The sequence below is a fragment of the Rhizobium mulingense genome (genome assembly GCF_029194105.1).
GTDB lineage: Bacteria > Pseudomonadota > Alphaproteobacteria > Rhizobiales > Rhizobiaceae > Rhizobium > Rhizobium mulingense.
Map to the genome: position 1 here is coordinate 1 of NZ_JARFVE010000002.1, position 55,930 is coordinate 55,930.

Genomic DNA, 55,930 nt, shown 5'->3' on the forward strand with positions numbered 1-55,930 from the left:
ACCCCACTCTCCGTCATCCGGCCGACGGCATCGCGGTTCCAGCCCGAGCCTCACCCCAATCTCCGTCATCCCAGGGCATGACCCTGGGATCCACACGCAGCGCTCGACGTACATACGTTCACAGACAGGCTGCCCCTGCCGTTTCCAGTGCCGACGGCCAACACCGCACTCGGCGCACGGATCCCAGGCTCAAGGCCTGGGACGACGGAGTGTGTGGAGGCGCCCTGCCAAATTCCAACCTTGCCGCACCCCGCGGCGGCCAAGCCGCCGCCGTTTTCGCCGGCGCGCACCCCACTTTCCGTCATCCGGCCGACGGCATCGCGGTTCCAGCCCGAGCCTCACCCCAATCTCCGTCATCCCAGGGCTTGACCCTGGGATCCACATGCAGCGCTCGACGTACATACGTTTACAGACAGGCTGCCCCTGCCGTTTCCAGTGCCGACGGCCAACACCGCACTCGGCGCATGCATCCCAGGCTCAAGGCCTGGGATGACGGAGTGTGTGGAGGCGCCCTGCCAAGCTCCAACCTTGCCGCACTCCGCGGCGTCGGGATCCATGCCGCCGCCGTTTTCGCCGGCGCTCCCACTCTCCGTCATCCGGCCGACGGCATCGCGGTTCCAGCCCGAGCCCCACCCCACCCTCCGTCATCCCAGGGCATGACCCTGGGATCCACACGCAGCGCTCGACATACATACGTTCACAGACAGGCTGCCCCTGCCGTTTGCAGTGCCGACGACCAACACCGCACTCACCGCGTGGATCCCAGGCTCAAGGCCTGGGATGACGGAGTGCGTGGAGGCGCCCTGCCAAGCTCCAACCTCCCCGCACCCCGCGGCTCCGGGATGCCGATCCCCACCAAACACCGGAAACCCAAATCCCGCATCGATCCACCCGCCAAAACTGCGTGCCGCAACATCCACCGGCGGCTCGCAAGCAGGCTGTTTTATGGCTGCTGGAGAGGCTCTGCCTTCCCCGCCTCGCATTCCGGCAGTCGCACAGGTTTGGCGAGTTTCGCCAGCACCTCGGGCCTGGCGCATGCCGGGAAGCCGGCGAGTGGCATCGTCTCTATGAACCGGTTGCGCTCGATTGTGCTCAGGCCGGGTTCGTTGATCATGCTCTCGACGGTCACCTCGGGGTGCTGTTTGACAGCCTCCATGGCTGAAGCTTTCGCCTCTTCGGTTCGACCCAGTGCTGCAAGAGAGCTGCTGCGGACCACCCAAGTCCACCTTTGGTAGTTGTTGGGCGTCATGCGCTCCAGCATCGTCACCGCGTCCTGATACCGCCCCGCCATGAAATAGGCCGGTGCGAAGAAGTTGGATGCCCACATCGGATAGTTCGGGTCGAGCCGCATGACCTTGTCGACCATTTGAGCGCCACGTTCCGGCTCTCCTAACCGTGCGGCAAAGCCGCTGTAAAAAGTCAGGATTTCCGACGAGCCCGGAGCGAGGCGAAGGGCCGTGTCGAATTCGGACTTGGCGCGGCCCATGTCGCCCTTATTGGCAAGGCTCATCGCAAACACCACGTGTGCTTCGGCATCGCGCGGATCGAGCCGCACCGCGCGTTCGGCTACATCGGCAGCCGCCTTGCGGTTGCCCTCGGGATCGACGCCGAACACACCCATCAGATCATGAGCGTGGTAAAGTTCTACCCAGGCCCGTGCCAGCCCGGGATCCAGCTCCACGGCGCGATTGAGAAAGGTGATGGCCTCCTCGTCATCGGCTTTGGTGAGCTTTTCGATCTTCTCGGACCCGAGCAGGTAATAGTCATAGGCGTTCAGGTTTTCAGGCCGTTTGCGTTTGGCTGCAGCCCGCCCGGCCTCTTGAATCAGTCCCATTCCGCCGCCGAGGCGGTTGGCGACCTGCTCTGCGATTTCGGTCTGAACGGCGAATACGTCCTCGGCGGGCCGATCCCAATTCTCCGACCAAAGATGGCGGCCGGTTTTTGCATCGATCAACTGTGCAGTGATCCGTACCCGCCCACTCTGCTGCTGGATGGAGCCTTCCAGGACAAAGCCGACATGGAGCGCAGCTGCAACCTGAAGGGCATCCACCGGCCTGCCCTTGTAAGCTTCCGTCGAATTGCGCGCAACCACGTCGAATTCGGGAAACCGCGCGAGGTCGGTGATGACGTCCTCGGTCAGGCCATTGGCCAGGCGCCCGCTTGCCTCGTCGCCGCCATAATTTTCGAAGGGCAGCACCGCTACCGAAGGCTTGCCAGTCGGCATTTCCGGCTGGAGGAACCACCAGGCGGCCCCGCCGCCGGCCAGAGCCAAGGCGACGATCGCCGCCGCAACCGTCCCGGACCAGCGTGGTATCATTCCCAGAAGCGGGCGACGCGCCCGTTTGCCGTCGAGTCTCAGCCGATACATCCGCACCGGGCGGCTGATGTTCCTGATCTGCTGGTCGCCGGCGAAATCCAGCGGCCAGTCGAGTTTGCCCTGGAGATGATCATATGCCGTCCCCGACACCATCACGCCCCCCGGTTCGGCGTAATGCTCCAGTCGCGCGGCGACATTCACTCCATCTCCATACAGATCGCCATCCACCAAGGCGACATCGCCCAGATTGATCCCGACGCGGAATGCGATGCGCTCAGGCGCCGGCAGGTCTGCGTTGCGTGCCGCCACGCTATTCTGAAACTCCGCGGCGCAGGCAACCGCATCAACCACGCTGTCGAAGGCGACGAGCGCGCCATCGCCCATCAGCTTGATAACGGTGCCATGGTGCTCGGAGATGGCGGGATTGATCAGGTCGGCGCGGCTGGCCTTCAGCCGCCTGATGGTGCCGGCCTCATCGGCCTCCATCGCCTTCGAGTAGCCAACCATATCCACTGCCAGAATCGCAAGCAGCTTCCGATCGTGCGCGGGGGTATTCATCATCGTTGCCTTGCTTGAACATGCAACAGGGCCGGCAGTCTACACCCGGGCAAGCGCCGCAACCAGCACGCCGCCCAAACGGCATGTCTGCTTGCGGCGCAATGCGGGCCGCCAACTCACGTCGGCCGGTGGCATCGGCTGCCGAATTCTGCAAAATTGCTTGTCTCCCCCACCCCCACCATCGCGAAAGGAAACGCCATGAGCCGCATCTTCATCACCGGTTCCACCGATGGCCTCGGGCTTGCCGCCGCCCGCACCCTCATCAGCCAAGGCCATGACGTCGTCCTCCACGCCCGCTCCCGCGAGCGCGCCGCCGCCATCGCGGAAACCTCAGCCACCGCCCTCGGCCTCGTTATCGGCGATCTCGCCAGCGCCGCCGAAACCCGCTCCATCGCCGAACAGGTCAACGCCATCGGCCGCATGGACGCCGTCATCCACAATGCCGGCATCTACCTCGAACGGAGCCGCGGCGACACGCCGGAAGGCCACGCCAAGACGCTGGCGGTCAACCTGCTCGCCCCCTATCTCCTCACCGCCTGGATCACCCGCCCCGACCGCCTGATCTATCTCACGAGCGGCATGCACCGCAGCGGCACCAGCAGCCTTGACGATATCGACTGGAAGCGGCGGCCATGGAACGCCAGCCAGGCCTATTCGGACAGCAAGCTCTACATCGCCACCCTCGCCGCCGCCCTCGCCCGCCACTGGCCGGATGTTCTCAGCAACGCCGTCGACCCCGGCTGGGTGCCGACCAAAATGGGCGGCGCCGGCGCGCCGGATGATCTGGAGATGGGGCATCTGACGCAGACGTGGCTGGCAACGAGCGATGATGAGGCGGCCAAGGTCAGTGGTGGGTATTGGTATCACCGGCAGCGGCGGGAGGCGGCGGAGGAGGTGACCGATGTTGAGTTTCAGGATGCGTTGTTGGGGAGGCTGGCGGAGTTGACGGGGGTGCGGTTGTTCGCAGAGCGCGGGTAGAGCAGCTTTCCCACCTGTGAACGTAGCGAGAGTATCCGGCTGCGGCCAAAACCATCGTAACGGCAAGGTTTACCCTCACCTTAGACGCGACCGCCAAGCGTTCTTACTGCGCCTGTTTTGTTCGAGGCTGACGGCGTTCCCCGCTGGCATAGAAGAGCGAAAGGCGATACATCTAAGGACAATCGTTAGTTTAAAAACTTCGCATCTCGGCTACGGTTCTACGCTGCACAAATCGGAACCGATGGCAGTAGTGCATAATCCGCGCGCAAAGAACCCGCTGCCAATCCACTACCTCCCAGCAATCGACGAATACACGCTTGAGCTTACCGCCGAGGAAATGGCGGTCAAAAGTCACCAAGGGCGTGACTCCAAACAGTCCCGCATCATCGTCCAGTAGGGTATACTCCAGCAGACACCGTCCGTTCACATCTCTCCGCGTCAGCTAGGATTGACATTGATCTTTCGGGGCTCGGCCTGAGGCTCGCGCCCGGAGCCCCTTCGCTAGAGGGACAGAAAATGAGACGGCCAAGGTGATCGACACCTTGGCCCTTTCGTCTGCTAAGGCCATTCACACTTTGCTGTTGAATAGGAGTTATAGATCTAGTTTCCGTTGTGGCTCTTCCGGAGGCGATGGCAGATCATCGATCAGGCGCAGCGTGACGGACGTGCCCTTGAGATATTTACCCAGGTTCGGGTCGTCAGTGTATAAATCACTCGCGCCTCTCACGATGGCTGTCGCTGCTATGATCGCATCGTACTTCATGGTGACTTTCCAATGCGGCGCGCGATCCTGCGGCTGCAAGCTCGCCTGATGACTTGCAATTCGTTCTCCAGTTTCGATGGCAATTACTTCATCAAAGGGCTGCACGGTGAAACCTTTGAGGCGCCTGATGGTCTCGACGACCTCCTCGATTTTTTGCGCTCGGCCAGCAACAAGTTCGGCGATCACCGGTGCAGGTATCATCACCACGCTGTTTGCTCTGGAAAGCCCACGGACGAAGTGCTTCACTTTGTCGACGCGGCCGTTGTCTTGCGTACTTTTGGGGTCGATCATCAGGACTAGAAATACGGCATCGACGACGATCATGCTCGACGTAGCTCGCTCAGTGCTTTGACAAGGTTCTCCCCACCTTCATCGGGCAGGATTTCTCGCAGTTTTCCCAAAGTATCCGCTAGAGGCTCATCATCAAGTGCTTCGAACGATGTGGCTGCTAGATTATCGAGGAACCATTTTCCCGCGGTATCGCGCCGCCATTTGCCGTCACCGCTCACTCTAACGAACTGATGAAAGAGCTTCGCCAACGATATGGCGTGGATCGAATCGATAGAGATGCGTGCGTTCAGGTCGCCATCGATCTCAAGGCCAACCTTGATCGTGTCACCCGCTCCTTCGATTCTGATTAGCCGACCTTGCACTGACGTATGCTGGTTGACGATGCGGATGGGTTTAGATGCTTTCGTAACTCCTGGAAACGAGATCAATTCACCGCCTTTCGGCAGCGGCATCTCCGCCGTCCATCCATCTTCAGCGAGGTACTCGTTCAGTTTCCGCCACGGAGAAGATGCATCCGCATCGTTATCATTTTGCGCGGCCTCGCGGATGCGCGGGGATATAACCGCAACCAACTCGGCATCTGCTACGGCAACAATGCTCACACTCTGATCGCGAAGTTCCTTGAAGTGGACGTTCTCGGTCGCTCCCATAAGCTTCGCAAGCTCGAGCATATACACGGCAAGGCGAGACATGCCGATTGTCTCGGGCTTAGGACCGATTATGCGGAAAGAATATTCAAGAAAGTCGGACATTCTGCCTCCCGCGCCTAGACCCACAATGGTATTGAAAGGATAACGCATTATTAAGCCAATGTGATGCCGTTTAGTGGTCACAGCGCGAATTTAAGTTTGTCCCGGAAACTAGACTGGCTGGGGCGCCTGGATTCGAACCAGGGGATGGCGGTACCAAAAACCGCTGCCTTACCGCTTGGCTACGCCCCACCAGAGCTTTCGGCGCAAAGCGCCGGCTCAAATCGACGCCTGATTAGCAAAGCTCTCCGTCTGTCACAATGACTAAGTTGCGCACGCCGCAGATTTATGCGCTGCAGAGCGCCAAGGGCCGTGCTAGGAATGGGCGACGTCATCGGCCGCGAGATCATCGCCTTCATGGAAAGCCCCGCATTCGACCTTGCTTTCGAGCCGGCCTATGGGCGCGCCGTGCCGGTGGCGCCCGGGGTTGAGCGGATCACGGCTGAGAATCCCGGGCCTTTCACCTTTTACGGCACCAACAGCTACATCGTCGGCGCTTCCTCGGTCGCGGTCATTGATCCCGGGCCGGAGGACGAGGCGCATTATCGAGCGCTGATGGCGGCGCTCGCCGGCCGGGAGGTGACGCATATCTTCGTCAGCCACACCCATCGCGACCACTCGCCGCTCGCCCGCCGGCTGCAGGCGGCAACGGGGGCGGTGACGGTGGGCCAGGGGCCGCATCGGCCGGCGCGGCCGCTCAGGGACGGCGAGATCAATCCCTTTTCCGAGAGCTCGGATCTCGCCTTCGTGCCGGATATCGCGCTCGGTGACGGTGAGACCCTATCCGGCGATGGCTGGGCGCTGACATCGGTGCCGACGCCGGGGCACACGGCCAATCATGCCGCCTTCGCGCTCGAAGGCCGCGATATCCTGTTCTCCGGCGATCATGTCATGGCCTGGTCGACCTCGATCGTCGCACCGCCGGATGGTTCGATGGCCGATTACATGGCCTCGCTCGAGCGGCTGATAGAGCGCCAGGACGGACTTCTGCTGCCCGGCCATGGCGGGTCGGTCACGCAGCCCGCCGCCTTCCTGCTAGCGCTGAAGGCGCACCGGCTGGGGCGCGAGCGGGCGATCGTCGAGCGCATCCGGGCGGGCGACCGGCAGATTGCCGAGATGGTGAAGGCGATCTATCGCGATACCGATCCGAAGCTTCATGGGGCGGCAGCACTTTCCGTGCTCGCCCATATCGAGGATCTCGTCGAGCGCGGCGAGATCGCGGCGGATGGGCCGCCTTCTCTTGCCGCCACCTACCGGCTGTTGTAAGCGTGAGATGGGGAGATTACCATGGCGCGCGCCGCTTACAGCTATCGCAACGATCCCGATGTGCCCGCCTTCGCCGATGACCAGCCATTGATCGTTTTCGATGGCGAATGCGTCTTCTGCTCCGGCTGGGTGAAATTCGCGCTGAAGCACGACAGCAAGCGGCGCTACCGCTTCCTCGCCGCCCAGACGCCGCTCGGCGCCGCCCTTTACCGGCATTATGGGCTGGATGAGCGCGATTATGAAACCAATATCCTCATCGAGAATGGCCGCGCCTTCTTCAAGTCGGACGGTACGATCCGCATGGTGGCCGGCCTCGGCTTTCCCTATTCGCTGGTGAAGGTCTTTCGGCTGCTGCCGCGGCGCGTCGCCGATGCGCTCTATGAATTCATCGCCCGCAACCGGCTGAAGATTGCCGGCCGGCAGAGCTGCATGGTGCCGACGGCGGAGCAGCGCAGCCGGTTCATCACATGAGCGGCGGCCGGCTCTCGCTGCTGATCATCGGCGGTTACGGCACGTTCGGCGGGCGGCTGGCCCGGCTGCTTGGCGATGAACCCAGGCTCCGGCTGTTGATCGCCGGACGCTCGCTCGAAAAGGCGGATGATTTCGTGGCGGAGCTGCGCTCGCCGAGAGGTTGGGCCGGGCGTCTCGGCGGCAACGATCTCGGCGCGTGGCTGCAGGCGGTGGCCTTCGATCGTGACGGCGATCTCATCGAGCAGCTGACGCGACTGCGGCCGGATCTCGTCGTCGATGCCTCGGGGCCGTTCCAGAGTTTCGGGGAAGACCCCTATAAGGTGGTGCGCGCCTGCATCGGGCTCGATATCGATTATGCCGATCTTGCCGACAGCACCGGCTTCGTCGCCGGCATCGGCGGGCTCGATGCCGAGGCGCGGGCGAAGGGCACCTTTGCGCTCTCCGGCCTCAGCAGCCTGCCGGCGCTCTCCTTCGCAGCACTCGCGGCGATGGCGCCGCAGTTCTCCCGCATCGAAAGCGTGGCGGCGGGCATTGCCCCGTCGGCGCATGTCAAGATCGGCCTCAATGTCGTCAAGGCGATCGCAAGCTATGCCGGCAAGCCGGTGGCGGTGCTGCGCGAGGGGGGGCCGGCCGCAGGGTCCGGGCTGATCGACGACATGCGGGTGACGATCGCGCCGCCCGGCGTGGCGCCGCTCGCCAGCCGGAATTTCCTGCTGGTCGATGCGCCCGATCTTGCGCTGCTGCCGCAGCAGGTTCCCGGCCTGCAATCGACCTTCACCGGCGTCGGCACCGAGCCGCAGGCGCTGCAGCGGCTGCTTGGGCTTGCCGCCCGGCTGGTGCGCCTCCGGCTGCTGCCGTCGCTCAGGCCGTTTTCGCGGGTGCTGCAGGAAGCCAGCCACCGCTTCGCCCTCGGCGCGCATCGCGGCGGCATGTTCGTGCGCGCCGGCGGGCTCGATCGCGATGGGCGGCGGATCACATCCAGCTGGGATCTGATTGCTGAAGGCGATGACGGGCCGTTCATTCCGGTCATCGGCGTGGAGGCGCTGGTGCGCCGGCTGCTTGAAGGCATCCGGCCCGAGAGTGGCGCGCGGCCGGCGGCGGGGGAATTGTCGCTTGCGGATTTCGAAGTGGCCTTCCGGCGGTTCAAGATCACCTCGGGCATCCGGCTGGACTACGAGGAGGAGCCGCTGCCGCTCTACCGGCGCATTCTCGGCAGCGCCTTTGAGCAGCTGCCGCCCGCCCTTGCCGCGATCCATGCCGGCGGCACGCGCCTCGCCTCCGGCCGGGCGCGGATCGAGCGCGGCGGCGGGCTGCTCGCCCGGCTCGTCGCCGGCGTGATCGGCTTTCCCCCGGCGGGCGACGATGTGCCGGTCGCGGTGCGCTTTGCCGCCGATGGCGACGGGGAGATCTGGACGCGGTCTTTCGGGGCGAAGACGTTTCGCAGCTGGCAGGCGGCGGGCACCGGCCGCGATCGCCACCTGCTCGCCGAGGTCTTCGGTCCGTTCCGGGTGCTGCTGGCGCTGGTGCCGGAGGGCGACAGGCTGCGGCTTGTCGTGCGCGGCTGGCGGTTTTGCGGCATTCCGCTGCCGCTGTTCCTGGCGCCGGGCGGCGATACTTATGAGGAGGAGCGCGAGGGGCGATTCCATTTTCATGTCGAGATCGGCGGGCGGCTGACCGGGTTGGTCGTGCGGTATACGGGGTGGTTGGTGGTGGAGTGAGCCCTCTCCTGCCTCATCCTGAGGTGCGTAGCCCATAGGGCAAGGCCTCGAAGGAGGGGCTGGCCACTGGAACCACCCGCCCTCGCCCTTCGAGGCCCCTGCGGGGGCACCTCAGGATGAGGGCTGATCGTTGTGCGTGGCACCTGCCAGCCTCTCTGCGGCGTGCCGTGGCAGGCACGGCGCGCCCTCTCTCCGGCCTGATGGCGCGCCCTCTCTCCAGCCTCATCCTGAGGTGCGTAGCCCATAGGGCGAAGCCTCGAAGGACGGGGCTGGCCACTGGTGCCACCCGCCCTCGTCCTTCGAGGCCCCTGCGGGGCACCTCAGGATGAGGGCTGATCGTTGTGCGTGGCACCTGCCAGCCTCTCTGCGGTGTGCCGTGGCAGGCACGGCGCGCCCTCTCTCCGGCCTCATCCTGAGGTGCGCAGCCCATAGGGCGAAGCCTCGAAGGACGGGGCTGGCCACTGGAACCACCCGCCCTCGTCCTTCGAGGCCCCTGCGGGGCACCTCAGGATGAGGGCTGATCGTTGTGCGTGGCAAAGCCCTGAGGACGCAGGAATGAGGGAGGTTAGTTGGGGTGATATGGCAGGAGCGTCGAATTCGAGGCAGCGTTTTGGTGTCGAGCCTGCCGCACCCTCTCCCGGCCCTTCGCTTGGGCTCAGGGCGTTCGCAACTGCAATCGATTCGCCGGATCGATTGCTGGCGCTTTGCGCCACCGTTGCTCACCCACCCGCAAGCCCCAGCAACTCGGCATCCAGCGCCTTCAGATAATCGCCGGCAACCTCGGCGCTGAAGCCGAGGTCGTGTTGGCCGTAGCGGGAGGCGACGCGGATGTCGACGAAGGTGGTTTCGGCCTCTTCGCGCAGGCGAATGAGGATATCGAAGCGCAGGCCGAGGATCAGCGTGCGGGTGGTCGCCTGCAGCGTCACGCCATTGGCGCCGCGGATCAACTTGGCGACATCGTCGTCATAGGGGCGCGGCGTCGGCACGGGGATGATGCCGGGCGCATCGGCGACGGCGTCGTCGCCGGGCGCGGGCTTGGCCGGCCGGTCCTCGAGATCGCCTTCGGGCTCTGTGGTGCCGGTGCTTGTCACGATGGTAAAGCCGCTCTGCTTGGCGACCTTGCGCACCGCCTCCAGCACGCGGTCGAGCGCGCCTTCGTAACGCCGGCCGGTGAGTTCGGGATAGGCGGCCAGCTGCTTTTCGCGATCCTCCGGCGTCACGAGATTGCGCTTCAGCCAGATCTGATCGGCCTTCGGGGTCGACAGCCAGTCGGGGGCCGAGACCGGATCGGTGGAGACGTCGTAGATATCGGGCAGCGTCAAATAGCGCTCGGCGGCAAAGGCGCCGATGCCGAGCGGAAAGGCGGCGTAGATCAGCGCGGCGAGTGCGGCCAGCCCGCCTTCGGCCCCCGTCATCCAGAGGCTGCGCAGGCCGATTGCGGCAAGCAGCGCGGCCAGCAGCGCGAAGCCGGTGGCGGTGATCAGGAGCAGCACGAGATAGGGGGTGGCAAGCCCGCCGAAGCGATGGGCGATCAGCACCGCCAGCGCCAGCACCAGGCAAAACGCCCCGAGCAGCCGCGAAAAGCGGGCGGCGCTGGAAACGGGACGGTCGTAACGGATGGCCATCAAACTTACCGGTTGCTCGTCAGCGCCGCGCCCTCAACCACGCAAATCGCCATATCCCTGTTTAGAGCATGATGCCGAAAAGTGTGAAGCGGTTTTCGGACGACATCATGCTCTATTTCCTTGATTTAGATCCGGATTCAGATTTTAGGCCAGCCCGGCCCAAAATCATCCGGATCCGGGCAAAGATTCGGCTGAATTGAAACTGTTGTCTCGGAATATCAAAGGGAATTCACCTGAGATGCCGAGGCGATGGCCGGGCCGATCCATCAGCCCTTGCTGATATGTCAAAAAAAGGTCATTCTGCCGCGGTTTCATCTCCGGTTTAAGGCAAGGAGAGGCGGGATGATTTCACCCGAGATAGCAGCAAGGCCGCAGGCGTCTGCGCTTGGCGGGATCGACCACAGCGAGCCGGTGCTGCCGATGGAGCTCGTCGAGCTCGAACTTTCACTCGAAGGCTATGCCGGCGGCGATGCCGGCTTCTGCGAGGCGGTGCGCCAGGCGGCGAACCGGGCGGGCGGCGAGCTTCTGTTCGACCTGCCGGCCGCAGGGCTCGTCGCGGATTGCCGGCGCATCGCGGTGCTGCGCATTCCCGATGGCGGAAGCGAGATGCGCGTCGTGCTGGCGCTGCTCGATTATGCCGGCACCGAAATCCGCATGCAGGCGCCCGACCAGGAAACCGCGCATCTGGTGCGCTTCGCCGATGCCTTCGTCGAGGTGCTGGAGCGGATCTGAGCTCCTGAATCAGCGCCGCTCGGCCGCGGCCTCCGCCAGGCTGCGGAAGGGAAACTTGCGGCCGCATTCGCATTTGAGCATGAAGCTTTCCTGGTGGTTGGAAGGGCGCTGCACGCCAAAGCCGCGCGGCAGCTGATCGACCTTGAAATCCGGATGCTTGCGCTTGGGATCGTCGATCTCCGAGGCCTCGGCAAAGCCGCTATTGCCGCATTGCGGGCAGTTCAGTTTCTTCGAAAATCGATCGCGGATGGCCATGCTGGTTCCATGCTTGAGAGGCTTCCTCATACAGAGGAATGCCGGCTTGTGAAAGTGGAACCATCTCCCGGCGATGCCGTTCCCTTGTCGAAAAGGAGGCGATCATGCCGAACAGAGATCCGATCCCGACACCGACGACCGATACGCCACGCGGCCCGACGCCGACGCCCGGCATTCCCGACCCCACCCAGCAGAAGCCGCCGCTGACGCCGGTGCAGGACCCCGGCGATACCAAGAACCCGCAGGATCCGCCGCTCGACCCGGCACTGCTGCCGATCGGCGATCCGGCCGGGGCGGCGTAACCGGCATCGTCACACTCGCTCGTTATCGTGCGGAGTCTCCCTACTTTGGCGGCTTTGACGAAAACGGCAACCACACTCTCCGTCATCCCAGGCCTTGAGCCTGGGATCCATGCAACTGCCGTCTATGGATGCGGCGTGGATGCTCGGATTACGGAGGGTGGGGCGGACACTCGCTCGTTCTTGTGCGGAGTCTCCCTACTCTGGCGGCGGCTCTGGCGAAAACGGCAACCCCACTCTCCGTCATCCCAGGCCTTGAGCCTGGGATCCATGCAACTGCTGCCGATGGATGCGGCGTGGATGCTCGGTTCAAGGCCGATCCTCGGCTCAGGACCGAGGATTACGGAGGGTGGGGTAATCGGGAGAAACCTTCACAGACGCCAGCCATCCGCGCCGAAATCAGGCGCGGGCCGCGTGGCCTCCCCGCTTGACGCCCGCACCCGAATGGCATTTCCTCAGGGAAAAGCAAGGAATAGCCCGATGCGCATCGCCCTCCTCATCACCCTTCTCGCCGCTGGCCTTTCCGCCTGCCAGACGATGACGCCGGAGGAGCGGCGGGCGGCGGATGAGCGGCAGTGCCTGAGTTATGGCTTCCGCCGCGGCTCTGATGGGTTCGCCACCTGCCTGCAGCGCATCGATCTCGACCGGCGGGCGGAGTCGCGGGCGCAAAGCGCGGAGCTGATGCAGAGCATGGCCTGGGATCTCAACGGGCCTTATGTCTATCGCCGCCACTGGCGGCATTATCACTAACGCGGCCACTCCTACTTGCTCAGCCGTCCTTCAGGCCCGCTGCAATGACCGCCTGCGCCGCCGCCAGTCGGGCGATCGGCACGCGGAACGGCGAGCAGGAGACGTAATCGAGGCCGATCGTCTCGCAGAAGCGGATCGAGGCCGGGTCGCCGCCATGTTCGCCGCAGATGCCGAGCTTCATGTCGTTGCGGGTGCGCCGGCCGCGTTCAGCGGCGATGCTGATCAATTCGCCGACGCCGTCGAAATCGAGCGAGATGAAGGGGTCGTGCTCGATGATGCCCTTGCGCTGATAGGTCGGGATGAAGGCGGAGGCGTCGTCGCGCGAGATGCCGAAGGTGGTCTGTGTCAGGTCGTTGGTGCCGAAGGAGAAGAATTCGGCGGCTTCGGCAATCACATGCGCACGCAGCGCTGCGCGCGGCAGCTCGATCATCGTGCCGACGAGATAATCGATCTTCATGCCGGCCTCGGCCATGACATCGCCGGCGACCTCGTCGATACGCGCCTTGACGTAATCGAGCTCGGAGCGCAGGCCGACCAGCGGCACCATGATTTCAGGCACGACGGCCGCCCCGGTCTCCTGGGCTGCGGCCACCGCCGCCTCGAAGATGGCGCGGGCCTGCATCTCGGCGATCTCAGGATAGGAGATCGCCAGCCGGCAGCCGCGGTGGCCGAGCATCGGGTTGAACTCATGCAGAGCATCGACGCGCTGGCGCAGCGCCTGCGGCTCCATGCCCATGGCGAAGGCGACCTCGGCCACCTCGTCATCGGTCTTCGGCAGGAATTCGTGCAGCGGCGGATCGAGCAGGCGGATCGTCACCGGCAGGCCGTGCATGACGGTAAAAAGGCCGGTGAAATCCAAGCGCTGCATCGGCAGGAGTTTGTCGAGCGCCAGCCGCCTGCCCTTCTCATCTTCGGCGAGGATCATCTCGCGCATGACATGGATGCGCTCGCCCTCGAAGAACATGTGCTCGGTGCGGCAAAGGCCGATGCCCTCGGCGCCGAAGGAGCGGGCGGCGCGGGCATCCGCCGGCGTATCGGCATTGGTGCGCACTGTCATTCGGCGCGCCCGGTCGGCCCAGCCCATGATGCGGCCGAAATCGCCCGAAAGCTCCGGCTGGATCATCGGCACCTCGCCCTTCAGCACCTGGCCGGCCGAGCCGTCGATGGTGATGATATCGCCCTTCTTCAGGGTGACGCCGATGCCGAGCAGTCGCTCGTTGCGTTGATCGATGCGCATGGTGCCGGCGCCGACAACGCAAGGCGTGCCCATGCCGCGGGCGACAACCGCCGCATGGCTGGTCATGCCGCCGCGCGTCGTCAGGATGCCCTCGGCCGCATGCATGCCATGAATATCTTCCGGGCTGGTCTCGACCCGCAGCAGGATGACCTTGCGGCCCTCGGCCTCGGCCTCGACCGCCTCTTCGGCGGTAAAGACGATGGCGCCGGTGGCCGCCCCCGGTGAGGCCGGCAGGCCGGTGCCGATCACCTGGCGGGTGACGCGCGGATCGATCGTCGGATGCAAGAGCTGGTCGAGGCTGGAGGGCTCGATGCGCAGCACCGCCTCCTCCTCGGTGATCACCCTTTCGTCGACCATGTCGACGGCGATCTTCATCGCCGCCCGCGTCGAGCGCTTGCCGGCGCGGGTCTGCAGCATCCACAGCCTGCCGCGCTCGATGGTGAATTCGATGTCCTGCATGTCGCGGTAATGGACTTCGAGCTCGGAACAGATGCGGCTGAGTTCGTGAAAGGCCTCCGGCATCAGCTTTTCCATCGAGGGTTTTTCCGAGCCGGATGAAATCCGCCCCTCCTCGGTGATGCTCTGCGGCGTGCGGATGCCGGCAACAACATCCTCGCCTTGCGCGTTGACGAGGAATTCGCCGTAGAGCGTCTTCTCGCCGGTCGAGGGGTTGCGGGTGAAGGCGACACCGGTCGCCGAGGAGTTGCCGAGATTGCCGAACACCATCGCCTGGATGTTGACCGCCGTGCCCCAGCCTTCGGGAATATTGTGGAGCTGGCGGTAAGTGACGGCGCGCGCGCTCTTCCAGCTGGAAAAGACGGCGCCGACCGCGCCCCAGAGCTGGACCTCCGGATCCTGCGGGAAGTGTTGCTCCAGCTCCTCCTCGATCAGCCTTTTGTAGAGGGAGACGATGTGCTGCCATTCTGTGGCGCTGATTTCGGTATCGAATTCATGGCCGAGCCTCGCCTTCTCGTCTTCGAGGATTTCCTCGAAGGCGTCGTTGCCGAGGCCCATGACGACATCGGCATACATCTGGATGAAGCGGCGATAGCTGTCCCAGGCAAAACGTGCGTCGCCGGCATCGTGACCGAGCGCCTGCACCGTCTCGTCGTTGAGGCCGAGATTGAGCACGGTGTCCATCATGCCGGGCATCGAGACGCGGGCGCCGGAGCGCACGGAGAGCAGGAGCGGCTGGCTGGTGGAGCCGAAATGGCGGCCGGTGATAGACTCGATCGCCGCTATGCCGGCGCGAATTTCGGCCTTCAGCCCGTCCTCGATATGGCCGCCATTCTTGTAATAGGTGCTGCAGGCGTGGCTGACGATCGTCAGTCCCGGCGGAACGGGAAGGCCGAGGGCGCACATTTCCGCGAGATTGGCGCCCTTGCCGCCGAGAATTTCATGGTCGCGCGCGCCGCCCTCAGCCTGTCCGTCGCCGAACCTATAGACCCACTTGGTCATCTTCCCCCCAACACCACGGAAGGATCAGCGTGATCCCTCAGCTGTCGACTGCCTCCCCCTTCTTCGGCGTCATCCAGGCCTTGTCGCGCGGATGACGAAGAGAAATTGGCCGGCATTGTCAGCAGCCTCCATGATTAGCTTAATGCCTTGGAGTTGAAATGAAAATCGACAAATGCGGCAAAAATGCTGCGCCGCACAATAATTTTCGCCGAGAGCGGGCGGGCGAACCTGTAAACCTCGCCTGATGTGAAGAAGGCATAAAAAAAGCTTTGCGGGACTGCAACATCGTCCCGCAAAGCCTTGTTTCCGTCCGGCCAGGAAAACCGGACGGGGGGTCCCTCAACCCGGAACGGTTCCTGGAACCGCTCCGATCCTTGTTTTCGGCAATGGCTGGAAAGCCTTTTTCACGCCCCCGTCATTGCTCAAACAGCTTCCGGGTCCTTGCCCATTCCCGGAAACGCATCGTAAATTCGACAATCCGCAACGTTGACCGCCTGCTTTTTTCAGCAAAGTAATCAGGTTGCGTTGAAACAACTTCTAATGCAAGTCAGCGAAAAGAGCATCACCCAAATGGGGTACGGGCCGCAAGACAGCCGACCTTTTTTGGTGTTTATCGCCGGATACGCGAAAAATGCACGGGATTTGTCAGGTCCGCATGCTCCAACAGGCGGGGTCGGGTGGATCGCTCGATCGCTCCCGCCGGCGATCCGGCGGAAGCGATGAACAGAAGGTATCACCGCCTGACACAAGCAGGCGTTGCAGCCGTCGCAAAATACCCTATGTTGCCGGTCTCCCAGGGCACCGCGATGGACACCGACCATGCTCGACTTTGATCCGTTATATTCAACCCCCAGGATCGAGGCGGTGGGGCGGTTCATCGATCAACACTATGCCCTCGCCGGATCGATTCGCTGCCGCATGCTTCATCGCGGTCTGAACGATCTCTATCTGGTCATTGACAGCACCGGCGAGCGCTATGTATTTCGGCTGTCGCATCATCGCAGCCGCGGCCAACCGGACGTCAAAACCGAGACGGCTTTTCTCACCCACCTCCAGCGGGCAGGGGTGCCAGCGGCCGTGCCGATACCGACGCGCGATGGCGCTCTTTTCCTGCGGGGATACACGCCGGAGGGCGCGCGCGAGGCCGTGCTCTTCCGGGAAATTTCCGGCCGCGAGCCGAGCGCAACAGATGCCGGCGATGCCCGAGCCAACGGCAAGACGCTTGCCCTGTTGCACAATGCGGCGCAGACGTTTTCGTCAGGGGGAGCGATGTACCGGCTTGACCTCGAACATCTGCTGCACCGTCCCTACGCGCGGATACGCGATAGCGGCGTCGTGGAGGACGCAGATATTCTTCGCGATCTTGAAACCATCGCCACGCGCACCGCAAAGGCGATCGAAAGATGCGAAAATCTGACCTGGATTTATTGTCACGGCGACTGTCACGGCTTCAACGCCCGCATCGATGACGCTGGAGACGCCGTCTTTTTCGACTTCGACGACGGCGGCCCCGGATATCTCGCTTACGATCTGTCGGTTTTCCTATGGGCAAAAGTATCCTTTGGCCGGACACTGACGCCCATGTGGACCGCCTTCATCGATGGATATCGCGGCATCCGGCCGATAACGCCGCACGACTTCGAAGCCGCCCTTCGGTTCGTCATTGTCCGGCATTTCTGGCTCATGGGCGAATATGCCAGCCGCACAAACGAATGGGGAAGCGATGCCGTCAACTGGATTGGGCGACAAGCGGCCTTTCTCAATAATTGGGAGGCCGATCGATTTGTCGATCGCCTGTTCTGAATGAAAGCGCAGGGGAAATGGGCATCAGAGAGATTATCGGATCGAAGGCGTTCCGGCGCCGGCAAGACCACGGGCCGAAGATCTTGAATATCGATGTCGGAATCCCGTCCGGCCGGACGTCTTCAAGACAGACAGCGATGGAGGAAGCGATGACGATTACCATTACCGCCTTTGAACGTTCGCCCGATCGCGGCCGCGGCCTGGCGCGCGACATGCGGATTCGCTGGGCGCTCGAGGAGGTGGGGCAGCCTTACGAGGTTCGTCTCGTCTCCTTCAAGGGGATGAAGGAGCCGGCGCATCTGGCGCTCCAGCCTTTCGGGCAGATCCCGACCTACGAGGAAGGCGATCTCACCTTGTTCGAATCCGGCGCGATCGTCCTGCATATCGCCGAGCGTCACGGCGGCCTGCTGCCGGACGAAACCAATGCCCGGGCGCGGGCGATTTCATGGATGTTTGCCGCGCTCAACACCGTGGAGCCGCCGGTCTTTGATCACAGCCTCGCCAGGATCCTCGAGCGTGACCAGCCGTGGTACGAGCAGCGCCTGCGCGCGCTCGAGGGGAGCATCCGCAAGCGGCTGGACAGCCTGTCGGCCCATCTTGGCGATGCCGACTGGCTCGATGGCGCCTTCAGCGCCGGCGACCTGCTGATGGTCACGGTGCTTCTGCGGCTGAAATCATCCAACATTCTGGACGAATACCCGAACCTCGCCGCCTATGTCGCCCGCGCCGAAGCGCGCCCGGCCTACCAACGCGCCTTCGCCGCCCAGCTGGCGGTCTTCCAGGCCGCATCGGCCGGCTGATCGGGGATCATGCCGGGTCGGTGAACAGTCCCACTGTAGAGAAATAGAAGCCGAGTGCTTGGTCGTGGATCCCAGGGTCAAGCCCTGGGATGACGGAGAGTGTGGTTGGCTTTGCTGCCAGACGCACCGCCGATGCAGCTTTCTCCGTCGCGCTCGGTTGACCGCGCCCGGCGCGGCTCGTGTCTCCTGGCGCCACCTCTGGTCCGTCACCCAGGCACTACCTCTCCTCCGTCGTCCCAGGGGTTGACCTCGGGATCCATGCGGCTGGCACTGGTGAACAGCGAAGGCGTCCCACCGCAGAGAAATAGAAGTCGCGTGCTTGGTTGCGGATCCCAGGGTCAAGCCCTGGGATGACGGAGAGTGTGGTTGGCTTTGCTGCCAGACGCACCAGCGATGCAGTTTGCGGCTCTGCGCTCGATTGATCGCGCCCGGCGCGGCTCGTGGGTCCCGGCAACACCTCGGCTCCGTCCACTCGGACCTTCTCTCCTCCGTCAAGCGAGTACCACCTTCCGCCGTCAACCTGGCACCACCTCTCCTCCGCCAATCCGGCTCCACCTTTCTGGCAACCCGGCACCACCTCTCATGTGAATCCACGCGCCACCTCCCTCCGCCATACGGGCACCACCTCCCCTCCGTCATACGGGCACCACCTCTCCTCCGTCATCCCAGGGCTTGACCCTGGGATCCATGCGGCTGGCACTGGGTGAACAGCGAAGGCGTCCCACGCAGAGAAATGGAAGCCGAGTGGCTTGGTCGTGGATCCCAGGGTCAAGCCCTGGGATGACGGAGAGTGTGGTTGGCTTTGCTGCCAGACGCACCGCCGATGCAGCTTTCTCCGTCGCGCTCGGTTGACCGCGCCCGGCGCGGCTCGTGGGTCCCGGCAACACCTCGGCTCCGTCCACTCGGACCTTCTCTCCTCCGTCGAGCGAGCACCACCTTCCGCCGTCAACCTGACACCACCTCTGCCTCCGCCAATCCGGCTCCACCTTTCTGGCAACCCGGCACCACCTCTCATGTGCAATCCACGCGCCACCTCCCCTCCGCCATACGGGCACCACCTCCCCTCCGTCATACGGGCACCACCTCCCCTCCGTCATCCCAGGGCTTGACCCTGGGATCCATGCGGCTGGCATTGGGCGAACGGCGAAAGGCGTCCCTCCGCAGAGAAATGGAAGCCGAGTGCTTGGTTGTGGATCCCAGGGTCAAGCCCTGGGATGACGGAGAGTGTGGTTGGCTTTGTTGCCAGACGCACCGGCGATGCAGCTTGCTCCGTTACGCCCGCCGTCGCTTCATCGCGCCCGGCGCGGCCAGGCACCACTTCTCCTCGGTGATCCCAGGGCTTGGCTGCACAGCCGCCACGCAAAAATTCACGCGATCTCGCGCAGGCGTTCGGCGGTCTGCAGGTCGACGGAGACCAGGGTGGAGACGCCTTGTTCGGCCATGGTGACGCCGAAGAGGCGGTTCATGCGGGCCATGGTGATTGGGTTGTGGGTGATGATGACGAAGCGGGTTTCGGTGGAGGCCGCCATCTCGTCCATCAGGTTGCAATAGCGCTCGACATTGTGGTCGTCGAGCGGCGCGTCCACCTCGTCGAGCACGCAGATCGGCGCCGGGTTGGTGAGGAAAACGGCAAAGATCAGCGCCATCGCCGTCAGCGCCTGTTCGCCGCCGGAGAGCAGCGTCATGGTCTGCGGCTTCTTGCCGGGCGGGCGGGCCAGGATCTCGAGGCCGGCCTCCAGCGGATCGTCGGATTCGATCAGCTGCAGTTCGGCGGTGCCGCCGCCGAAGAGATGGGTGAACAGCCGCTGGAACTGGCCGTTGACGACGTCGAAGGCGGCGATCAGCCTCTCGCGGCCCTCGCGGTTCAAACTCTGGATGGCGCCGCGCAGCTTGCGGATCGCGTCGATGACGTCGTCGCGCTCCTTGATCAGCGCTTCGAGCTTCTCGCTCAGTTCCTTCTGCTCCTCGTCGGCGCGCAGGTTGACGGCGCCGAGCCGCTCGCGCTCGATCTTCAGCCGCTCGAGATCGCGCTCGACCTCGCGCGGATCGGGCAGCGCCTGCATCGGCTGCAGGCCTGCGAGCCGCAGCGCCTCGTGCGGCGGCACGTTCAGCACCTCGCGGATGCGGCTTTCGCTTTCCTGCCGGCGCTCGCGGGCCGAAACGAGGCGCTCTTCGGCGCGGCCGCGGCGTTCGCGGTATTCGGCAAGCTCGGAAAGCGCGGTCGCGGCCTTATGGTCGGCCTCGCGCTGGATGCGTTCGGCCTCGGCCAGGAGATCGCCGGCATTGCGGCGCGCCTCCTCGGCCTTCTGCAATTCGCTGAGCAGAGCGCGGCGCTTGTCGTCGAATTCGTCGGGCGCCATTTCCAGATCGGCCGCCTCTTCGCGCGCCTCTTCCTCGCGTTCGCGCAGCGTCGCGACATGATCCTCGCCGCTTGCTGCGCGCTGGCGCCAGGTTTCGCGCTCCTGGGCGATCGCCATGATGCGACGCTGGCGGGCCTCGTTTTCCCTCGCCAGGCTCTCATGGCGGGCGCGGGCCTCGGCGAGCGCGCCGCGATCGGTCGCCACTTCCGCCTGCTGGAAGCGCAGCCGTTCGTCGATCTCCGTGAGATCGGGCGCATCCTCCAGCTCGATGCGGGCATTTTCCTCCTGGACGCCGATCTCCTCCAGCTGCGCGCCGAGCTGGCTCATCGCCTCGCTGACGACATCGCGGCGGCGGATGAGATCGCCGGAAGCGCGCTCGGCGGCGACGAGTGCTTCGCGCGCCTCGGTGAGATGACGTGCCGACAGGCGGCTCATGTCGCGGGCCTCGGCAAGCTTGCGCTCTTCGAGGCGGATCGCCTCGGCGGCGGCGGCCTGCCGCTCCTCGGCTTCGGCAAGCACATCACGGGCGATTGCTGCTTCGCCTTCGAGTTCGGCCAGGCGGTTTTTCTGGGCAAGGCGCAGGGCGGCCGCACTCGGGGCATCGGCGCCGGTGACATGACCGTCCCACCGATAGACGGCGCCTTCTCTTGTCACCAGCCGTTGGCCGGGCTTCAGCGCCGCCATCAGCGCTTGCGCTTCGGCCTCGTCGACCAGGCCGATCTGGCGCAGGCGGCGGGTGAGCGCGGCCGGCGCCCGGACATGCGTCAACAGCGGAGTGGCGCCCGCGGGAAGCGCGGGGTCGGCGGCGCCATCGCCATTCTCCGACCAATGCGCCGGCGCTTCGGCATCGAGCGGCGATTCCAGATCGTCGCCGAGCGCAGCCCCCAGCGCGGTTTCGAAGCCGCGATCGACCTTCAGCTCGTCGGCGACAGGCGGAAACTTGCCGGCGGCCGCGCCGGCGGCGAGCATGCGGGAAATGGTGCGGGCCTCGGTTTCGACAGCATTGAGGCCAGAGCGAGCCTGCTCGACCGGAGTGCGGGACAGCGCCTCGGTCTGGCGGGCGGCGGCCAGCGCCTGCTCGATCCCCTGGACGGCGGCTTCGGCATCGGCGAGCGCGATTTCGCCGGCTTCCACGATCGCTCGTTTCTCTTCGGGATCGGGCAGGCCTGATATCTTCTCGCCGATGGCCGACAATTCCCCGTTCGCATCATTCATCTGCCGTTCGAGGCGCATGCGGCGGTCGGTGAGATCGCGGATGGCGCGCTCCAGCTGGTTGCGGCCGGCGGCAGCCTCGGCACGCTCGGCTGTCAGCTGGGTGAAGATGCGCTCGCTGTCGGCAAGCTTCGCCGCCGCGCCCTCGAAGGCCTCGCGGGTTTCCTCGGCATAACGGCCGGAATCGGCGAGGACTTCCGCTATTTCGGCCTCTTCGGCGTCGAGCTTGGCGAGAATGACGGCATTGTCGGCGACCAGCCGCTCCTCGCGGCGGATGTCTTCCGCCAGCTGGGCGAGACGGCGGGTCAGCTCGTCGCGGCGGCGCAGGATGCGGCCGGCATCCTCTTCGAGCTGGCTACGGGCGATCTGCAGGCGCTGCAGGGCGGCGGCTGCACGCGCCTCGCCCTCGCGCAGTTCCGGCAGCTTCAGGCTGGCGATACCTTGGCTCTTGGCCGCCTCCATCTGGGCCTGCGCCTTTTCGGCGACGATGACGGTTGCCTGGTTGAGCGCGCTGTCGGCCTCGGCCTCGGCCTCCTTGGCCTGTACCCAGCGGATATGCAGGAGCATCGCCTCGCGGGCGCGGATATCGGCCGAAAGCGTCTTGAAGCGGTTGGCCTGGCGGGCCTGGCGCTTCAGGCTCTCGATCTGGCTTTCGAGCTGCGAGGTGACGTCGTCGAGACGTTCGAGATTGGTTTCGGCGGCGCGCAGGCGCAGTTCGGCTTCATGACGGCGCGAATGCAGGCCCGAAATACCGGCCGCCTCTTCCAACAGCTGGCGGCGGGCCTGCGGCTTTGCCTGGATCAACTCACCGATGCGGCCCTGCCCGACCATCGAGGGCGAGCGGGCGCCGGTGGAGGCGTCGGCAAACAGCAACTGCACGTCCTTGGCGCGGCTTTCCTTGCCGTTGATGCGGTAGAGCGAGCCCTGCTCACGCTCGATGCGGCGGGTGACCTGGATCTCGTCGGCATCGTTGAAGGCGGCGGGCGCGGTGCGTTCGCCATTGTCGAGATAGAGCGCCACTTCGGCGGTGTTGCGGGCCGGCCGGTTGCCGGAACCGGAGAAAATCACGTCGTCCATGCCGGAAGCGCGCATGTTCTTGTAGGAATTCTCGCCCATCACCCAGCGCAGCGCCTCGACGAGGTTCGACTTGCCGCAGCCGTTCGGGCCGACGACGCCGGTCAGCCCCCGCTCGATGATGAATTCCGTCGGCTCAACGAAGGATTTGAAGCCGACCAGGCGCAGCTTGTTGAACTTCATGCAGAAATATCCACGGCAGGAAGCCACGCCCGCAAACTGCGCTGAAAAGAAAAAACGGGCGCACGGCTTTCGCCGTCGCCCGTTATCGTCAAACGGTCCGGTTCAGATGAGGCTGTCGATGAGCTTCGACATGGTGTCAACCGGCATGTCTCCAGAATAGCGCTTGCCATTGATGAGGAAGGTTGGCGTGGCATTGACGCCGAAATCCTTGGATCCCCTTTCCCGCGTGGCGTTCACTTCATCCAGAAGCTTCTGGTTCGTCAAGCATTTCGTGAAGCTATCCTCAGTAAATCCGGCGAGCTTCGACATCTGCAGCAGTGCGGCGCGGCCGTCATCAGCGGCGGCCCAGACCTGCTGCTGCTTGAAGAGCATTGAAACCATCGGGAAATACTGCTCCGGCGTGCTCAGCTGCCCCGGATTGGCGGCGCTGCAGCGGGCGAGCATGAAGGCGGCGGCGGCGCGCGGATCGAAGGGGAATTCGCGGATGATGAACTGCACCTTGCCGGTATCGACGTATTTCTGCTTGATCGTGTCGAAGGTGGTGTTGTGGAAATGGGCGCAATGCGGGCAGGTCATCGACATGTATTCGACGATCTTAACCGGGGCATCGGCCTTGCCCAGCGCCATCTCAGGCAGGGCGCCGGCTTTCAGCACCTCGGCCATGTCGACATCGCCGTCGGACTGCGGCATGTCGGTCGCCGATGTCGCCGCCGTCTGCATGGTATCGACATTGGTGCCATCGGTCATGGTCTTGCCGGAGGACGACGCATCGGCAGCGTCCTTGCTCTCGTTGCAGGCGACAAGCGCTACGGCAGCTGCGGCGATGGCGATGCCGCTGAGCAGGCGGCGTTTCGTCAGTTGCATTTCGGACATCTGCATGGGTTCCCCATAGTAATGAGAGTGACGGCGTGATTGTGCGATATAACGGCTGACGGCCGCTCACAAGCCACGCTTCACCAACTTCCTTCAAAGAATTGTGACCGTGATGGGATCGAGAGCCGACCTAGCGTCCGAAATGCGCGATTCTCAGTTTCGGTGGAAGGCCGAAGGTATATTCCGTCCGGCGTAGAAAAATCTCAGCACTTGTACCCGGTCCTTGGCGGTCCGGTAAGCAATGGTCACACGCCGCTCGAAAACCAAAATGCGAACGCCCGGAGCAAAATCCTCGCGCGGCGATCCCCTTTCCGGCATGTCTTCGAGCTGATGACAAAATTGTCTCAGCCGGCGGATGAATTCGATCGCCGCCGGGCGATTGTCGGCAGCAATGAATTCATAAATTTCAAACAGATCCTTCTCCGCTCTGGGGCGAAACGCGACCTTAAACGCCACCACGCCCAGCCTTCATCCGGTCCGCATGCAGACGTTCGAGCCGCTCAAAAACCGTATCGGCATCAACGTCCGAACCCGGATCGTCGATCGCCTCACGAATTTTCTGACGCATGATTTCGTCGATCGCATCTTCTTCCCGGTCGAGTGCGCGCAACGCAGCGCGGATAACCTCGCTTGCTGAACTATAGGCACCTGATTGTAGCCGCGCGTCCAAGCTTTTCTGCTGGCTGCCGAGCGTGACTGTAATGGGTTTGCTGCTGCGCATCCTGTTAGCTCCGGTCAGATCATTACAGTGTAATACACCTGCGCTGCAGTTCAAGAGAGGTTTAACGTCTCCGCTCAGGCCGGCTTACGTGCAGACTGCGCGCGGATCGCTTGGCGACGTTTTTCAGGCGGCTGATCTTTGGTTTCGCCGAGAAGCTGACGCATACGCGGGCTGAGCACCAGGCCTTCAAACCGCACTGATTTTTTCGGCACGGGCTTGAGTCAGGCCGCCTATCTTGGCGTTGCCGGAAAATTTGGGCGTCTTGCTCATCAGCGCCCACTCCCGCGCTTGCCCATCACCGCAGTCCCCAAGCGCTGGATCGCCTGGCGCAGCTTGTCGCCCTCGATGCCCTCCATCATGCCTTCGAGCTTACGGGCGGCTTCGCCTTTCAGCGGCTGCGGGGTGCGGGAGCGGCGCAGGACTTGAGAGACCGGTTTCTGGACGATGCGGATCTGGTGGACGGCGGCGAAACCGAAGAAGCTGTTGATGCGCTGGATGAGTTCGCCCTGGGCATGGGTGAGGAAAAGCGCGCGCGCGCCTTCGCAGGCGATCGTCAGCACGCCGGGGCGGAAGCCGCCGTCATCGCCGCCGCGGGCCCAGACGATTTTTTCCGGCCTGGTGCAATCGGCGAAATCCTCGCCGGCGATTTCGCTCCACGAGCCGAGCAGCGCCGTGTTGATGCCGGCGCGGCGCGCCAGGACGGGATCGATCAGCCCGTTCGCCAGCTCGGAAATCTGCTTTACATCTTTGCGTGGATAACTCATCGAAACCCTTGGGCCCGGCTGCCAATTGGCGCGGCCGCCTTGATCGCGCGCCATTGCTTCGCCAAGTATAGGGCCTTCCCCTGATCCCGGCAAATCATGACGATCACGAAACCCGACACGCCTACCGCCAAGCCCCTGCTCGACTGGTACGATCGCCATCACCGCGACCTGCCCTGGCGCGTTTCGCCCGGCATGGCGGCGCGCGGCGTCAAACCCGATCCCTATAGCGTCTGGCTGTCGGAGGTGATGCTGCAGCAGACGACGGTGCAGGCGGTCAAACCCTATTTCGAGCGGTTTCTCACGCGCTGGCCCGAGGTGAACGATCTCGCCGCGGCCGAAAGCGACGCGGTCATGGCCGCCTGGGCCGGGCTCGGCTATTATGCGCGGGCCCGCAACCTGAAGAAATGCGCTGAAGCGGTGGCGAAGGAGCATGGCGGCGTCTTTCCCGATACCGAAGCCGGCCTCAAGGCGCTGCCCGGCATCGGCGACTATACGGCAGCCGCCGTCGCGGCCATCGCCTTCAACCGGCAGGCTGCCGTCATGGACGGCAATGTCGAGCGGGTGATTTCAAGGCTTTATGCGATCGAAACGCCGCTGCCGGCCGCCAAGCCCGTGATGAAGGAGAAGGTGGCGCTGCTGACGCCCGCCGATCGTCCCGGCGATTTCGCCCAGGCGATGATGGACCTCGGCGCGACGATCTGCACGCCGAAGCGGCCGGCCTGTTCGCTCTGTCCGTTCCGGGGATCGTGTCAGGCGCTGAAGCTTTCCGATCCTGAGCTCTTCCCCGTCAAGGCGGCGAAGAAGGAAAAGCCGCTGCGGCAGGGCGCCGCCTTCGTCGCAGTCACCGCCGATGGCGAAATTCTTTTGCGACGGCGCGCCGAAAGCGGGCTGCTCGGCGGCATGACCGAGGTACCGACGACGGCCTGGACGGCGCGGCTCGACGGCGAGACCTCAGTTGCGGCCGCACCCTTCGATGCGGCCTGGCAGGCCTGCGGCACCGTGATCCATGTCTTTACGCATTTCGAGCTCCGGCTATCGATCTGGCGGGCGGCAATCCCCGCAAAGCCGAAGCCGCGTGATGGCGTGAATGACGAATGGTGGGAGCCGGTTACAAATCTTGAAGCACAGGCGTTGCCTAGCATCATGAAAAAAGCAATTGCAGCGGCTATTCCTCTCGCATTCAAAACAGCCAAGGCATGACCATGACGACTGAGATAAAACATATCGTTTTCGATATCGGCAAAGTCCTTATTCATTACGATCCGCATCTGCCCTTCGCCCGCCTCATCCCTGATGAGACCGAGCGCAACTGGTTCTTCGCCAATATCTGCACCCATGACTGGAACGTCGAGCAGGACCGCGGCCGCACATGGGCGGATGCCGAAGCGCTGCTGATCGAGAAGCACCCGGCCCGCGAGGAGCATATCCGCGCCTTCCGCAAATACTGGCACGAGATGGTGCCGCACGCCTATGAGGACAGCGTCACGATCATGGAGGGATTGATCGAGGAAGGCCGCGACGTGACGATGCTCACCAACTTCGCCTCCGACACCTTCCGCGAGGCGCAGGCGCGTTTCCCGTTCCTGACGAAGCCGCGCGGCGTGACCGTTTCCGGCGATGTCGGCCTGATCAAGCCGGATATCGCCATTTACGAGACGCATACGAAGAGCTTCGGCCTCGATCCCGCCGCAACGATTTTCATCGACGACGCGCCGGCTAATGTCGAAGGCGCCAAGGCCTTCGGCTGGAACGCCGTGCTGTTCTCCGGTGCTGAGAAACTTCGCAGCGATCTTGCCGCCTACGGATTGAAGGTCTGAGAGCCATGGCTTTCGACCCGGTCGAGGAAATCGAACGCTTCCACGCCGCCATCAACGCCCTCGATTTCCCTGTTATCGAGGGTTATTTCGCCGAGGACGCGACCTATGTCTCGAACGGCGTCGGCAGCCTTGCCGGGCGGGGCGAGATCATGGCCGCCTTCCGGCGCTATTTCGATGACTATCCCGATCAGACGGCGGAGAACTCGCTCGTCGAAACGCTGACGCCGCTCTCCGGCCGGTCCGTCTGGTCACTCCGCGCCACCCATAGCAAGACGGGCGAGCCGCTGATCCGCGAGGGCGAGGAGACGATCACCTTCAATGCCGAAGGCCGGATCACCCGCGTCGACGTCACCGATTACAAAGACTTCTGACGATTGGATCTCCAAAATAGAAGACGCCCGGGATTTGAGCCCCGGGCGCCTTGGCCTTCTTCCGCAACTGGAGGAAACCGGAAGAAGCTATTTCGATCCCGCCAAGGTGCTGCTCACTCCACCTTTGCCAGATCACTGCGGATGACGGACCTGAGATCGTCGATCGGGCGCAGGGACTGCCCGTCTTCGAAATGCCAGAAGGTCCATCCGTTGCATGCATCAAGGCCCTGCACCTTGGCGCCGAGACGATGAATGGAGCCGGCCTCGCCGCCTGATGCCACGGTACCGTCGGCGCGCACGATCGCGCTGTAACGGCGCTTGGCGTCGGTCAGCACCTGGCCGGGCTTGATGAGACCGCTTTCGACAAGCACGTTGAAGGCGACGCGAACCTCGGCCTTCTTGCCGGTCATGACGGTCAGTTCCGCCTTGCCGAGCGGCTCGACGGCGGCGATGCGGGCGGATGCCGCATCGATATAATCCTGCTCGCGCTCGATGCCGACGAAGTGACGGCCGAGACGCTTGGCGACGGCGCCCGTCGTTCCCGAGCCGAAGAAGGGATCGAGGACGATATCGCCGGGCTTGGTCGAGGCCATGATGACCCGGGCGAGCAGCGCTTCCGGCTTCTGCGTCGGATGCACCTTCTTGCCGTCCTCGCCCTTCAACCGCTCATTGCCGTTGCAGATCGGGAAGAGCCAGTCGGAGCGCATCTGCACGTCGTCGTTGGCGGCCTTCATCGCATCGTAATTGAAGGTGTAGCCCTTGGCCTTGGCATTGGGACTTGCCCAGATCATCGTCTCATGGGCGTTCTGGAAGCGGCGGCCCTTGAAATTCGGCATCGGATTGGTCTTGCGCCAGATGATGTCGTTGAGGATCCAGAAGTTCAGATCCTGCAGCGTGGCGCCGACGCGGAAGATATTGTGGTAGGAGCCGATCACCCAGATCGAGCCGGTCGGCTTCAAGACGCGCCGGCAGGCGAGCAGCCAGGCGCGGGTGAAGGCGTCATAGGCCTCGAAGGAGGCGAACTGATCCCATTCGTCATCGACGGCATCGACCAACGACTGATCGGGACGGTGCAGCGTTCCGCCGAGCTGGAGGTTATAAGGCGGGTCGGCGAAGATGACGTCGACGGAGTGGGTGGGCAAGGCTTCAAGGGCGCTGACGCAATCGCCCTTGATAATCGTGTCGATCCAGGACTCCGACCGGGAACCCGGCTTGACGGAGGCCTTGAGGTCGGCAAGCGGAAAAACTGATGCCATTCTGATACTCACTCATACGCTCTACGCTTAACTCTCCGTTATGGTTACGCAACTTAGTTACCAAAGCCTGAAGCGGTGGCCGATTTCGGGAATTTATTGCGCCGGCCCCTCCTCTCGTCACGCCGCATCATGCACCTCGCGGCTATCGGCCGGCGCCTCGTCGCGCTCGAACATGCCGTAATCGCGCAGGACGCTGGCGATGCGCAGGCGATAGTCGGCGAAGATGCCGCCGCGGCCGGCCTGCTGGGCGGCGCGGTGGGCTTCGAGGTTGCGCCATTTTTTGACGGCCTCCTCGTCGCGGAAGAAGGAGAGCGACAGTAGCTTGCCGCGGTTCGTCAGGCTTTCGAAACGCTCGATCGAGATGAAGCCATCGATCTTTTCGAGCTCTGATCGCAGTTCGCCGGCGAGGTCGAGATATTTGTGGCGCTCGCCCATATAGGGCACGACTTCGAAGATGATGGCGATCATGGCAGCACCAGCTTGGCGTGAGGGGCGGAGACGTTTTTGAGGAAGATCCGGTCCTCCTTGCGGATGAAGCCTTCGCGCCTGGCGAATTCGTAATTGTCGCGGCCGAGCGGATCGGCGGCCAGCCCGGCGCGATAGGCCTCGTAGGCGGCGAGGCTTTCGATGTTGTAGACGCCGTAAGCGGTCGTCGCCGAGCCCTCGTGCGGACCGAAATAGCCGATCAGGTCGGCGCCGTTCCGCGGAATCGCCTGGCCCCAGTTGCGGGCATATTCGGCAAAGGCCTCCTTCTTGAAGGGGTCGATTTCATAGCGGATGAAGCAGGTGATCATCGGTTTCTCCTTTGTGCCTCCCCGTTTTCGCACATTGCCTGACGGCGATGCTTCGGTTACGATCGAAGTATGAAGGAAGGACCAGACATTGCGCAGATCGGCGCGCTCATCGGCGATCCGGCCCGCGCCAACATGCTGGCGGCGCTGACCGGTGGGCGGGCGCTGACGGCGACCGAGCTTGCCGGCGTCGGCGGCATCACCGTGCAGACGGCGAGCACGCATCTTGCCAAGCTCGAAGCCGGCGGCCTGCTTGCCCAGCGGAAACAGGGGCGCCACCGCTATTTCACGCTGGCCGACGAGGCCGTCGCCCGGTTGATCGAAAGCATGATGGGCTTTGCCGCCGGGCGCGGGCATCTGCGCCACCGGCCGGGGCCGAAGGAACCGGCGCTGCGCAAGGCGCGCATCTGCTACGATCATCTGGCCGGCGATTACGGCGTGCGCATGCTCGACAGCCTGATTGCCTCAGGCGCGATCGCGGCGGTCGGCGACGGCCTGACGCTGACGGAAAAAGGCGAAAGCCATCTCAAATGCATCGGAATCAATGTCGGCGACCTCCGATCGTCGCGCCGCCCGCTCTGCCGCTCCTGCCTCGACTGGAGCGAAAGACGCGCCCACCTTGCGGGCAGCCTCGGCAAGGCGCTGCTGTCGAGCTTCCTCGACAAGGGCTGGGCCAGGCGCACGGCCGAAAGCCGCTCGATCCTCTTTTCGCCGGAAGGCGACCGGCAGTTTCTGAGGCTGTTTCCGGTTCAGGGGTAGAGGGTTGCGACCCTGCAGCCGAGCGAGCTCGGCCGGCGCTTGCTCGATGCAGTCGGACTAAATGATTCCCGCGAACAGCCCGCCTGCGGCTGCGGCTCAGACCAAGGTCCGACGCCTTTCCGACTGAATGCCTAGCATAGGAACAGCTTGATCTGACCGAAGTTTGTCATGGAGCTGTCCGTCCTCTCCGGATGCGACAGTTGCTCAAATAACAAACGGAGGAATTTTCCATGATGAAGGTAACACATCTGGCACTGGCGGCGGCCCTTCTGGCCGGCACGGCTGTTTCCGGCTTCGCGCAATCGTCCAGCACGGTCGGCACCGGCGGTTCGTCGGCCGGCGGCGGAACTGCGAGCAGCACGGTTGGTACTGGTGGCAGCTCTGCCGGGGGCGATTGCCCAGCTGGTGCAACCAACTGCAAATCCGGCTCGTCCTCGACGGTCGGCACCGGCGGCTCGTCGGCTGGCGGCGGCACCTCGAGCAGCACGGTTGGCACCGGCGGCTCCGCCGCGGGCTCGGGATCCGGTTCGGGTTCTGCTTCGACGCTCGGCACAGGCGGCTCATCGGCCGGCGGCGGCACTTCGAGCAGCTCGGTCGGCACAGGCGGCTCTGCCGCGGGCTCGGGCGATGCGAATTCGGCCTCGAGCGTCGGCACTGGCGCCTCGTCCGCTGACGGAGACAAGACGGGCAGCACCGTCGGCACCGGCAGCAGCGCTGCAGGCACCTCGCATGACAACAAGGGCAAGAAGGGCTGCGCGCCCGGCCAGGTCAAGAAGGATGCCGCCGGCACCAAGGGCTGCTGACGCTGTCGGCCGGCGCCTCTGCGGCGCCGGCCTAACCCTGGAGAAAATACAATGACCCAACTTTCCACAATCGCGCTGACCGCTTCGCTTGCCCTGATTGCCGGGCAGGCCATGTCGGAAGAAATCAAGCTCGACGACGGAACGACATGCACGATCGTCCAGTCACAGGCGGGAGATACGTCCACCACCGTGACGGCTGGCAACGGACACGTCTCCTCGTCGACCACAACAGGGAGCGGGGCGGCCGGTTCGTCCTCGTCATCCGCCTCTGCCGGCTCCTCGGCCGGATCGGGAAGCGTCGACAGCTTTTCCACCGCAAGCATCACCCGGCCTGACGGCACCGTCATCACCAAGCGTTCCGATGGAACCTGCTCGGTAACGAAACCTGCGAAATAGGAGACGGCAATGAAACCCATCAGCTTTATTGCGGCCGCCTCGATCGCGCTGCTCGCCTCCACTTCGTTCAGTCTTGCGGAGGAATGCAACGCGGCTGGAACGGTCGGAACCGCCGGCAGCGCTTCGGCCGGCGACACCTCGGCAAGCTCGGTCGGAACCGCCGGCGCCTGCCGGACCGACGGCGGCACGACATCCTCGATCGGATCGGGAGGCAGCGCCGCCACCGTCGACGGCAAGGCCCAAAGCAAGACACATGTCAACGACAATGGCGACAAGCTGAAGGCACAGACCAAGGCCCAGGCCGTCGACCAGGGGACGTTCAGCAAGTCCCGCACCAAGACCAGCACCGATGGCGACACGCTACAAAGCACGACGCGCACCATGTCGCATGTGCCTGGCGAGAAGCCGGTCAAGAGTACCACCAACCAGAAGATTATCCTGCCGGAGCAGTAGCCTGATTGGCTCGCTTCACTCCAACCGAGGCGAGCCCCGGCCCCTGGCGCAATCGGCGCCCGGGGCCTGAAGCCTTTGCTTCGCCCGCGCAACCCGCTCCAAGGATCAACTCCTCCACGAATATGGAAATCTCTGCAACCTGTTGTTTTTACGACGCTTCCGCGATGTCGCGCTGAGAAATCATTAAGCATGTTCCGCTATTCTCAGCTTCTACATTAACGTGAGAACACCGATATGGCGTCGATTCAGCACAAGATCATCATTGCGAGCATCGCGATTTTCGCCTTGGCGGGCGGCACCACGGCGGTTGGAATCTGGTCCGCGTCCACCCTCTCCGAAAACAACGCCGACGTTGCCCGGTCGGCACAAATTCTGCGCAACCACATGCAGGCCGACATGATGCATGACGCAATGCGCGCCGACGTGCTCGCGGCAATGCTGGCGTCCAATCCGGCAGCAGGCATAGAAGCTGCCGCCGTGAGGGCGGATCTGGCGGAGCATGATGCCTCGTTCCGCGAGATGATCGCTGCCAACAAAGCTCTTGCCGCCGACGAGAAAACCAAAGCGCTGCTTGCCGGCATCGAACGTCCGCTTCTCACCTATGTCGAAAGCGCCACCAGGATTGTCGACCTGGCCAGCCAGGATCCCTCGGCGGCATTGAAGGCCTTGCCCGAATTCATGCAGCAGTTCTCGTCATTGGAAACGGCGATGGAACAGACCGGTGACCAGATCACCGCCGCATCCGACGATATTTCCAAGCAGAGCGCCGACGTCAAAGCCTCGGTCGATATCATTCTAAAGGCACTTTTTGCCGCCGCCGCGTTTTTCGCTTTTGGCCTCTATTTCCTCACCCGCAAGACCGTCACCAAACCGATCCTTTCGCTTTCCAACGATATGCAAAGGCTCGCCGGCGGCGACACGGCCATTGCCTGCACCGGCATCGGCCGCACGGATGAAATCGGCGTGATGGCCTCGACTGTCGAAGTCTTCCGCCAGGCGGCGATTGCCAACAAGCAGCTCGAGCAGGACGCCGCGGCGGCTCGCCTGCAAGGCGAAATCGAGCGGGTCACGGCCCGCAAGCAGGCTGACGAAGATGCCGCCGAGCGCCTGCGGGCGGCGACATCGGGGCTTGCCGCAGGCCTGAAGCGGCTTGCATCAGGCGATCTTGCCTTCCAGATCGACGAGCCCTTCGCACCTGACTTCGAGGGCCTCCGGCATGATTTCAACATGTCGATCAGGCAGCTCGATCAAACGCTCGGCGCCATTGCGGCGATCGACGAAGGGACCAGGGAAATCGCGTCGGGGGCCGGCGATCTGTCGAAGCGGACTGAACAGCAAGCGGCGTCTCTCGAAGAAACCGCCGCAGCGCTCGATCAGATCACTGCCAACGTCTCCAATTCCAGCAAGCGCACCGACGAAGCGCGGGCCGAGGCGACGGATGCCAATCGCAATGCCGCCAAGTCCGCGGAGGTCGTGTCGCATGCCGAAGAAGCGATGCGCCGCATCGAGGCCTCGTCGCAGCAAATCTCCAGCATCATCGGCGTGATCGACGAGATCGCCTTCCAGACCAATCTCCTGGCATTGAATGCCGGCGTCGAAGCGGCGCGCGCCGGAGAGGCCGGCAAAGGTTTTGCAGTGGTGGCCCAGGAAGTGCGCGAACTCGCCCAGCGCTCGGCTCAGGCGGCAAAGGAAATCAAGGGCCACATTCAGAAATCATCGGTGGAAGTGGAAAGCGGCGTCAAGTTGGTTCTCGACACGAGCCGGGTTCTGAGCGCGATCAGCGAACAGATCGCCCGCATCAACCAGCACATGGATGCCATCGCCGTATCGGCAAGAGAGCAGTCGACCGGCCTTGCCGAAGTCAATACCGCCGTCAATTCCATGGACCAGGTGACCCAGCAGAACGCGGCCATGGTCGAGCAATCAACAGCGGCATCCGGCCATCTTGCCGACGAAGCTGCCAAGCTGCGTGAGCTCGTTTCCCGCTTCAAGCTGCGTGCGACAGCTTCGACGCAGCCCGCGACCGGCCGGCGGAGCGCGCAGTGGGCGGCCTGACGGCTTTGTTGAAAAACTCACCGCTGCCCTGAAAACGATCGCTCGCATATTCCGGTGAAACGTGACGAAGCGTTTGCTGTGGCTGGCCGCTTCCTCAGTTCATGGCGTGGAAAGTCTCGAAAATCAGCGCTCGGAGCCAGCGATGCGCGGGATCTGCGTCCATGCGGGGATGCCAGGCCTGGACGATTTTAAAACCCGGCACGGCGACTGGCAGGTCAAAGGTCCTGATCTCGCTGATCGGGGAAGACTTGCAATAGGACTTCGGGATCGAGCCGATCAGATCGGAAGCCGCCGCAACTGCAATAACCGCTGGAAAGCTAGGCACGATCAGCCTGACATCACGATAAAGATCCAACTCGGCGAGCGCCCTGTCGACGGGACCGGCATAGTCGGCTTGCGGCGAGAAGACCACATGGCCACAGGCGGCATAGCCCGCAGCCGTTAGCCCTGCATCGAAGATCGGGTGCCCTGCCCTTGCGACACCGACGAACCCGTCCTCGAAAAGACTCTGGCAACGCAGTTCCCCGCCGTCGCGCGGCAGGACACCGATATCCAAATCGATTGCCGCGTCCCGCAAAGCCTGAACGTCCTTGTCCGACCGCGGCGCAAAGCGAAGCCTTATCCCCGGCGCGGCGTTGGTCACGGCAGCACTCAGACCGGCGGCATAGAGAAGCACGAAGGCCTCATTGGCACGGATGGTGAAGTGGCGCCGCACCTCGCGGATCTCCACGGTCGACGGCGGACTGAGCACGGTCTTCACCGCGTCTTTCAACGCATGCACCTCTTCAGCAATCGCCAGGGCATGCGGCGTAGCAACCATGCCGCGCCCGGCCGGCACGAGGATCGGATCACCGAGCGCCGTTCTCAAGCGCGACAGTGTCCGGCTCATGGCTGACGTGCTGAGGCGAAGCCGGCGAGCGGCGGCCGATACGCTCTGCTCGCGCAGCAATGCGTCCAGCGCCACCAGGAGATTGAAATCGAGATCAGACATGGCGAAGTCATACTCTGGCATGGCGTGACACGCAACAGTCAGTTGATCTTGTTGCGTCTGGCGCGGTGGATCGGCAAGGCCTACTGTCGAACCTCCCACTCGCACCGAGGAGTTCTCATGTCCCTCACCTACACCGCACCGATCTCTCAAGATGGCCTGGCGTCGCCCCGACGGTACCTGGCTGTTGCCCTCCTGCTTCTGGCAATTGTTGTCGTCGTTCTGGATGGGGCGATCGCCAACGTCGCCTTGCCTTCGATCGCGCTTTCGCTGCAAGCGCAAGCGGATAGCACCGTATGGGTCGTGTCGGCCTATCAGCTGGCCGTGCTCGTCGCCATTCTTCCCTGCGGGGCGCTCGGCGAAATCTACGGCGCGCGGCGAGTCTTCCTGATCGGCGTCGCGCTGTTTACCGCGGCATCCGCAGCCTGCGCCTTGGCGGGCGATCTGCCCGTGCTGATCCTTGCTCGCTTCGCGCAGGGCCTCGGCGCGGGCGCGATCATGGCGCTCGCGATGATGAACCTGCGCCAGGCCCTGCCGCAGCACATGCTGGGTCCGATCATCGGCATCAATGCCATGATCATCGCAATTTCTTCGGCGGCGGGTCCGGGCATCGCCGGCGCCATCCTTTCCGTTGCGAGCTGGCCCTGGCTGTTTGCAGTCAACATACCGCTTGGCCTCGTCGTTCTCTTCGGCGGCGGCCTGCTGGGACATGTCGAAGGCGCGAGGCGGAAGCTGAATGCGAAGGTGTTGCTGGCCAATACCGCGATGTTCATCCTGTTCTTCTCAGGCGCCGATCGGATTGCGACCGCGCCGATCAGCGGTGCCGCCCTCATCGTGGCGTCGCTCGCCTGCCTTTTCGGCCTGCTGCGCCTCGAACGAAACAGTGACGTCCCGCTCATTCCGACAGATCTCCTGGCCGCACCGGCATTCCGCGTGTCGGTCATTGCCTCGGTCTTCTGCTTCTGCGGCCAGATGCTGGGCACCATCGCGCTCCCTTTCTACCTGCAGCACAGGCTGCACATGACGCCGGTTCTGGCCGGTCTCTACATGATGGCCTGGCCGGCCGCGACTGCTGTCATTGCGCCGGTCTCCGGACGCCTGGCAAACCGCGTCAAGACGGCGTGGCTTTGTTCCATCGGCGGGGGGCTGATGGCGCTTGGTCTTCTGGTGGCCGGCCTGACGCCGCCCGATCCGCGCGGCATCGCCTTTCTCGTCGGCGCGGTGATCGCCGGCCTCGGTTTCGGACTGTTCCAAACGCCGAACAACCGCATTCTCCTTCTTTCGGCACCGAAAGCCAGAAGCGGTGCGGCGGGCGCCATGCAAGGTACCGCCCGGCTTCTTGGCCAAACCCTGGGTGGGATCTCCATGTCGATCATTTTCGCAACATTGCCGTTGGCGACGGCACTCAACTTTGCGGTCGCAATATCAGGCGGCTGCGCTGCCATGGCCAGTATGGTCAGTCTGAGCCGGGCGCGCTACGAAGTGGTGGGGAAATCCGGAGCGACCTGAACCAGCTTTTGGCCGTCCGGGTTGAAGCGGGCTTCACCGAGCCCGTCGCCTGCCGCATCGCAGCCATGCTTGGGATCAGGTTGAGCTTTGGCCGGCCATCGTGTAAAGCCGCAGCATCCCCGGACAAGACCAGATTTCAGCAAGGCGTGAACATGGATGGCTTCGACCTCATCATATTCGATTGCGACGGCGTGCTCGTCGATTCCGAAATCATCGCCGCGGAAGTCGAATCCGCGCTTTTGACGGAAGCCGGATATCCGATCGGCGTCGAGGAAATGGGCGAGCGTTTCGCCGGCATGACCTGGCACAACATCCTGCTGCAGGTCGAGCGCGAGGCCAGCATCCCGCTTTCGGCCTCGCTGCTTGATAAGTCGGAGCAAGTGCTCGACGTCAGGCTGGCGAACGACGTCAAGGCCATACCGGGCGTCGAATTCGCCGTCTCCCGGCTGCCGATGAAGCGCTGCATCTGCTCGAATTCGAGCACGAAGCGGCTCGACATGATGCTCGGCAAAGTGGGTCTGAAGCCGCTGTTTGCACCCAACATCTTCTCCGCCAAGGATCTCGGTCCCGACCGCGTCAAGCCGAAGCCCGACATCTTCCTGCATGGCGCAAGCCGGATGGGCGTCTCGCCCGACAGGACTGTCGTCGTCGAGGACTCCGTGCACGGCGTGCATGCGGCGCGCGCCGCCGGCATGCGCGTCATCGGCTTTACCGGCGCCTCCCACAGCTACCCCGCCCATGCCGACAAGCTGACGGATGCCGGCGCCGAAACGGTGATCTCCCGCATGAACGATCTGCCGGGCGTCGTCGCCGCATTGGCTGCCTGGGAAGGCGTGCTTTAAGGCAATCTCTGCCCACTTCGCTATTTGCCGCCCACGCTCCCCCGCCCTCCGTCGTCCTCGGGCTTGACCCGAGGACCCATGCGGGCGGGCACTTCGTTCCTATCGAACTGGCAAGCGACCACCGGCCGAACAAATTGAATCGGAGTGCTTGCGGGTGGATACTCTGGTCAAGCCGGAGTATGACGGAGGGTGGGGAGAGTGACCGGCAAGAGGCGGAACCTCCGGAGGAATTCCGGTAATGCGCGAGTGGTTTTGCCCTAAATAGGCGGCAACTTATTAACCGCTGACTACTTCGCTGTTTGCCACCCACGCTCCCCCGCCCTCCGTCGTCCTCGGGCTTGACCCGAGGACCCATGCGGGCCGGCACCTCGTCCCTATCGAACTGACAAGCGACCGTCGGCCGAAACAAATTCAGTGGAGTGCTTGCGGCGTGGATACTCGGGGCAAGCCCGAGTATGACGGAGAGTGGGGAGAGCGGCCGACAAGAGGCGAGACGTCTGCAGAAATTTCATGCGCGGGCGGTTTTGCGCGGTAATCGGGCGAACAGCGGTCGCCAAGTCACACAAACCGCGGCACCTGCCGCATCCGCTCCCCACACTCCGTCGTCCTCGGGCTTGACCCGAGGACCCATGCGGGCCAGCACTTCTTTCCTCAGCTGCTCTTCTTGCTCTTGGCCGGCTGGGTGTCGAAACCGATATTGACGCGCACCAGCGCGCCGGCGCCGACCGGCATCTTGATGCCTTCCTTGCGGAAGATGACCTGCGTGCCCGGTGCGCCCGCCGGGATTTCGGTGGGGAACTTGGTGACCTCGGAATAGAGCACGTTCTCGCCATCGAGGATGGTGACGCGGACCGGCAGCGTCACCGGGCCGGGATTGCCGGCCGGGCCGGTGATCAGCCGCAGCTGGGCAACCACGGTCATCGTCAGGGCCGTGTCGTTCAGGGTGCACTGGCGGGTGTAATCGCCGAAGGAGGCCTGGAAGACGATCTGCTGCGGGTCGTCCTTCTTGCCCTTGGCATAGGTGCGGAAGATCGCATCCTGGTCACGCAGGAATATCTGCGGGCAGGCGCCCTGGACGACCGGGGCGACCGTGCCCTGCGCCGTCTTGGCCGTGCCGATCGAAGGATTGTTGGATGACGGGTTGGCCGGCGCCAGCGGCATGATCTGGGCGTTGCCGTTCGGCTGGGTTGGCGCCGCCTCCGGCTTGCTGTCGCCGCCGAGCCCAAGCGAGTTGCAGCCGGCAAGCAGGGCAACGAAAGACGTGGAGATGATAAGACGCGAGACCTTGCCGAGCACTTTGTTCCACCCTTTGCACAAGCGTTTCTTGGAGGCCTCATGTCTTTTGCGTGAGGCCTTTCACGACGGTTTGCGATGGTCTATATCAGCGGCGCAAACAAAAATCGATTGGGTACGCACCGTTTTGATGCACTTTTCGCCGCCGGATGCGGGCAACTTCAACAAGATAACGGCGAGTGTATGGCCTGGAGGCAGCCCCTCGCCGGTTTCCGGCAGTGCGGGCCACGGCCCGGCCCGACTGGATTTCTTTCAGCGATAGATCAAGGATGACCAACGTGGACTATATCTCGACCCGCGGCGAGGCCCCTGCCCTCGGCTTTTGCGACGCCCTTTTGACGGGACTGGCGCGCGATGGCGGGCTCTATGTTCCCCGTGAATGGCCGCAGTTCTCCAAGAAGGAGATCCGTGCGCTGAGAGGCAAGACCTATCAGGAGATCGCCTTCACCATCCTGTCGCCATTCACCAATGGCGAGATCCCCGAGGCGACCTTCGGGGCGATGATCGACGAGGCCTACGGCACCTTCCGCCATCCGGCGATCGCGCCGCTCGTCCAGACCGGCCCGAACAGCTTCGTCATGGAGCTCTTCCACGGCACGACGCTTGCCTTCAAGGACGTGGCGATGCAACTGCTCGCCCGGCTGATGGATTATGCGCTGGAAAAACGCGGCGAGCGGGCGACGATCGTCGGCGCCACCTCGGGCGACACCGGCGGGGCGGCGATCGACGCCTTTGCCGGGCGCGAGCGCACCGATATCTTCATTCTGTTCCCGCACGGCAAGGTCTCGCCGGTGCAGCAGCGGCAGATGACCACCTCGACGTCGTCAAATGTGCATGCGCTCGCCGTCGAAGGCAATTTCGACGACTGCCAGAACCTGGTGAAGGCGATGTTCAACGACGCGGCCTTCCGCGACAAGGTTCGGCTTTCCGGCGTCAACTCGATCAACTGGGCGCGCATCATGGCCCAGATCGTCTATTATTTCACGACGGCGATGGCGCTCGGCGGACCGGACCGGAAGATCTCGTTCACGGTGCCGACCGGCAATTTCGGCGATATTTTCGCCGGCTACTGCGCCAAGCGCATGGGCCTGCCGATCGACCGGCTCGTCATCGCCACCAATGAGAACGACATTCTGACACGCACGCTGAAGACCGGACGCTACGACATGAAGGCGGTCAAGGCGACGAGCTCGCCGTCGATGGACATCCAGATCTCCTCGAATTTTGAGCGGCTGCTGTTCGAAGCCTATGGGCGCGACGCCTCGAAGGTGCGCGCGGCGATGGAAAGCCTGAAACAATCGGGCGGATTCGAGATCGGCGGGCAAGCGCTGAAAACAATCCGCCGCGACTTCCGCGCCGGCCGCGCCAGCGAGAGCCAGGTGGCCGAGACGATCCGCAAGACCCATGCCGAAACCGGCTATCTCCTCGATCCACATTCGGCGATCGGCGTCTTCGTCGCCGCCAAGAAGGAGAAGCCGAATACGCCGATGGTGACGCTTTCGACCGCACATCCGGCGAAATTTCCGGCGGCCGTAAAATCGGCCTGCGGTATTGACCCGGCGCTTCCGACGTGGCTTGCTGATCTGATGCACAGGGAGGAGCGTTTCCAGATCATCGAACCGGAGCTGAAGGCCGTACAAACCTTTATCGGCAAACACGCCCGTGGCAAGACGACGGCAGGCGCAGAAAGATAGCCAATGACAGTTGAGTGCACCCGGCTCAAATCCGGGCTGACAGTAGTCACAGAAACCATGCCGCACCTTGAAAGCGTCGCGCTCGGCGTGTGGATCAAATCAGGATCGCGTAACGAGACGGCAGACGAGCACGGCATCGCCCACCTGCTCGAACACATGGCCTTCAAGGGCACGGCGCGCCGCTCGGCCCGCGAGATCGCCGAGGAAATCGAGGATGTGGGCGGCGAGGTCAACGCCGCCACCTCGACCGAAACGACCTCCTATTATGCCCGCGTGCTGAAAGACCACGTGCCGCTCGCCGTCGACATTCTCGCCGATATCCTAACGGAATCGGCCTTCGAGGAGGAGGAGCTGGAGCGCGAGAAGCAGGTGATCCTGCAGGAGATCAACGCCGCCAACGACACGCCCGACGACGTGGTGTTCGACAAGTTCTCGGAGGCCGCCTATCGCGACCAGACCCTCGGCAGGGCCATCCTCGGCACACCGCAGACCGTCGTTTCCTTCACGCCGCAGCAGATCCGCACTTATCTCGGCCGCAACTATACGACTGACCGCATGTTCGTCGTGGCGACCGGCGCCGTCGATCATGAAGAATTTCTGCGCATGGTCGAGGACCGTTTCGCCAGCCTGCCGACCGCGCCATCCGCCCCGCCGGTCATGGAAGCGGCGCGTTATGTCGGCGGCAGCGTGCGCGAACCGCGCGATCTGATGGATGCGCAGATCCTGCTCGGCTTCGAGGGCAAGCCCTACCATGCCCGTGATTTCTACTGCTCGCAGATTCTGGCCAATATCCTCGGCGGCGGCATGTCCTCGCGGCTGTTCCAGGAAGTGCGCGAATTCCGCGGCCTCTGTTATTCCGTCTATGCCTTCCACTGGGGTTTTTCCGACACCGGCATCTTCGGCATCCATGCCGCGACCGGCGGCGAAAACCTGCCGGAGCTGGTGCCAGTGATCATCGACGAACTGCACAAGTCCGCCAATGAAATCCACCAGAAGGAAATCGAGCGCGCCCGCGCCCAGATCCGCGCCCAGCTGCTAATGGGCCAGGAGAGCCCGGCCGCCCGCGCGGGCCAGATCGCAAGGCAGATGATGCTTTACGGCCGGCCGATCTCCAATCCGGAGATGATGGAACGGCTGGAAGGCATCACCATCGAGCGGCTGACCGATCTCGCCGGCCGGCTGTTCTACGACACGGTGCCGACGCTTTCTGCGATCGGGCCGCTCGAACAGCTCGCACCGATGGAAGACATCACCGCCTCGCTTTCGGTCTCCGCGCCGAAAACGATGCAGGCGGGCCGCTGAGCCGACATCCGTCTGCCGGGAGTGATCGATGCCAAAATCCGTGTTTCGGTTCCTGTCGCGGCAGCCGGATGCGGTCGAGCTGGAAAACGACAAGTACCTCTTGCGCCTGCCGCGCTACCAGGATTTCAACCAGTGGCACCGGCTGCGGGCCGAAAGCCGCAAGTTCCTCGAACCCTGGGAGCCGACCTGGCGGCGCGACGAGCTGACGGAGGGCGCCTACCGCGCCCGCGTCATCCGCGGCAAGCAGGAATATGCTTCCGGCCAAGCGGTCCCGCTGTTCATTTTCCTCAAGGAAAACCGCGCCCTCGTCGGCGGCATCACCATCGGCTATATCAGGCGCGGTGCGGCACAAAGCTGCATGATCGGCTACTGGATGGGCGAACGCTACGCCGGCCAGGGGCATATGTATGCCGCGCTTCAGCTGGTTATTCCTTACATCTTCTCCGGGCTTGAGTTGCACCGTATTGAAGCAGCCTGTATTCCAGATAACGCGCGCAGCATGCGTCTGCTTGAAAAGGCCGGGTTTCAGCGTGAAGGCTATCTGCGCGGATATTTGAAGATCAACGGTCAGTGGCACGACCACGTGATGTTCTCACGGCTCGCCACCGATACGGAAAAAGGCAGGAAAACCGACAGCCGATGACAAGAAACCGCATGCTGCCCAAGTCACCGTCCGGAAGAGTGATCGCGGTGATCGCAGCCCTTTTCCTGGCGGCCTTCGCCCTTGCGGCGGGTGTCGCCCATGCGGCCGAACCGGTAAAGATTTCCCGTGACGATACCGCGCTCGATCTTACGGCGACGACCGAGATCTACGCCAACCAGGGCGAGGCCTTCCAGGTGTCGACGGCCGCCGGTGCCGACGGCATCCGTCGGCGCATCGAGGTCCGGGCGAGCTCGGAGAATCACCAGGGCGACTGGGCGGTATTCGCGCTTGCCAACGTCTCGGAGGAACAGCTGGAGCGGGTCATCGTCGCGCCGCATTTCCGACTGGTCAATTCCAAGCTCTTCTGGCCGGATCTCGGCTCGCAGCGCATCATGGCGATCACGCCAAGCGAAGGCTTTGCGCTCGACCGGCAGCCGAGCGACGAGGCCGATGTCTTCCGCATCACGCTGAACCCCGGCGCCGTCATCACCTTCGTCGCCGAACTGTCGACGCCGGAGCTGCCGCAGATCTATCTCTGGGAGCCGAACGCCTACAAGGATACGATCAACGCCTTCACGCTCTATCGCGGCATCGTGCTCGGCATTGCCGGCCTGCTCGCCGTGTTTCTCACCATCCTTTTCGTCGTCAAGGGCACGTCGATGCTGCCGGCGACGGCGGCGCTTGCCTGGGCGGTGCTCGGTTATATCTGCGTCGACTTCGGCTTTCTCGGCAAGCTGATCAGCGTCGCGTCATCCGATCAGCGAATATGGCGCGCCTGTGCGGAAGTCGCGCTCGCCTCGAGTTTCGTCATCTTCCTCTTCACCTATTTGAACCTCAATCGCTGGCACGCGCATCTCGGTTACGCCACCCTTGCCTGGGTGCTCGGCCTTGCCCTGCTCTTCGGCGTGGCGATCTACGATCCGTCGATTGCCGCCGGCATCGCCAGGCTGTCCTTCGCGCTGACGGCGGCAACCGGCCTGCTTTTGATCATCTATCTCGGCTTCAACCGCTACGACCGCGCCATCCTCCTGGTGCCGGCCTGGGCGCTGACGCTCGTCTGGCTGTTCGGGGCGTGGCTGACCGTCACCGGCCGGCTCGACAACGACATCATCCAGCCGGCGCTCGGCGGCGGCCTGGTCCTGATCGTGCTCTTGATCGGCTTCACCGTCATGCAGCACGCCTTTGCCGGCGGCGCCTTCCAGCAGGGGCTGTTTTCCGATCTCGAACGGCAATCGCTGGCGCTGACCGGCTCGGGCGACATGGTGTGGGACTGGGATGTGGCGCGCGACCGCGTCGTCACCATTCCAGACGTCTCGGTCAAGCTCGGCCTTTCCCCCGGCACCATGCACGGGGCGGCGCGCAACTGGCTGCCGCGGCTGCATCCTGATGATCGCGACCGCTTCCGCGCCACGCTCGACGTGCTGCTCGAACACCGGCGCGGGCGGCTGAACCATGAATTCCGCATCCGCGCCGAGGACGGTCACTTCCACTGGCTGTTGATCCGCGCCCGGCCGGTACTCGGCTCCAATGGCGAGATCATCCGCTGCGTCGGCACGATCGTCGACGTCACCGAGCAGAAGAATTCCGTCGAGCGGCTGCTGCAGGATGCGCTGCACGACAATCTGACCGGCCTGCCGAACCGGCAGGTCTTCCTCGACCGGCTGCAGGCGGTGCTGGCGCTGGCGCCGGGGGGCGACACGCTCAGGCCCACCGTGATGGTGATTGATATCGACCGCTACAAGCTGGTCAATGATGCGCTCGGCGTTGCGGCCGGCGACAACATCCTCATCGCTTTGACCCGGCGGCTGCGCCGCCTGATGAAGCCGCAGGATACGCTGGCGCGGCTTGCCGGCGACCAGTTCGGCCTCATCCTGGTGTCCGAGCACAATCCGGCCAAGGTCGCCGATTTCGCCGATGCGATCAGCAAGGCGATCATGGTGCCGATCAACTTCTCCAACCGCGAGATCATTCTGACGGCGTCGATCGGGCTCGCCTCCTGGGTGGACCGGCAGGAAAGCGCCAGCGGCCTGCTCAGCGACGCCGAGCTCGCCATGTACCGGGCGAAACGGGCCGGCGGCAACCGCGTCGAGCCGTTCCAGCCGGCCTTCCGCGATTTCGGCACTGACCGGCTGCAGCTCGAAACGGATCTGCGCCGCGCCATCGAACGCAAGGAATTGTCGATGGTCTATCAGCCGATCGCCCGGCTGGAGGATGTGGAGATCGCCGGCTTCGAGGCGCTGATGCGCTGGGAACATCCCAAACGCGGCAATATCCCGCCCTCCGAATTCATCCCGATCGCCGAGGCCTCCGATCTCATCGGCCCGCTCGGCATGTTCGCGCTGGAACAGGCGACCAACGATCTGATGAGCTGGCAGAGCCAGACCGGCGAATTGCCGATCTTCATGTCGATCAACCTGTCGAGCGTGCAGCTGCTCAACAACGAACTCTATGACGATGTGCGTTCGGTTCTCGCCAAGACCCATTGCGCGCCTTCGCGGCTCAAGCTGGAACTGACGGAATCCATGGTGATGGAGAACCCGGAACAGGCCCGCCTGGTGCTGCAAAAGCTGAAGGAAGCCGGCATTGGGCTAGCGCTCGACGATTTCGGCACCGGCTATTCCTCGCTAGCCTATCTCACCCGCTTCCCCTTCGACACGATCAAGCTCGACAAGGCGCTGGTGCGCGACGGCAGCGACAAGAAGGCGACCGTGCTCCGCTCGGTCATCGCGATGGCGCGCGAGCTGGAGATGAAGGTGGTGGCCGAAGGGATCGAATCCAACGAGGATGCGATCGAGCTCGCCAAGATGGGCTGCAGCTACGGACAGAGCTATCTGTTCGGGCCGCCGATCCCGTCGGAATCGGTGCTGCGGCTGCTTCGCGACCGGTTTCCGCTGACGAAAAGGGCATGAACGCAGGCGAAACCGGCTTAACCGGTTTTCCCGCCTGCGCGGCGCGTCTGTCACCCATGAATGGTGATTGACCAACGACCGGCGATGTGCGCCTCTTTCCTATCGCACAAGGACAATTCGATGCTCAAGTTTCTGCTCGCCCTTTCGGTCAGCGCCCTGTTCGTCTCGCCGGTTGAGGCGACCGACCTCTATCCCGCCACCAAGGCCTGCGTGCCGGGCAAGCCCCATTGCGAGCGATGGACGGCGGAGTTCAAGAGATCGCTGGCGCTGGCGCAGAAGGGCGATCACGTCGCCCAGCAGACCGTGGCCTTCTGCCTGTCCTCCGGCTGCCATGGCGCCGTCGCCATCGACAGGGTCGCCGCCTGCAGCTGGCACCTCATCATCCTCAATTCTGGTGCTGCGACGGTGCTCGACCGTTCCAATCTCAGAAACACCTGCCGGCCGATGACGCCGGCGCAGAAGGATCAAGCCCGCGCTTTGTCCGGCGAGCTCATCCGCAAGCTTTACAATCGCGCACTTGTTGAAAGCGACCAGATGTAACCTCTCCGGCCGGCAGCGTCCGGGCGACGATAAATCTGATTGCCCTCCCGGCTTTCGCCGCTATTCTGCCGGCAAAGACAATCGGGAGGACCACTGATGATCTTGCACTGCGTGTTCCTGCGGCTGAAGACCGCGCTGACGACCGACGACAAGCAGGCGCTGTTTGCCGCGATTGCCGCCCTTAAACAGGTCATTCCCGGCATCGTGGATATCAAATACGGGCCCAATGTTTCGCCCGAGGGGCTGCATGGCGGCTTCGTCGACGGCTTTGCCGTCACCTTCGAAAGCGCCGAAGCGCGGGACGCCTATCTCATCCATCCAGACCATGTGGCCGTCGGCGAGCGCATCGTCTCCTCGACGGACGGAGGCCTCGCCGGCATCCTGGTCTTCGATCTCAATATTTGAGGCGACCTGCCCCACAGGCACAAGACGCTTTCAACTCTTGTGTTCGGCCTGCCCATTCGTTTAAGCGCTTACCGTGTTTCGCCAAGCAAGACGTAGGTTCTTCCGCGAATCTCGATCTTGAGAAAAGCGGCAGATTGGCCGCTTGCGCAGTCATGGGGAGCAAAACCTTTAGGCAACATCTCCGCTACCGGCGACGACACTTTATGCTTGGCCAAGACATCGAGCTTTCGAGAACGATCAAACGCTGCAATCTCGATTGCCTGCCTTCCGACCAGCACGAGAGCAAAATGTCCTTCGTCGGGCGCGTAATCATTGGCGGCGAGATATTGGTTCACCCGCGCCGCCAACGCATCCTCGGAGTACAGTCGCGCCTGGTAAGGCTCGAGGAGACAGATCGCTTGAGCCTCGAAGGACGACAGATTTGAAAACTTCGTGCTTGCCGATCGGCATATTTCTGAGAGCGTCTCCGTCCAAGGAACCTGCGTTCGCCACCTGCCCGCAAGCTATCGATGCGATCGCCGCAAAAAATCCAACGAATGGGATGAGGCGCATTCTCGGTCCTGTCTCCTTGCCGGGCATCAGATACAACCCAGGACTGCCTCAGCCGTCAATACGGGGATGCAATAAGCCCTCCTATTTTACATAATCAATCCCATCAAAACTGAGAGATGTTTTGATGGGACCTTTTAGACCGCTTGGGGCCCAACCCTCAGCTCGATTTCGCCATGGCGGCGGCGAGCTGGTCGACATTGTAGCGGAACATTTTCTCGTAGGTCGGCGCCGGTCCCTTGGCGTCGGACAGCGATTCGACATAGAGCTCGCCGCCGGGTTCCGCACCCGTTGCCTTGGCGACCTGCTTGACCAGGCGCGGGTCGTTGGAATTTTCGAAGAAATAGGCCTTCACGCGCTCGCTCCTGATCTGTTCGATCAGCTTGGCGACTTCGGCGGCCGAGGCTTCGCTCTCGGTGGAGAGGCCGAGCGGTGCCAGAAAACTCACCTTGTATTCGCGGCCGAAATAGCCGAAGGCGTCATGGCTGGTCAGCACCTTGCGGCGGTCCTCGGCGATCGCGTCGAATTTCGAATGGGCGTAAGCGTTCAACTCATCCAGCTTCTGCGTATAGTTTTCGGCATTGGCCTTGAAGGCGGCGGCGTCGGCGGGATCGGCGGATGACAGCGCCTTTTCGATATTGGCGACCCAGACCTTGACGTTGACGGGGCTGTTCCAGACATGTGGATCGGTGATGGTTTTGCCCTCCTCTTCCATGGTACGGGTGGCGATGCCCTCGGAAACCGTCACCGGCTTGCCCTTGTAGCCCGAGGCGGTAATCAGCCGGTCCATCCAGCCTTCCAGACCTTCGCCGCTGACGAAGGTAAGTTCGGCCGCCTTCAAGTTCTTCGCGTCGGCTGGCGACGGCTCGAATTCATGGGGATCGCCATTCGGTCCGACCAGGCTCGTCACCTTTACATGGTCGCCGCCGACCTGCTTGACGACATCGGCAAGTACGGTGAAGGACGCCACAACCTTCAGCGTTTCGGCCGAAGCGGATGCGGTTGAGAACACCACCAGCGCGGAAAGTGCGACGGCTGAGAGAAGCAGTCTGCGCGATATCATCGAAGTCTCCTTGAAGTCAGCCCTTCAGATGCGGGCGGGGAAAGAAGCGCCGGGCGATGCCGGAGGGCGCGAAGAGGATCGAGAAGGCGTAAAACAGCGCCGCCGTCATGATGATCGTCGGGCCGGAGGCGAGCTCGAGATGGTACGAGGCGATCAGGCCGAGATAACCGGAGGCGGCCGCACTGGCGGTCGCAATCAGCATCATAACAGGCAGGCTGCGCGACCAGAGCTGGGCGACGGCGGCCGGCAGCATCATCAAGCCGACCGCCATCAGCGTGCCGAGCGCCTGGAAGCTGGCGACGAGGTTCAGCACCACGAGCAGCAGGAAGACGACGTGATAGACCGGCCCGCGCCCGCCGACGGCTCTCAAGAAACCCGGATCGAAACATTCGGCCACCAGCGGCCGGTAGATGGCGGCAAGGATAACGAGGGTCAGCGAGGTGATCGCGCCGATCTGATAAAGTGCCGGCGCATCGATCGCCAGGATGGTGCCGAACAGCACGTGCAGCAGATCGATGTTCGAGCCGCGCAGCGAGACGATCAGCACTCCAAGCGCCAGCGATGCGAGATAGAAGCTGGCAAAGCTCGCATCCTCGCGCAGCACGGTCATGCGGCTGACGGCGCCGGACAGCAGCGCCACCGACAGGCCGGCGACAAGGCCGCCGAGGCCCATCGCCGTCAACGACAGCGAGCCGGCGACGAGATAGCCGATCGCCGCCCCCGGCAGCACGGCATGGCTCATCGCGTCACCCATCAGGCTCATGCGCCGCAGCATCAGGAAGACGCCGATCGGCCCGGAGCCGAGCCCGAGGCAGAGGCAGGCGACAAGGGCGCGGCGCATGAAGCCGAAATCGGCGAAGGGCGCGAGGAAGAGATCGTAAGCCGTCATGCCGCCGGCGCCTCCGCCGGGCTGCAGGCCTCGCCATCCTCATCCCAGCGCTCGGCCATGGCGCGGGCCTTCATCAGATTGGGGGACGACATGACGTCACCGGTCGGCCCCCAGCCCACAAGCTCGCGGGCGAGCAGCAGGGTCTGGGGGAAATGCGTCCGGACGAGCTCGAAATCATGCAGCACGGCGATGACGGTGCGGCCCTCGCCATGCCAGCGGGAAACGATATCGAGCAGATCCCTGGTCGTGCGGGCATCGATTGCCGTAAACGGCTCATCGAGCAGCATGACGCCGGCATCCTGCAGGAGCAGGCGGGCAAAGAGCACGCGCTGGAACTGGCCGGCCGAGAGCGAGCCGACATGGCGTCTGCCGAAACCGTCGAGGCCGACGGCGGCAAGCGCCTCGCCCGCCCTTTTGACATCGGCGGGTGCCACGCGGCCGAAGGCGCCCCTGCTCTTCCAGGCGCCGAGCATGACGGTGTCGATGACCGAGATCGGGAAACGCCGATCGATCTCGGCCGCCTGCGGGAGATAGCCGAATTCCGCCCGCCCCAGCCGATGCTCGACCCTGCCCTCGGCCGGACGCAGCTCGCCCATGATCGCCTTCAGCAGCGTCGACTTGCCCGCCCCATTCGGCCCGGCAATCGCCGTCAGGCTGCCCGGCGCAAAAGCGCCCGAAACATGATGGACGGCGGGGTGTCTGTCATAGGCGACGGTAAGGTCATCGAGACGGATCAACGGCGTCATGGCAGCAGAACCGCCCAGTGAATGGCCAGCCAGAGCGCGGCAATGATCAGCGAGATGCCGATCACCCGGGATAAGGCCGATTGTCCCAGCAGGCTGATGGAGGGGCGATCGGGGTTCGGGTGCATGGCTCATCCTGACAATGTAATAACATTACCGTTATGTTATAACGATTGCGGCGAGATTGAGGCGGGAGGTCGGCTATCTTGTCACAGGGTGGTCGGTGGATTCCAGGCTCAAGGCCTGGAATGACGGAGTTTTGGGAGGGGCATTGGCAGGAAGCGGAACGAGACTGTTATTGCATCACGTGCGCTGGATTTGCCACAAGCTCACCCCACCCTCCGTTGTCCTCGGGCTTGACCCGAGGACCCAGGCCGGCCTCTGCCGGCACCAGGCGTGGATCCCAGGCGCAAGGCCACAGCTGTCCGGTTCACGCGAATGATTGCCCCTCACCCTAACCCTCTCCCCGTTCTGACGGGGAGAGGGGACGTGCCCTGGAAGGCTTGAGAGAGACGGAGAGGTCGCGACTTGTAGCCTTCTCCCCCGCGAGCGGGGAGAAGGTGGCGGCAGCCGGATGAGGGGCCGCCCTCACAGATCTCCTAGGCGGTGATGTCGTGTAGGTATTGAGCGGGTGATTGGCGGGAGGCGCAATGATGCTGCTATTGCGTCACCATCGCCGGATTTGCCACAGAGCTCGCCCCACCCTCCGTCGTCCTCGGGCTTGACCCGAGGACCCATGCCGGCCTCGTCGACTGCGGCCATGGATTCCAGGCTCAAGGCCTGGAATGACGACGTTGAGGAGGGCCAGCGGAACGAGGCGCAACGCCGCTGCTATTGCTTCGCCATCGTTAGATTTGCCATGGAACTTCACCCCACCCTCTGTCGTCCTCGGGCTTGACCCGAGGACCCAGGCCAGTCTCGTCCAGCACGGCCATGGATTGGGCTGGGATGGCGAAGGTTGGGGGCTTGTTGCTGCCAGACCAGCCGGCGCTGCCGTCCTATCTGAAAACTCAGAGCAGTTCCAGCATCGCGGCCGCACCCGAGACCGTGGCCTGGCCGGGGCTTTCCTCGACATTGAGCGCCTTCACGACGCCATCTTCCACCAGCATCGAATAGCGCTTGGAGCGCAGGCCGAGGCCGCCGGCGGAGAGGTCGGCCTCGAGGCCAACGGCCTTGGTGAAGCCGGCGTCCCAATCGGCGAGGAAGTGGATCTTGCCGAGGCCGCCGGAGGATTGCGCCCAGGCGCCCATGACATGCCAATCGTTGACGGCGAGAACAGCGATATCGTCGACGCCTTTGGCGAGGATGGTGTCGCGGTTTTCGAGGTAACCCGGCAGGTGGTTCAGCGAGCAGGTGGGCGTGAAGGCGCCCGGCACGGCAAACAGCACGACGCGCTTGCCGGCGAAGAGCTGATCGGTGGTGATTTCGACCGGGCCGTCGGCGGTCTTTTCCTTGAAAGTGGCGGCCGGAAGCTTGTCGCCAATCGCGATGGTCATGGGTTTTCTCCTCGGGGTTCGGGCTTCTTGGGGTTCGGGCTGGCGGGGGAGCCGCCGGGGATGGGGCGACTATAAGTGACGGTCAGTCAAAGGCAAGCGTGGTCTCCATCGCCTTGTCGCCATCGATGACAAGCACTCTCCAGCGCTTGCCGGATAGGTCATAATCCTTCGGCAGCCTGCCGATTGCAATGTCGGTCTTGAAGGCTGCGCCGTCGCGTTTGCCGCCGACCTGCTTGGTGAAAGCATAGCCGCTCGGGCCGGTGACGATGATATCGGGCGCGCTGGCGCTTCCGCCGCCCGGCAAGTTAAGCGTTAGCGACAGCGTCTTCCTGTCGGAAGACATAGCATGCGCCGCGACCTTGAAATCGGCCGAAGGCGGCTTCGGCAAGGCCGCATCGGCGGCCGCAAGGATCGCTTCTTCCTCCGGATGCGACTGCTTGGCCGGGCCGAGCTTCACCGCCAAATTCGCCTGGAAGGGAATGCAGATATCCCTACAGATGCCGATGAAGGCGGTGGCGTCGATCGCGACCGGCCCGTCGCCGGCCGCCGTCAGCGACAATGGCAGCGTCACCGGCGCATCATAGGCAATATCCTCGATACCGCCTTTGAGAAAATGCTTGGGAATGGGATAGCCGATGGCATCGAGCGCCACGCCGCTTTTCGGCGCAATGGTGACTTGAGGCGGGATGCCGCTGTTGCCGGGCTCGCGCCAATAGGTGATCCAGCCGGGTTTCGGCTCGATCTGCAGGCCGGCGCGGATTTTGCCGCCGGCATCGGGCGCCAGCGCCACGAGGCGCATGCGGCCGCCCTCGGTCTCGGCCCAGGCGCTCATTTCCGCCTGCGCGCGACCTGAACAAAACGGGGCGAAGGCTGCGGCCAGCGAAATGGCCGCCGTGAAAAGCCGGCGCGGTGCCAAAGAAATAATCATCATGGAACAAAGGTTTACCCAAAGTGCCGTTTGGCCGCCAGAAGCGGCGGCCACATAATCTTCATTTTCAGTTGATTGATTGCTGACATTGGCCCATCCTTCTCTTGTCGGGGCCTTGGTGCGGTCTGGCAGCAGGAGGAACGATGTCCTTATCGACGCTGAAGAACAGACGGGAACGTGGCTTCTTCGATGGCCAGTTCCTCATCGCCATGCCCGGCATGGAAGACCGCAACTTTGCGCGCACCGTGATTTACATCTGCGCGCATTCGGATGCCGGCGCCATGGGCTTCGTCATCAATCGGCCGCAGAGCTTGACCTTCACCGATGTGCTCTTGCATCTCGACATGATCAAGCAGGAAGAGCCGATTGTGCTGCCGCAGCGCGCCCGCGACTTCCCGATCCAGACCGGCGGCCCGGTAGAAAGCGGCCGCGGCTTCGTGCTGCACTCGGACGATTATACCAGCGACTCCTCGATCCCGGTCAGCGACGACATCTGCCTGACGGCGACGCTCGACATCGTGCGCGCCATCTCCAAGGGCGCCGGGCCGAAGCGCGCGACGATGCTGCTCGGTTATTCCTCCTGGGGAGCCGGCCAGCTCGAAACCGAGGTCGCCAACAATGGCTGGCTCACCTGCCCGGCCAATGAGGAGCTGATCTTCGACCGCAGCCTCGAGGACAAATACGAGCGGGCGCTCGCCGGCATGGGCGTGACAGCCGCCATGCTTTCGGCCGAAGCCGGACACGCCTGAAATCTCCCGGAGGCGGGCTTGACCCGCGCTGGAACGAATAGCCGCAAGTGACGTTTCCTTTCGGCGCGGACGAGAGATCCGACGCCAACCAAGGAGACATCACCTATGGGTAGCACCAGCGACAAGATTTCAGGCAAGGCCAACGAAATTGCCGGCAAGACGAAGCAAGCTGCCGGCAAGGCCACCGGCGATCGCGACATGCAGGCCAAGGGCGCCGTCCAGGAAGCCAAAGGCAAGGGACAGGTCGCAACCGGCAAGGTCAAGGACAAGCTCAAGGGCGCCGTCGACCGGCTCTGAACCACAAGCGCATCCTTGATGAACCATGCCTGCTGCGCTTCGCGCGGCGGGCATTTTTAATCCGCCTCCGTTTTGCTGAGATCAATACGATGAAGCTTTTTGCCTGTGACAATTGCGATCAGGTCGTCCATTTCGACAACCGCCACTGCGTGCGCTGCAATCATCGCCTCGGCTTCCTGCCCGGCGATCTCGCCATGCATGCGCTGGAGCCGCGCGACGAGACGGCTTGGCAGCTCGTTGCCCATCCCGACCGGCAGGTGCGCTTCTGCGCCAATGCCGGCCTCGACATCTGCAACTGGCTGGTGGAGGGCGACAGCGACAGCGAGTTCTGCGCCGCCTGCCGCCACAACCGGCTGGTGCCCAACACCGATACTGGGGATGGCATCGGCCGCTGGCGGCGCATCGGCCAGGCGCAGCGCCATCTCTTCTATTCGCTGTTGCGCTGGAAGCTGCCGCATCCCGATCGGGGCGAGGATCCGCAAGGCGGGCTGGTCTTCGATTTCCTCGAGGATTCGTTGCAGAATGACGGCCATGTCGTGCCTGCTATGACCGGCCACGAGGAAGGCCTGATCACCATCCGCGCCGCCGAGGCCGACGATGCGACGCGCGAACAGGCGCGCAACTCGATGAACGAGCCCTATCGCACCCTGCTTGGCCATTTCCGCCACGAGGCCGGCCATTTCATCTGGAACAAGCTGGTGCGCGACCGCGGCGGCCTTTCGGATTTTCGCGCCGTCTTCGGCGACGAACGGCAGGATTATGCTGCCGCACTGCAAAAACATTATGCCGGCGGCGCGCCTCTGGGATGGCAGGACAATTTCATCAGCGCATATGCCGCCTCCCACCCCTGGGAGGATTTCGCCGAATGCTTCGCTCATTACCTCCATATCGTCGACACACTGGAGACGGCGCGCGCCTTCGGCATCGCCATCGACCCGCGCGGCCACGAGGAAATATCAGGCGAGGTCGATTTCATCCCCTACAGGGCGGCAAGCGCCGAACAGCTGGTCCGCGCCTGGGTGCCGCTCAGCCTGGCGATCAACGCCATCCAGCGCAGCATGGGCCAGCCCGACTCCTATCCCTTCGTACTGTCCTCGCCTGTCGTGGCCAAGCTCGAATATCTGCATCGGCTGATCCAGGGAGCGGCGGTGGCGCGGCAATAGGTGGGTGAGAATACCGAAGGTCGCCGCCGGCTCCCTCTTCTCCCAGCGGGGGTCCGAAGGGTCGGATGAGGGGGCGGCACGGCGCGCCATTCATTGCCCTTCGCTTGCGCTCAGCGCATTCGCGGCTCAGCCGATCACCCCCTCATCTGCCTGCCGGCATCTTCTCCCCGCTGGGGAGAAGGGGAATCGTGGCAACGCCACATCATCTTTCACCCAAGTTGGAGGGAGCAAGAGGAGACGCAATCCGCCTATTATCAGCCTTCCGCATCGCGGCCGCAGGATGAACGCGTAAACCGGCCCTCCTTCAACCGCGCCAGGGATCCGCGCCGTTCTCTTCGAGCCAATATTTGATCATCATCAGCGCTGCCCCTTTGCTGAGCAACACATCGCGCTCGTCCGCCAAATCCCGTTCGAAACGCTGACTGAGCTTTTCATAGGCATCGAAAAGAGCGCTGGCCTCTTCGTGACGACGATACACGTCCTCCATACGATCGATCGTTGAGCTCAATTCGACTGTCGTTGGAATAGATGACACTCTTGCCTCCCGAACGAAAACGGTCTCGGCCTGCAATATACGGTCTTTGGTGGGGCAGCCGTCACACCCTTAAAACGAAACCGCCTTGCCCTTCTTGAACGGCTCCATGCCCCGGCGCGCCAGTTCATCCGCGCGTTCGTTTTCCGGGTGGCCGGCGTGGCCCTTGATCCAGTGCAGCGTCACCTTGTGGCGGTTGCGGGCTTCCTCGAGCGCCTGCCAGAGTTCGGCGTTCTTGACCGGCTTCTTGTCCGATGTCTTCCAGCCGTTTTTCTTCCAGCCGAAAATCCACTTGGAGATGCCGTCCTTGACGTAGGCGCTGTCGGTATAGAGGTCGACCTCGCATGGCGTCTTCAGCGCCTGCAGGGCGGAGATCGCCGCGAGCAGTTCCATGCGGTTGTTGGTGGTATCCGCCTCGCCGCCGCAAAGCTCCTTTTCGACGTCGCCATAACGCAGCACGGCGCCCCAGCCGCCGGGGCCGGGATTGCCGGAGCATGCGCCGTCGGTGAAGATATCGACGTGTTTCATAGGCTGAGCCCGTATTCTGCCGGCGAGACGACTTGGCGGTGGAAGCGCAGCTTGCGCAGATATTCGAGCGGGTCCTTCTTGGTGACCATGGCGCCCTCGGGCGTCGTCAGCCAGTCATAAAGCCGGGTCAGGAAGAAGCGCAGCGCCGAACCGCGCGACAGCACCGGCAGAGCGGCGATCTCTTCGCTGCTCAAGGGCCGCACGCTCTGGTAACCCTCAAGCATCGCCGTGCCCTTGGTGATGTTGTAGGCGCCGTCCTTTTCGAAGCACCAGGCATTCAGGCAGATCGAAACGTCATAGGCGAGCAGGTCGTTGCAGGCGAAATAGAAGTCGATCAGGCCGGAGAGCTGATCACCGAGGAAGAAGACGTTGTCGGGGAAAAGATCGGCATGGATGACGCCGGCCGGCAGACCCTTCGGCCAGGCGGCAGCGAGGAAATCGAGTTCGCTGCGGATCTCATCCTGCAGGCCGGGCTCGACCTCGTCGGCGCGCGCCTCGGATTTTTCCCAGAGTGTTCGCCAGCCGTCGAGCGAAAGCGCGTTCGGGCGCTTCAGCTCGAAACCGGCACCCGCTACATGCATTTGGGCGAGCGCCCGGCCGACCTCGCGGCAGTGTTTTGCCTCCGGCTTTCGCAGCCACATGCCTTCGAGGAAGGAAATCAGCGCCGCCGGACGGCCGGAGAGCGAGCCGAGCAGCGCGCCGTCGCGGCGCGGCAGCGGCAGCGGGCAGGAGAGGCCGCGGGCTGCGAGATGTTGCATCAGGCCGAGGAAGAACGGCAAGTCGCTCTTTTCCACGCGCTTCTCATAGAGTGTCAGGATCAGCGGCTCCTTGGAGGTGTGCAGCAGGAAATTGGAATTCTCCACGCCTTCGGCGATGCCCTTGTAAGAGAGCAGGCTTCCCGCGTCATATT

At 63.5% G+C, this 55,930-nt stretch carries 54 protein-coding genes and 1 tRNA gene (1 of these 55 cut by a window edge); 28 read left to right on the top strand and 27 right to left on the bottom strand.

Going from position 1 to position 55,930, the window contains the following annotated elements:
• Positions 1-943 precede the first annotated feature (943 nt).
• Positions 944-2,875, bottom strand: coding sequence for an adenylate/guanylate cyclase domain-containing protein (locus tag PYR71_RS00150; protein ID WP_275618441.1), 1,932 nt, complete (start codon positions 2,873-2,875; stop codon positions 944-946).
• 198 nt (positions 2,876-3,073) lie between these two features.
• On the opposite strand from PYR71_RS00150, the gene PYR71_RS00155 reads away from it, so the two are divergent.
• Positions 3,074-3,853, top strand: a complete 780-nt coding sequence (locus PYR71_RS00155) for an SDR family NAD(P)-dependent oxidoreductase (protein WP_275617792.1) — start codon at positions 3,074-3,076, stop codon at positions 3,851-3,853.
• 592 nt (positions 3,854-4,445) lie between these two features.
• Here PYR71_RS00155 and PYR71_RS00160 read toward each other — a convergent pair.
• The 3 genes from PYR71_RS00160 to PYR71_RS00170 form a co-directional block, all read right to left on the bottom strand.
• Positions 4,446-4,940: a type II toxin-antitoxin system VapC family toxin gene (locus PYR71_RS00160; protein WP_132613195.1), complete on the bottom strand. Its 495-nt coding sequence runs from the start codon at positions 4,938-4,940 to the stop codon at positions 4,446-4,448.
• Positions 4,937-5,659 (bottom strand): hypothetical protein, encoded by a 723-nt coding sequence (locus PYR71_RS00165; protein WP_275617793.1) that lies wholly within the window; start codon positions 5,657-5,659, stop codon positions 4,937-4,939. Before PYR71_RS00165 ends, PYR71_RS00160 begins: the two co-directional genes overlap by 4 nt.
• A gap of 114 nt (positions 5,660-5,773) precedes the next feature.
• Positions 5,774-5,848 (bottom strand) — tRNA-Gln (locus PYR71_RS00170).
• A gap of 165 nt (positions 5,849-6,013) precedes the next feature.
• On the opposite strand from PYR71_RS00170, the gene PYR71_RS00175 reads away from it, so the two are divergent.
• From PYR71_RS00175 to PYR71_RS00185, 3 genes are read left to right on the top strand one after another with little or no spacing between them, the layout of a single operon-like run.
• On the top strand, positions 6,014-6,922 hold the full coding sequence (locus PYR71_RS00175) for an MBL fold metallo-hydrolase (RefSeq protein WP_275618442.1): 909 nt from the start codon (positions 6,014-6,016) through the stop codon (positions 6,920-6,922).
• 21 nt (positions 6,923-6,943) lie between these two features.
• Positions 6,944-7,393: a thiol-disulfide oxidoreductase DCC family protein gene (locus PYR71_RS00180; RefSeq protein ID WP_275617794.1), complete on the top strand. Its 450-nt coding sequence runs from the start codon at positions 6,944-6,946 to the stop codon at positions 7,391-7,393.
• The gene (locus PYR71_RS00185) at positions 7,390-9,111 is read left to right on the top strand and encodes a saccharopine dehydrogenase family protein (RefSeq protein ID WP_275617795.1); all 1,722 of its coding nucleotides are present in this window, start codon (positions 7,390-7,392) and stop codon (positions 9,109-9,111) included. The genes PYR71_RS00180 and PYR71_RS00185 overlap by 4 nt, the downstream gene beginning before the upstream one ends.
• Before the next feature lie 719 nt (positions 9,112-9,830).
• Here the strand turns inward: PYR71_RS00185 and PYR71_RS00190 are convergent.
• Positions 9,831-10,736 (bottom strand): DUF1499 domain-containing protein, encoded by a 906-nt coding sequence (locus PYR71_RS00190; protein ID WP_275617796.1) that lies wholly within the window; start codon positions 10,734-10,736, stop codon positions 9,831-9,833.
• A 342-nt stretch (positions 10,737-11,078) separates the two neighbouring features.
• Between PYR71_RS00190 and PYR71_RS00195 the strand changes: the two genes are divergently transcribed.
• On the top strand, positions 11,079-11,468 hold the full coding sequence (locus PYR71_RS00195) for a hypothetical protein (RefSeq protein WP_275617797.1): 390 nt from the start codon (positions 11,079-11,081) through the stop codon (positions 11,466-11,468).
• Positions 11,469-11,477: 9 nt separating this feature from the next.
• On the opposite strand, the gene PYR71_RS00200 is transcribed toward PYR71_RS00195, so the two are convergent.
• The gene (locus tag PYR71_RS00200; protein WP_064686508.1) at positions 11,478-11,723 is read right to left on the bottom strand and encodes a hypothetical protein; all 246 of its coding nucleotides are present in this window, start codon (positions 11,721-11,723) and stop codon (positions 11,478-11,480) included.
• 104 nt (positions 11,724-11,827) lie between these two features.
• On the opposite strand from PYR71_RS00200, the gene PYR71_RS00205 reads away from it, so the two are divergent.
• Positions 11,828-12,025, top strand: coding sequence for a hypothetical protein (locus PYR71_RS00205; protein ID WP_096477303.1), 198 nt, complete (start codon positions 11,828-11,830; stop codon positions 12,023-12,025).
• Between the two features lie 477 nt (positions 12,026-12,502).
• Positions 12,503-12,772 (top strand): hypothetical protein, encoded by a 270-nt coding sequence (locus PYR71_RS00210; protein WP_275617798.1) that lies wholly within the window; start codon positions 12,503-12,505, stop codon positions 12,770-12,772.
• Positions 12,773-12,791: 19 nt separating this feature from the next.
• On the opposite strand, the gene ppdK is transcribed toward PYR71_RS00210, so the two are convergent.
• A complete protein-coding gene (gene ppdK, locus PYR71_RS00215; protein ID WP_275617799.1) occupies positions 12,792-15,467 on the bottom strand; it encodes a pyruvate, phosphate dikinase in 2,676 nt (891 codons plus the stop codon).
• Positions 15,468-16,286: 819 nt separating this feature from the next.
• Between ppdK and PYR71_RS00220 the strand changes: the two genes are divergently transcribed.
• Together PYR71_RS00220 and PYR71_RS00225 are read left to right on the top strand one after the other, a co-directional pair.
• Positions 16,287-17,270: a phosphotransferase enzyme family protein gene (locus PYR71_RS00220; protein WP_275617800.1), complete on the top strand. Its 984-nt coding sequence runs from the start codon at positions 16,287-16,289 to the stop codon at positions 17,268-17,270.
• A gap of 149 nt (positions 17,271-17,419) precedes the next feature.
• Positions 17,420-18,070: a glutathione S-transferase family protein gene (locus PYR71_RS00225; protein ID WP_275617801.1), complete on the top strand. Its 651-nt coding sequence runs from the start codon at positions 17,420-17,422 to the stop codon at positions 18,068-18,070.
• Between the two features lie 1,367 nt (positions 18,071-19,437).
• Here the strand turns inward: PYR71_RS00225 and smc are convergent.
• The 5 genes from smc to PYR71_RS00250 all read right to left on the bottom strand — a co-directional run bounded on the left by smc (position 19,438) and on the right by PYR71_RS00250 (position 25,257).
• On the bottom strand, positions 19,438-22,899 hold the full coding sequence (gene smc, locus PYR71_RS00230) for a chromosome segregation protein SMC (RefSeq protein WP_275617802.1): 3,462 nt from the start codon (positions 22,897-22,899) through the stop codon (positions 19,438-19,440).
• 102 nt (positions 22,900-23,001) lie between these two features.
• A complete protein-coding gene (locus PYR71_RS00235; RefSeq protein ID WP_430523407.1) occupies positions 23,002-23,772 on the bottom strand; it encodes a DsbA family protein in 771 nt (256 codons plus the stop codon).
• 153 nt (positions 23,773-23,925) lie between these two features.
• Entirely contained in the window at positions 23,926-24,231 is a 306-nt protein-coding gene (locus PYR71_RS00240) for a type II toxin-antitoxin system RelE/ParE family toxin (protein WP_275617804.1), read from the bottom strand.
• Complete coding sequence (locus PYR71_RS00245) at positions 24,218-24,493, bottom strand: type II toxin-antitoxin system ParD family antitoxin (protein WP_183918799.1); 276 nt, start codon at positions 24,491-24,493, stop codon at positions 24,218-24,220. The genes PYR71_RS00240 and PYR71_RS00245 overlap by 14 nt, the downstream gene beginning before the upstream one ends.
• Before the next feature lie 269 nt (positions 24,494-24,762).
• Positions 24,763-25,257: a DUF721 domain-containing protein gene (locus PYR71_RS00250; protein WP_275617805.1), complete on the bottom strand. Its 495-nt coding sequence runs from the start codon at positions 25,255-25,257 to the stop codon at positions 24,763-24,765.
• Positions 25,258-25,353: 96 nt separating this feature from the next.
• Here PYR71_RS00250 and mutY point away from each other — a divergent pair, with 96 nt between their 5' ends.
• From mutY to PYR71_RS00265, 3 genes are read left to right on the top strand one after another with little or no spacing between them, the layout of a single operon-like run.
• Positions 25,354-26,457 carry an A/G-specific adenine glycosylase gene (gene mutY / locus PYR71_RS00255; RefSeq protein ID WP_275617806.1) on the top strand — a complete coding sequence of 368 codons (1,104 nt, stop codon included), beginning with the start codon at positions 25,354-25,356 and terminating at the stop codon, positions 26,455-26,457.
• 2 nt (positions 26,458-26,459) lie between these two features.
• Positions 26,460-27,074 (top strand): HAD family hydrolase, encoded by a 615-nt coding sequence (locus PYR71_RS00260; protein WP_275617807.1) that lies wholly within the window; start codon positions 26,460-26,462, stop codon positions 27,072-27,074.
• A gap of 5 nt (positions 27,075-27,079) precedes the next feature.
• Entirely contained in the window at positions 27,080-27,445 is a 366-nt protein-coding gene (locus PYR71_RS00265; protein ID WP_275617808.1) for a nuclear transport factor 2 family protein, read from the top strand.
• A gap of 113 nt (positions 27,446-27,558) precedes the next feature.
• Here PYR71_RS00265 and PYR71_RS00270 read toward each other — a convergent pair whose 3' ends face one another.
• The 3 genes from PYR71_RS00270 to PYR71_RS00280 all read right to left on the bottom strand — a co-directional run bounded on the left by PYR71_RS00270 (position 27,559) and on the right by PYR71_RS00280 (position 29,495).
• Positions 27,559-28,701: a site-specific DNA-methyltransferase gene (locus tag PYR71_RS00270; RefSeq protein ID WP_012482959.1), complete on the bottom strand. Its 1,143-nt coding sequence runs from the start codon at positions 28,699-28,701 to the stop codon at positions 27,559-27,561.
• 117 nt (positions 28,702-28,818) lie between these two features.
• Positions 28,819-29,169, bottom strand: coding sequence for an antibiotic biosynthesis monooxygenase family protein (locus tag PYR71_RS00275; protein ID WP_275617809.1), 351 nt, complete (start codon positions 29,167-29,169; stop codon positions 28,819-28,821).
• Positions 29,166-29,495 carry an NIPSNAP family protein gene (locus tag PYR71_RS00280; RefSeq protein WP_275617810.1) on the bottom strand — a complete coding sequence of 110 codons (330 nt, stop codon included), beginning with the start codon at positions 29,493-29,495 and terminating at the stop codon, positions 29,166-29,168. The genes PYR71_RS00275 and PYR71_RS00280 overlap by 4 nt, the downstream gene beginning before the upstream one ends.
• Positions 29,496-29,564: 69 nt before the next feature.
• On the opposite strand from PYR71_RS00280, the gene PYR71_RS00285 reads away from it, so the two are divergent.
• The 5 genes from PYR71_RS00285 (at position 29,565) to PYR71_RS00305 (ending at position 33,958) form a co-directional block, all read left to right on the top strand.
• A complete protein-coding gene (locus PYR71_RS00285; protein ID WP_275617811.1) occupies positions 29,565-30,251 on the top strand; it encodes an ArsR/SmtB family transcription factor in 687 nt (228 codons plus the stop codon).
• 230 nt (positions 30,252-30,481) lie between these two features.
• Entirely contained in the window at positions 30,482-31,054 is a 573-nt protein-coding gene (locus tag PYR71_RS00290) for a hypothetical protein (RefSeq protein ID WP_183918790.1), read from the top strand.
• Positions 31,055-31,105: 51 nt separating this feature from the next.
• Entirely contained in the window at positions 31,106-31,450 is a 345-nt protein-coding gene (locus tag PYR71_RS00295; protein ID WP_183918789.1) for a hypothetical protein, read from the top strand.
• Between the two features lie 9 nt (positions 31,451-31,459).
• Positions 31,460-31,903 carry a hypothetical protein gene (locus tag PYR71_RS00300; protein ID WP_275617812.1) on the top strand — a complete coding sequence of 148 codons (444 nt, stop codon included), beginning with the start codon at positions 31,460-31,462 and terminating at the stop codon, positions 31,901-31,903.
• 234 nt (positions 31,904-32,137) lie between these two features.
• Positions 32,138-33,958 carry a methyl-accepting chemotaxis protein gene (locus PYR71_RS00305; protein ID WP_275617813.1) on the top strand — a complete coding sequence of 607 codons (1,821 nt, stop codon included), beginning with the start codon at positions 32,138-32,140 and terminating at the stop codon, positions 33,956-33,958.
• Positions 33,959-34,052: 94 nt separating this feature from the next.
• Here the strand turns inward: PYR71_RS00305 and PYR71_RS00310 are convergent, their stop codons facing one another.
• Positions 34,053-34,949: a LysR family transcriptional regulator gene (locus PYR71_RS00310; RefSeq protein WP_275617814.1), complete on the bottom strand. Its 897-nt coding sequence runs from the start codon at positions 34,947-34,949 to the stop codon at positions 34,053-34,055.
• A 117-nt stretch (positions 34,950-35,066) separates the two neighbouring features.
• Here PYR71_RS00310 and PYR71_RS00315 point away from each other — a divergent pair, with 117 nt between their 5' ends.
• Complete coding sequence (locus PYR71_RS00315; RefSeq protein ID WP_275617815.1) at positions 35,067-36,455, top strand: MFS transporter; 1,389 nt, start codon at positions 35,067-35,069, stop codon at positions 36,453-36,455.
• Between the two features lie 152 nt (positions 36,456-36,607).
• Positions 36,608-37,297 (top strand): HAD family hydrolase, encoded by a 690-nt coding sequence (locus PYR71_RS00320; protein ID WP_183918784.1) that lies wholly within the window; start codon positions 36,608-36,610, stop codon positions 37,295-37,297.
• A gap of 651 nt (positions 37,298-37,948) precedes the next feature.
• Here PYR71_RS00320 and PYR71_RS00325 read toward each other — a convergent pair.
• On the bottom strand, positions 37,949-38,593 hold the full coding sequence (locus tag PYR71_RS00325; RefSeq protein WP_183918783.1) for a hypothetical protein: 645 nt from the start codon (positions 38,591-38,593) through the stop codon (positions 37,949-37,951).
• Positions 38,594-38,859: 266 nt separating this feature from the next.
• On the opposite strand from PYR71_RS00325, the gene thrC reads away from it, so the two are divergent.
• The 6 genes from thrC (at position 38,860) to PYR71_RS00355 (ending at position 46,083) form a co-directional block, all read left to right on the top strand.
• Positions 38,860-40,284 carry a threonine synthase gene (gene thrC, locus PYR71_RS00330; RefSeq protein ID WP_275617816.1) on the top strand — a complete coding sequence of 475 codons (1,425 nt, stop codon included), beginning with the start codon at positions 38,860-38,862 and terminating at the stop codon, positions 40,282-40,284.
• Between the two features lie 3 nt (positions 40,285-40,287).
• A complete protein-coding gene (locus PYR71_RS00335; protein ID WP_275617817.1) occupies positions 40,288-41,586 on the top strand; it encodes a M16 family metallopeptidase in 1,299 nt (432 codons plus the stop codon).
• A gap of 28 nt (positions 41,587-41,614) precedes the next feature.
• Complete coding sequence (locus tag PYR71_RS00340; RefSeq protein ID WP_183918780.1) at positions 41,615-42,229, top strand: GNAT family N-acetyltransferase; 615 nt, start codon at positions 41,615-41,617, stop codon at positions 42,227-42,229.
• Positions 42,226-45,138: a sensor domain-containing phosphodiesterase gene (locus PYR71_RS00345; RefSeq protein ID WP_275617818.1), complete on the top strand. Its 2,913-nt coding sequence runs from the start codon at positions 42,226-42,228 to the stop codon at positions 45,136-45,138. Before PYR71_RS00340 ends, PYR71_RS00345 begins: the two co-directional genes overlap by 4 nt.
• Before the next feature lie 120 nt (positions 45,139-45,258).
• The gene (locus tag PYR71_RS00350; protein ID WP_275617819.1) at positions 45,259-45,678 is read left to right on the top strand and encodes a hypothetical protein; all 420 of its coding nucleotides are present in this window, start codon (positions 45,259-45,261) and stop codon (positions 45,676-45,678) included.
• A 96-nt stretch (positions 45,679-45,774) separates the two neighbouring features.
• Positions 45,775-46,083, top strand: a complete 309-nt coding sequence (locus PYR71_RS00355; RefSeq protein ID WP_275617820.1) for a Dabb family protein — start codon at positions 45,775-45,777, stop codon at positions 46,081-46,083.
• A gap of 68 nt (positions 46,084-46,151) precedes the next feature.
• Here the strand turns inward: PYR71_RS00355 and PYR71_RS00360 are convergent, their stop codons facing one another.
• From PYR71_RS00360 to PYR71_RS00390, 7 genes are all read right to left on the bottom strand, one after another.
• Positions 46,152-46,418: a hypothetical protein gene (locus PYR71_RS00360; protein WP_275617821.1), complete on the bottom strand. Its 267-nt coding sequence runs from the start codon at positions 46,416-46,418 to the stop codon at positions 46,152-46,154.
• Between the two features lie 374 nt (positions 46,419-46,792).
• On the bottom strand, positions 46,793-47,695 hold the full coding sequence (locus tag PYR71_RS00365) for a metal ABC transporter solute-binding protein, Zn/Mn family (RefSeq protein ID WP_275617822.1): 903 nt from the start codon (positions 47,693-47,695) through the stop codon (positions 46,793-46,795).
• Positions 47,696-47,711: 16 nt separating this feature from the next.
• Positions 47,712-48,584: a metal ABC transporter permease gene (locus PYR71_RS00370; RefSeq protein WP_275617823.1), complete on the bottom strand. Its 873-nt coding sequence runs from the start codon at positions 48,582-48,584 to the stop codon at positions 47,712-47,714.
• A complete protein-coding gene (locus PYR71_RS00375; RefSeq protein WP_275617824.1) occupies positions 48,581-49,330 on the bottom strand; it encodes a metal ABC transporter ATP-binding protein in 750 nt (249 codons plus the stop codon). Before PYR71_RS00375 ends, PYR71_RS00370 begins: the two co-directional genes overlap by 4 nt.
• Entirely contained in the window at positions 49,327-49,455 is a 129-nt protein-coding gene (locus PYR71_RS00380) for a hypothetical protein (protein WP_275617825.1), read from the bottom strand. Before PYR71_RS00380 ends, PYR71_RS00375 begins: the two co-directional genes overlap by 4 nt.
• A gap of 882 nt (positions 49,456-50,337) precedes the next feature.
• Positions 50,338-50,823: a peroxiredoxin gene (locus PYR71_RS00385; protein WP_096772253.1), complete on the bottom strand. Its 486-nt coding sequence runs from the start codon at positions 50,821-50,823 to the stop codon at positions 50,338-50,340.
• Positions 50,824-50,905: 82 nt separating this feature from the next.
• The gene (locus PYR71_RS00390) at positions 50,906-51,754 is read right to left on the bottom strand and encodes a protein-disulfide reductase DsbD domain-containing protein (RefSeq protein ID WP_275617826.1); all 849 of its coding nucleotides are present in this window, start codon (positions 51,752-51,754) and stop codon (positions 50,906-50,908) included.
• A 140-nt stretch (positions 51,755-51,894) separates the two neighbouring features.
• Between PYR71_RS00390 and PYR71_RS00395 the strand changes: the two genes are divergently transcribed.
• The 3 genes from PYR71_RS00395 to PYR71_RS00405 all read left to right on the top strand — a co-directional run bounded on the left by PYR71_RS00395 (position 51,895) and on the right by PYR71_RS00405 (position 53,960).
• The gene (locus PYR71_RS00395) at positions 51,895-52,500 is read left to right on the top strand and encodes a YqgE/AlgH family protein (RefSeq protein ID WP_183918771.1); all 606 of its coding nucleotides are present in this window, start codon (positions 51,895-51,897) and stop codon (positions 52,498-52,500) included.
• 105 nt (positions 52,501-52,605) lie between these two features.
• Positions 52,606-52,797 (top strand): CsbD family protein, encoded by a 192-nt coding sequence (locus tag PYR71_RS00400; protein WP_183918770.1) that lies wholly within the window; start codon positions 52,606-52,608, stop codon positions 52,795-52,797.
• A gap of 89 nt (positions 52,798-52,886) precedes the next feature.
• Positions 52,887-53,960: a zinc-binding metallopeptidase family protein gene (locus PYR71_RS00405; RefSeq protein WP_275617827.1), complete on the top strand. Its 1,074-nt coding sequence runs from the start codon at positions 52,887-52,889 to the stop codon at positions 53,958-53,960.
• Between the two features lie 304 nt (positions 53,961-54,264).
• Here PYR71_RS00405 and PYR71_RS00410 read toward each other — a convergent pair whose 3' ends face one another.
• From PYR71_RS00410 to PYR71_RS00420, 3 genes are all read right to left on the bottom strand, one after another.
• Positions 54,265-54,468, bottom strand: a complete 204-nt coding sequence (locus PYR71_RS00410) for a hypothetical protein (protein WP_275617828.1) — start codon at positions 54,466-54,468, stop codon at positions 54,265-54,267.
• A 96-nt stretch (positions 54,469-54,564) separates the two neighbouring features.
• Positions 54,565-55,020: a ribonuclease HI gene (gene rnhA / locus PYR71_RS00415; RefSeq protein WP_183918767.1), complete on the bottom strand. Its 456-nt coding sequence runs from the start codon at positions 55,018-55,020 to the stop codon at positions 54,565-54,567.
• Positions 55,017-55,930: the 3' portion of a homoserine kinase gene (locus PYR71_RS00420; RefSeq protein WP_275617829.1), read on the bottom strand. 52 nt of this gene lie beyond the right edge of the window; only the last 914 of its 966 coding nucleotides appear in the window; its start codon lies off the right edge, out of view; its stop codon occupies positions 55,017-55,019. The genes rnhA and PYR71_RS00420 overlap by 4 nt, the downstream gene beginning before the upstream one ends.

Coding starts and splice junctions, on each gene's coding strand:
- thrC (WP_275617816.1), top strand. CDS start 38,860: ATGACCAACGTGGACTATATCTCGACCCGCGGCGAGGCCCCTGCCCTC.
- PYR71_RS00200 (WP_064686508.1), bottom strand. CDS start 11,723: ATGGCCATCCGCGATCGATTTTCGAAGAAACTGAACTGCCCGCAATGC.
- PYR71_RS00195 (WP_275617797.1), top strand. CDS start 11,079: ATGATTTCACCCGAGATAGCAGCAAGGCCGCAGGCGTCTGCGCTTGGC.
- mutY (WP_275617806.1), top strand. CDS start 25,354: ATGACGATCACGAAACCCGACACGCCTACCGCCAAGCCCCTGCTCGAC.
- PYR71_RS00210 (WP_275617798.1), top strand. CDS start 12,503: ATGCGCATCGCCCTCCTCATCACCCTTCTCGCCGCTGGCCTTTCCGCC.
- PYR71_RS00280 (WP_275617810.1), bottom strand. CDS start 29,495: ATGATCACCTGCTTCATCCGCTATGAAATCGACCCCTTCAAGAAGGAG.
- PYR71_RS00225 (WP_275617801.1), top strand. CDS start 17,420: ATGACGATTACCATTACCGCCTTTGAACGTTCGCCCGATCGCGGCCGC.
- PYR71_RS00365 (WP_275617822.1), bottom strand. CDS start 47,695: ATGATATCGCGCAGACTGCTTCTCTCAGCCGTCGCACTTTCCGCGCTG.
- PYR71_RS00385 (WP_096772253.1), bottom strand. CDS start 50,823: ATGACCATCGCGATTGGCGACAAGCTTCCGGCCGCCACTTTCAAGGAA.
- PYR71_RS00245 (WP_183918799.1), bottom strand. CDS start 24,493: ATGCGCAGCAGCAAACCCATTACAGTCACGCTCGGCAGCCAGCAGAAA.
- rnhA (WP_183918767.1), bottom strand. CDS start 55,020: ATGAAACACGTCGATATCTTCACCGACGGCGCATGCTCCGGCAATCCC.
- PYR71_RS00335 (WP_275617817.1), top strand. CDS start 40,288: ATGACAGTTGAGTGCACCCGGCTCAAATCCGGGCTGACAGTAGTCACA.
- PYR71_RS00405 (WP_275617827.1), top strand. CDS start 52,887: ATGAAGCTTTTTGCCTGTGACAATTGCGATCAGGTCGTCCATTTCGAC.
- PYR71_RS00310 (WP_275617814.1), bottom strand. CDS start 34,949: ATGTCTGATCTCGATTTCAATCTCCTGGTGGCGCTGGACGCATTGCTG.
- PYR71_RS00400 (WP_183918770.1), top strand. CDS start 52,606: ATGGGTAGCACCAGCGACAAGATTTCAGGCAAGGCCAACGAAATTGCC.
- PYR71_RS00300 (WP_275617812.1), top strand. CDS start 31,460: ATGAAACCCATCAGCTTTATTGCGGCCGCCTCGATCGCGCTGCTCGCC.
- PYR71_RS00275 (WP_275617809.1), bottom strand. CDS start 29,169: ATGATCGCCATCATCTTCGAAGTCGTGCCCTATATGGGCGAGCGCCAC.
- PYR71_RS00150 (WP_275618441.1), bottom strand. CDS start 2,875: ATGAATACCCCCGCGCACGATCGGAAGCTGCTTGCGATTCTGGCAGTG.
- PYR71_RS00235 (WP_430523407.1), bottom strand. CDS start 23,772: ATGTCCGAAATGCAACTGACGAAACGCCGCCTGCTCAGCGGCATCGCC.
- PYR71_RS00190 (WP_275617796.1), bottom strand. CDS start 10,736: ATGGCCATCCGTTACGACCGTCCCGTTTCCAGCGCCGCCCGCTTTTCG.
- PYR71_RS00340 (WP_183918780.1), top strand. CDS start 41,615: ATGCCAAAATCCGTGTTTCGGTTCCTGTCGCGGCAGCCGGATGCGGTC.
- PYR71_RS00260 (WP_275617807.1), top strand. CDS start 26,460: ATGACGACTGAGATAAAACATATCGTTTTCGATATCGGCAAAGTCCTT.
- PYR71_RS00295 (WP_183918789.1), top strand. CDS start 31,106: ATGACCCAACTTTCCACAATCGCGCTGACCGCTTCGCTTGCCCTGATT.
- smc (WP_275617802.1), bottom strand. CDS start 22,899: ATGAAGTTCAACAAGCTGCGCCTGGTCGGCTTCAAATCCTTCGTTGAG.
- PYR71_RS00305 (WP_275617813.1), top strand. CDS start 32,138: ATGGCGTCGATTCAGCACAAGATCATCATTGCGAGCATCGCGATTTTC.
- PYR71_RS00380 (WP_275617825.1), bottom strand. CDS start 49,455: ATGCACCCGAACCCCGATCGCCCCTCCATCAGCCTGCTGGGACAATCG.
- PYR71_RS00250 (WP_275617805.1), bottom strand. CDS start 25,257: ATGAGTTATCCACGCAAAGATGTAAAGCAGATTTCCGAGCTGGCGAAC.
- PYR71_RS00290 (WP_183918790.1), top strand. CDS start 30,482: ATGATGAAGGTAACACATCTGGCACTGGCGGCGGCCCTTCTGGCCGGC.
- PYR71_RS00395 (WP_183918771.1), top strand. CDS start 51,895: ATGTCCTTATCGACGCTGAAGAACAGACGGGAACGTGGCTTCTTCGAT.
- PYR71_RS00315 (WP_275617815.1), top strand. CDS start 35,067: ATGTCCCTCACCTACACCGCACCGATCTCTCAAGATGGCCTGGCGTCG.
- PYR71_RS00165 (WP_275617793.1), bottom strand. CDS start 5,659: ATGTCCGACTTTCTTGAATATTCTTTCCGCATAATCGGTCCTAAGCCC.
- PYR71_RS00345 (WP_275617818.1), top strand. CDS start 42,226: ATGACAAGAAACCGCATGCTGCCCAAGTCACCGTCCGGAAGAGTGATC.
- PYR71_RS00175 (WP_275618442.1), top strand. CDS start 6,014: ATGGAAAGCCCCGCATTCGACCTTGCTTTCGAGCCGGCCTATGGGCGC.
- PYR71_RS00375 (WP_275617824.1), bottom strand. CDS start 49,330: ATGACGCCGTTGATCCGTCTCGATGACCTTACCGTCGCCTATGACAGA.
- PYR71_RS00155 (WP_275617792.1), top strand. CDS start 3,074: ATGAGCCGCATCTTCATCACCGGTTCCACCGATGGCCTCGGGCTTGCC.
- PYR71_RS00355 (WP_275617820.1), top strand. CDS start 45,775: ATGATCTTGCACTGCGTGTTCCTGCGGCTGAAGACCGCGCTGACGACC.
- PYR71_RS00160 (WP_132613195.1), bottom strand. CDS start 4,940: ATGATCGTCGTCGATGCCGTATTTCTAGTCCTGATGATCGACCCCAAA.
- PYR71_RS00180 (WP_275617794.1), top strand. CDS start 6,944: ATGGCGCGCGCCGCTTACAGCTATCGCAACGATCCCGATGTGCCCGCC.
- PYR71_RS00220 (WP_275617800.1), top strand. CDS start 16,287: ATGCTCGACTTTGATCCGTTATATTCAACCCCCAGGATCGAGGCGGTG.
- PYR71_RS00205 (WP_096477303.1), top strand. CDS start 11,828: ATGCCGAACAGAGATCCGATCCCGACACCGACGACCGATACGCCACGC.
- PYR71_RS00350 (WP_275617819.1), top strand. CDS start 45,259: ATGCTCAAGTTTCTGCTCGCCCTTTCGGTCAGCGCCCTGTTCGTCTCG.
- PYR71_RS00320 (WP_183918784.1), top strand. CDS start 36,608: ATGGATGGCTTCGACCTCATCATATTCGATTGCGACGGCGTGCTCGTC.
- PYR71_RS00285 (WP_275617811.1), top strand. CDS start 29,565: ATGAAGGAAGGACCAGACATTGCGCAGATCGGCGCGCTCATCGGCGAT.
- PYR71_RS00270 (WP_012482959.1), bottom strand. CDS start 28,701: ATGGCATCAGTTTTTCCGCTTGCCGACCTCAAGGCCTCCGTCAAGCCG.
- PYR71_RS00185 (WP_275617795.1), top strand. CDS start 7,390: ATGAGCGGCGGCCGGCTCTCGCTGCTGATCATCGGCGGTTACGGCACG.
- PYR71_RS00390 (WP_275617826.1), bottom strand. CDS start 51,754: ATGATGATTATTTCTTTGGCACCGCGCCGGCTTTTCACGGCGGCCATT.
- PYR71_RS00370 (WP_275617823.1), bottom strand. CDS start 48,584: ATGACGGCTTACGATCTCTTCCTCGCGCCCTTCGCCGATTTCGGCTTC.
- ppdK (WP_275617799.1), bottom strand. CDS start 15,467: ATGACCAAGTGGGTCTATAGGTTCGGCGACGGACAGGCTGAGGGCGGC.
- PYR71_RS00265 (WP_275617808.1), top strand. CDS start 27,080: ATGGCTTTCGACCCGGTCGAGGAAATCGAACGCTTCCACGCCGCCATC.